The sequence below is a fragment of the Acidovorax sp. DW039 genome, assembly GCF_037101375.1.
Lineage (GTDB): Bacteria > Pseudomonadota > Gammaproteobacteria > Burkholderiales > Burkholderiaceae_C > Acidovorax.
The window spans coordinates 2,697,336-2,755,006 of sequence record NZ_AP029019.1 but is presented as its reverse complement, the minus strand read 5'-3'; the positions used below and the strand labels follow the sequence as shown (position 1 = coordinate 2,755,006).

The 57,671-nt window shown below is 61.4% G+C and carries 47 protein-coding genes (2 of these 47 cut by a window edge); 26 read left to right on the top strand and 21 right to left on the bottom strand.

Going from position 1 to position 57,671, the window contains the following annotated elements:
• Positions 1-1,152: the 5' portion of an ABC transporter ATP-binding protein gene (locus tag AACH87_RS12300; RefSeq protein WP_338798938.1), read on the bottom strand. The gene continues 402 nt to the left of window position 1, outside the view; 1,152 of the gene's 1,554 nt are visible here — the first part of the coding sequence; it begins with the start codon at positions 1,150-1,152; the stop codon falls past the left edge of the window.
• A 13-nt stretch (positions 1,153-1,165) separates the two neighbouring features.
• The gene (locus AACH87_RS12295; protein WP_338794746.1) at positions 1,166-2,176 is read right to left on the bottom strand and encodes a BMP family protein; all 1,011 of its coding nucleotides are present in this window, start codon (positions 2,174-2,176) and stop codon (positions 1,166-1,168) included.
• A 47-nt stretch (positions 2,177-2,223) separates the two neighbouring features.
• On the opposite strand from AACH87_RS12295, the gene AACH87_RS12290 reads away from it, so the two are divergent.
• Both AACH87_RS12290 and AACH87_RS12285 read left to right on the top strand, forming a co-directional pair.
• Positions 2,224-2,421 carry a hypothetical protein gene (locus AACH87_RS12290; RefSeq protein WP_338794745.1) on the top strand — a complete coding sequence of 66 codons (198 nt, stop codon included), beginning with the start codon at positions 2,224-2,226 and terminating at the stop codon, positions 2,419-2,421.
• A gap of 145 nt (positions 2,422-2,566) precedes the next feature.
• A complete protein-coding gene (locus AACH87_RS12285) occupies positions 2,567-4,300 on the top strand; it encodes a cytochrome D1 domain-containing protein (protein ID WP_338794743.1) in 1,734 nt (577 codons plus the stop codon).
• Between the two features lie 129 nt (positions 4,301-4,429).
• Here AACH87_RS12285 and upp read toward each other — a convergent pair whose 3' ends face one another.
• Positions 4,430-5,059, bottom strand: a complete 630-nt coding sequence (upp, locus tag AACH87_RS12280; RefSeq protein WP_338794742.1) for a uracil phosphoribosyltransferase — start codon at positions 5,057-5,059, stop codon at positions 4,430-4,432.
• A 104-nt stretch (positions 5,060-5,163) separates the two neighbouring features.
• Complete coding sequence (locus tag AACH87_RS12275) at positions 5,164-6,138, bottom strand: threo-3-hydroxy-L-aspartate ammonia-lyase (RefSeq protein ID WP_338794741.1); 975 nt, start codon at positions 6,136-6,138, stop codon at positions 5,164-5,166.
• A gap of 181 nt (positions 6,139-6,319) precedes the next feature.
• Here AACH87_RS12275 and AACH87_RS12270 point away from each other — a divergent pair, with 181 nt between their 5' ends.
• The 5 genes from AACH87_RS12270 to AACH87_RS12250 all read left to right on the top strand — a co-directional run bounded on the left by AACH87_RS12270 (position 6,320) and on the right by AACH87_RS12250 (position 10,087).
• Positions 6,320-7,105: a basic amino acid ABC transporter substrate-binding protein gene (locus tag AACH87_RS12270; RefSeq protein WP_338794740.1), complete on the top strand. Its 786-nt coding sequence runs from the start codon at positions 6,320-6,322 to the stop codon at positions 7,103-7,105.
• A 115-nt stretch (positions 7,106-7,220) separates the two neighbouring features.
• Positions 7,221-7,991 carry an amino acid ABC transporter permease gene (locus AACH87_RS12265; protein WP_338794739.1) on the top strand — a complete coding sequence of 257 codons (771 nt, stop codon included), beginning with the start codon at positions 7,221-7,223 and terminating at the stop codon, positions 7,989-7,991.
• 107 nt (positions 7,992-8,098) lie between these two features.
• Entirely contained in the window at positions 8,099-9,196 is a 1,098-nt protein-coding gene (locus AACH87_RS12260; RefSeq protein ID WP_338794738.1) for an NAD(P)/FAD-dependent oxidoreductase, read from the top strand.
• A gap of 171 nt (positions 9,197-9,367) precedes the next feature.
• Complete coding sequence (locus tag AACH87_RS12255) at positions 9,368-9,670, top strand: DUF883 family protein (RefSeq protein WP_338794737.1); 303 nt, start codon at positions 9,368-9,370, stop codon at positions 9,668-9,670.
• 21 nt (positions 9,671-9,691) lie between these two features.
• Positions 9,692-10,087, top strand: coding sequence for a phage holin family protein (locus tag AACH87_RS12250; RefSeq protein ID WP_338794736.1), 396 nt, complete (start codon positions 9,692-9,694; stop codon positions 10,085-10,087).
• A 401-nt stretch (positions 10,088-10,488) separates the two neighbouring features.
• Here the strand turns inward: AACH87_RS12250 and AACH87_RS12245 are convergent, their stop codons facing one another.
• Complete coding sequence (locus tag AACH87_RS12245) at positions 10,489-11,589, bottom strand: quinone-dependent dihydroorotate dehydrogenase (RefSeq protein ID WP_338794735.1); 1,101 nt, start codon at positions 11,587-11,589, stop codon at positions 10,489-10,491.
• A gap of 37 nt (positions 11,590-11,626) precedes the next feature.
• On the opposite strand from AACH87_RS12245, the gene rpiA reads away from it, so the two are divergent.
• A complete protein-coding gene (gene rpiA / locus AACH87_RS12240) occupies positions 11,627-12,316 on the top strand; it encodes a ribose-5-phosphate isomerase RpiA (protein ID WP_338794734.1) in 690 nt (229 codons plus the stop codon).
• A gap of 64 nt (positions 12,317-12,380) precedes the next feature.
• Here rpiA and AACH87_RS12235 read toward each other — a convergent pair whose 3' ends face one another.
• From AACH87_RS12235 to AACH87_RS12215, 5 genes are all read right to left on the bottom strand, one after another.
• Positions 12,381-13,022 (bottom strand): glutaredoxin family protein, encoded by a 642-nt coding sequence (locus AACH87_RS12235; RefSeq protein WP_338794733.1) that lies wholly within the window; start codon positions 13,020-13,022, stop codon positions 12,381-12,383.
• A 35-nt stretch (positions 13,023-13,057) separates the two neighbouring features.
• Positions 13,058-15,103, bottom strand: coding sequence for a M3 family metallopeptidase (locus AACH87_RS12230; RefSeq protein WP_338794732.1), 2,046 nt, complete (start codon positions 15,101-15,103; stop codon positions 13,058-13,060).
• Between the two features lie 76 nt (positions 15,104-15,179).
• Positions 15,180-16,031 carry a bifunctional methylenetetrahydrofolate dehydrogenase/methenyltetrahydrofolate cyclohydrolase FolD gene (folD, locus tag AACH87_RS12225; RefSeq protein WP_338794731.1) on the bottom strand — a complete coding sequence of 284 codons (852 nt, stop codon included), beginning with the start codon at positions 16,029-16,031 and terminating at the stop codon, positions 15,180-15,182.
• A 72-nt stretch (positions 16,032-16,103) separates the two neighbouring features.
• Positions 16,104-16,730, bottom strand: a complete 627-nt coding sequence (locus AACH87_RS12220; RefSeq protein WP_338794729.1) for a response regulator transcription factor — start codon at positions 16,728-16,730, stop codon at positions 16,104-16,106.
• Positions 16,727-19,288 carry a PAS domain S-box protein gene (locus tag AACH87_RS12215; protein ID WP_338794727.1) on the bottom strand — a complete coding sequence of 854 codons (2,562 nt, stop codon included), beginning with the start codon at positions 19,286-19,288 and terminating at the stop codon, positions 16,727-16,729. The genes AACH87_RS12220 and AACH87_RS12215 overlap by 4 nt, the downstream gene beginning before the upstream one ends.
• Positions 19,289-19,455: 167 nt before the next feature.
• Between AACH87_RS12215 and aceE the strand changes: the two genes are divergently transcribed.
• The 6 genes from aceE (at position 19,456) to AACH87_RS12185 (ending at position 30,380) form a co-directional block, all read left to right on the top strand.
• The gene (aceE, locus tag AACH87_RS12210) at positions 19,456-22,164 is read left to right on the top strand and encodes a pyruvate dehydrogenase (acetyl-transferring), homodimeric type (RefSeq protein WP_338794725.1); all 2,709 of its coding nucleotides are present in this window, start codon (positions 19,456-19,458) and stop codon (positions 22,162-22,164) included.
• Positions 22,165-22,182: 18 nt separating this feature from the next.
• On the top strand, positions 22,183-23,883 hold the full coding sequence (gene aceF / locus AACH87_RS12205; RefSeq protein WP_338794723.1) for a dihydrolipoyllysine-residue acetyltransferase: 1,701 nt from the start codon (positions 22,183-22,185) through the stop codon (positions 23,881-23,883).
• Between the two features lie 16 nt (positions 23,884-23,899).
• Positions 23,900-25,750, top strand: coding sequence for a dihydrolipoyl dehydrogenase (gene lpdA / locus AACH87_RS12200; protein ID WP_338794722.1), 1,851 nt, complete (start codon positions 23,900-23,902; stop codon positions 25,748-25,750).
• 83 nt (positions 25,751-25,833) lie between these two features.
• Positions 25,834-26,871, top strand: coding sequence for a PDDEXK nuclease domain-containing protein (locus AACH87_RS12195; protein ID WP_338794720.1), 1,038 nt, complete (start codon positions 25,834-25,836; stop codon positions 26,869-26,871).
• Positions 26,872-26,879: 8 nt separating this feature from the next.
• Positions 26,880-28,493, top strand: a complete 1,614-nt coding sequence (locus tag AACH87_RS12190; RefSeq protein WP_338794719.1) for a type I restriction-modification system subunit M — start codon at positions 26,880-26,882, stop codon at positions 28,491-28,493.
• 102 nt (positions 28,494-28,595) lie between these two features.
• Complete coding sequence (locus AACH87_RS12185) at positions 28,596-30,380, top strand: tetratricopeptide repeat protein (protein ID WP_338794718.1); 1,785 nt, start codon at positions 28,596-28,598, stop codon at positions 30,378-30,380.
• Positions 30,381-30,529: 149 nt separating this feature from the next.
• Here the strand turns inward: AACH87_RS12185 and AACH87_RS12180 are convergent, their stop codons facing one another.
• Entirely contained in the window at positions 30,530-33,130 is a 2,601-nt protein-coding gene (locus tag AACH87_RS12180) for a DUF6493 family protein (protein ID WP_338794717.1), read from the bottom strand.
• Entirely contained in the window at positions 33,123-34,487 is a 1,365-nt protein-coding gene (locus AACH87_RS12175; protein WP_338794716.1) for an SWIM zinc finger family protein, read from the bottom strand. Before AACH87_RS12175 ends, AACH87_RS12180 begins: the two co-directional genes overlap by 8 nt.
• A 218-nt stretch (positions 34,488-34,705) precedes the next feature.
• On the opposite strand from AACH87_RS12175, the gene AACH87_RS12170 reads away from it, so the two are divergent.
• From AACH87_RS12170 to AACH87_RS12160, 3 genes are all read left to right on the top strand, one after another.
• Entirely contained in the window at positions 34,706-34,939 is a 234-nt protein-coding gene (locus tag AACH87_RS12170) for a DUF3079 domain-containing protein (RefSeq protein ID WP_338794715.1), read from the top strand.
• A 167-nt stretch (positions 34,940-35,106) separates the two neighbouring features.
• Positions 35,107-36,528, top strand: coding sequence for an aspartate kinase (locus AACH87_RS12165; RefSeq protein WP_338794714.1), 1,422 nt, complete (start codon positions 35,107-35,109; stop codon positions 36,526-36,528).
• 127 nt (positions 36,529-36,655) lie between these two features.
• On the top strand, positions 36,656-37,810 hold the full coding sequence (locus AACH87_RS12160; protein ID WP_338794713.1) for an ATP-binding protein: 1,155 nt from the start codon (positions 36,656-36,658) through the stop codon (positions 37,808-37,810).
• Positions 37,811-37,863: 53 nt separating this feature from the next.
• On the opposite strand, the gene AACH87_RS12155 is transcribed toward AACH87_RS12160, so the two are convergent.
• The gene (locus AACH87_RS12155; protein ID WP_338794712.1) at positions 37,864-38,778 is read right to left on the bottom strand and encodes a DMT family transporter; all 915 of its coding nucleotides are present in this window, start codon (positions 38,776-38,778) and stop codon (positions 37,864-37,866) included.
• Between the two features lie 206 nt (positions 38,779-38,984).
• On the opposite strand from AACH87_RS12155, the gene AACH87_RS12150 reads away from it, so the two are divergent.
• Positions 38,985-39,953 (top strand): LysR family transcriptional regulator, encoded by a 969-nt coding sequence (locus tag AACH87_RS12150; protein ID WP_338794711.1) that lies wholly within the window; start codon positions 38,985-38,987, stop codon positions 39,951-39,953.
• A gap of 170 nt (positions 39,954-40,123) precedes the next feature.
• On the opposite strand, the gene AACH87_RS12145 is transcribed toward AACH87_RS12150, so the two are convergent.
• Both AACH87_RS12145 and AACH87_RS12140 read right to left on the bottom strand, forming a co-directional pair.
• A complete protein-coding gene (locus AACH87_RS12145; protein WP_338794710.1) occupies positions 40,124-40,468 on the bottom strand; it encodes a hypothetical protein in 345 nt (114 codons plus the stop codon).
• 285 nt (positions 40,469-40,753) lie between these two features.
• Positions 40,754-41,512, bottom strand: coding sequence for a DeoR/GlpR family DNA-binding transcription regulator (locus AACH87_RS12140; protein WP_338794709.1), 759 nt, complete (start codon positions 41,510-41,512; stop codon positions 40,754-40,756).
• Between the two features lie 95 nt (positions 41,513-41,607).
• Between AACH87_RS12140 and AACH87_RS12135 the strand changes: the two genes are divergently transcribed.
• A complete protein-coding gene (locus tag AACH87_RS12135) occupies positions 41,608-42,246 on the top strand; it encodes an NUDIX domain-containing protein (RefSeq protein WP_338794707.1) in 639 nt (212 codons plus the stop codon).
• 142 nt (positions 42,247-42,388) lie between these two features.
• Positions 42,389-43,375, top strand: coding sequence for a class I SAM-dependent methyltransferase (locus AACH87_RS12130; protein WP_338794705.1), 987 nt, complete (start codon positions 42,389-42,391; stop codon positions 43,373-43,375).
• A gap of 24 nt (positions 43,376-43,399) precedes the next feature.
• Here AACH87_RS12130 and AACH87_RS12125 read toward each other — a convergent pair whose 3' ends face one another.
• The gene (locus AACH87_RS12125) at positions 43,400-43,891 is read right to left on the bottom strand and encodes an EVE domain-containing protein (RefSeq protein ID WP_338794704.1); all 492 of its coding nucleotides are present in this window, start codon (positions 43,889-43,891) and stop codon (positions 43,400-43,402) included.
• Between the two features lie 257 nt (positions 43,892-44,148).
• Here AACH87_RS12125 and AACH87_RS12120 point away from each other — a divergent pair, with 257 nt between their 5' ends.
• Together AACH87_RS12120 and AACH87_RS12115 are read left to right on the top strand one after the other, a co-directional pair.
• Complete coding sequence (locus AACH87_RS12120) at positions 44,149-45,354, top strand: hypothetical protein (protein ID WP_338794703.1); 1,206 nt, start codon at positions 44,149-44,151, stop codon at positions 45,352-45,354.
• Positions 45,355-45,392: 38 nt separating this feature from the next.
• A complete protein-coding gene (locus tag AACH87_RS12115) occupies positions 45,393-46,007 on the top strand; it encodes a DUF3592 domain-containing protein (protein ID WP_338794702.1) in 615 nt (204 codons plus the stop codon).
• Between the two features lie 41 nt (positions 46,008-46,048).
• Here AACH87_RS12115 and AACH87_RS12110 read toward each other — a convergent pair whose 3' ends face one another.
• The 4 genes from AACH87_RS12110 to AACH87_RS12095 form a co-directional block, all read right to left on the bottom strand.
• Positions 46,049-47,230 (bottom strand): HPP family protein, encoded by a 1,182-nt coding sequence (locus tag AACH87_RS12110; protein ID WP_338794701.1) that lies wholly within the window; start codon positions 47,228-47,230, stop codon positions 46,049-46,051.
• Between the two features lie 328 nt (positions 47,231-47,558).
• Positions 47,559-49,124: an efflux transporter outer membrane subunit gene (locus AACH87_RS12105; protein ID WP_338794700.1), complete on the bottom strand. Its 1,566-nt coding sequence runs from the start codon at positions 49,122-49,124 to the stop codon at positions 47,559-47,561.
• Positions 49,121-52,231, bottom strand: a complete 3,111-nt coding sequence (locus AACH87_RS12100; protein ID WP_338794699.1) for a CusA/CzcA family heavy metal efflux RND transporter — start codon at positions 52,229-52,231, stop codon at positions 49,121-49,123. Before AACH87_RS12100 ends, AACH87_RS12105 begins: the two co-directional genes overlap by 4 nt.
• On the bottom strand, positions 52,228-53,415 hold the full coding sequence (locus AACH87_RS12095; protein ID WP_338794698.1) for an efflux RND transporter periplasmic adaptor subunit: 1,188 nt from the start codon (positions 53,413-53,415) through the stop codon (positions 52,228-52,230). The genes AACH87_RS12100 and AACH87_RS12095 overlap by 4 nt, the downstream gene beginning before the upstream one ends.
• A 149-nt stretch (positions 53,416-53,564) precedes the next feature.
• On the opposite strand from AACH87_RS12095, the gene AACH87_RS12090 reads away from it, so the two are divergent.
• Positions 53,565-54,266, top strand: a complete 702-nt coding sequence (locus AACH87_RS12090) for a response regulator transcription factor (RefSeq protein WP_338794697.1) — start codon at positions 53,565-53,567, stop codon at positions 54,264-54,266.
• Positions 54,263-55,627: a sensor histidine kinase N-terminal domain-containing protein gene (locus AACH87_RS12085; RefSeq protein ID WP_338794696.1), complete on the top strand. Its 1,365-nt coding sequence runs from the start codon at positions 54,263-54,265 to the stop codon at positions 55,625-55,627. The genes AACH87_RS12090 and AACH87_RS12085 overlap by 4 nt, the downstream gene beginning before the upstream one ends.
• A gap of 87 nt (positions 55,628-55,714) precedes the next feature.
• Here AACH87_RS12085 and AACH87_RS12080 read toward each other — a convergent pair whose 3' ends face one another.
• Positions 55,715-56,476, bottom strand: coding sequence for a helix-turn-helix transcriptional regulator (locus AACH87_RS12080; protein ID WP_338794694.1), 762 nt, complete (start codon positions 56,474-56,476; stop codon positions 55,715-55,717).
• 245 nt (positions 56,477-56,721) lie between these two features.
• Here AACH87_RS12080 and AACH87_RS12075 point away from each other — a divergent pair, with 245 nt between their 5' ends.
• Complete coding sequence (locus AACH87_RS12075) at positions 56,722-57,198, top strand: DUF3237 domain-containing protein (RefSeq protein ID WP_338794693.1); 477 nt, start codon at positions 56,722-56,724, stop codon at positions 57,196-57,198.
• Between the two features lie 70 nt (positions 57,199-57,268).
• Positions 57,269-57,671 carry the start of a tripartite tricarboxylate transporter substrate binding protein gene (locus AACH87_RS12070; protein ID WP_338794692.1) on the top strand. Its footprint extends 611 nt past the window's final position, so only the first 403 of its 1,014 coding nucleotides appear in the window; its start codon is at positions 57,269-57,271; the stop codon falls past the right edge of the window.

The window sequence follows — 57,671 nt, the reverse complement described above, 5'->3', positions numbered from 1 at the left end:
GCGGGCCGCCCGGCGCTTGACCCAGAAGGCGCCGAACCACGGGTGTGCAAACCAGGGGCCGCGCAGGCGTTCGGCCACGGCGTTCTCCCACACGGGCAGGTCGCCCACCACGCCCACGGCGTGGCGGTCTTCGGGGATGCGGGCCACGCCCTGGTTCACCAGCCATGCGGGGCGGGCTTGCAGCGGCGCGCCGCGCAGCGTGACCTGGCCCGTAGAGGCGCTGCGCACGCCGCACAGCACATCGGCCAGTGCGACCTGCCCGTTGCCGCTGACGCCTGCAATCGCCACGATCTCGCCTGCGCGTAGGCTAAGGGATACATCGTTCAACCGGTCGCGCCCCGCGGGGGCAGTGCTGACGTTGGTCAGGGTGCAGATGGGCTCGCCCACCTTCTGGGCGGGGCGGCGCTCGGCCACCTCGATCGCATGGCCCACCATCCATTGCGCCAGCTGCCCCTGCGTGGTGCCTTGCGCGGGCGCCTCGGCCACCAGCTGGCCCTGGCGCAGCACGGCCACGCGGTGCGATACGCGCAGCACCTCGCCCAGCTTGTGGCTGATGAAGATGATGGACAGGCCCTGCGCCACCATCTGCGCCAGGGTGTCGAACAGTGCCTCGCTCTCCTGCGGGGTGAGCACGGCGGTAGGTTCGTCCAAGATCAGGATGCGGGCGCCCCGGTAGAGGGCTTTTAAAATTTCGACGCGCTGGCGTTCGCCCACCGAGAGGCTGCCGACCTTCGCATCGGGGCTGACGGGCAGGCCAAACTGCTGCGACACGGCCAGCAGCTTGGTGCGTGCCTCGCTGCGGCGCGAGAAGGGCTGCCACAGCGGCTCAGTGCCCAGCAGCACGTTGTCTAGCACCGTGAGGTTGTCGGCCAGCGTGAAGTGCTGGTGCACCATGCCAATGCCTGCTGCCAGCGCCGCCCGCGGCTGGCCGGGGGGCAGGGGCTGGCCGAAGACTTCGATGTGGCCCTCGTCGGCCACGTAGTGCCCGAACAGGATGGACATCAGCGTGGACTTGCCCGCGCCGTTCTCGCCCAGCAGGGCCAGCACTTCGCCGCGCGCCAAGGTCAGGCTGATAGCGTCGTTGGCGACGAGCTTGCCGAAGCGTTTGGTGATGCCCGACAGGCGCAGGACGGGCGCGGCGTCTGTCGCCATCACATGCCCGCCATCACTTGGCTGTGGATTTGGGTTGGCTGTCATCCACCTTCACGGTGAACTTGCCTGCCAGGATATCGGCTTCCTTGGCCTTGACCTTGGCCACGATGTCGGCAGGCACCTTCTTCTCGAACGTGCCCAGGGGAGCGAGTTCCGAGCCCTTGTGCTTCATCATCGAATACGGGCCGTAGTCCTCGGCGGTGAACTTACCGTCCTTGACCAGCTTGAGCGCGCGGTCAATGCTTGGCTCCATGTTCCACAGGGCAGAGGCCACGACGGTGTCGGGGTACTTGTCTTGGGTGTTGATCACGTTGCCGATGGCGAGCTTGCCTTTTTCCTTGGCGGCATCGCTCACGCCAAAGCGCTCGGCGTAGAGCACGTCGGCCCCCTTGTCGATCATGGCGAAGGTCGCTTCCTTTGCCTTTGGTGGGTCAAACCAGCTGTTGATGAAGGTGATGGTGAACTCGACCTTGGGGTTGGTTTCTTTGGCCCCGGCCATGAAGGCGTGCATCAGACGGTTGACCTCAGGGATGGGAAAACCACCCACCATGCCGATCTTGTTGGTCTTGGTCATGCCGCCCGCGATCATGCCGCTCAAGTACGCAGGCTCCTGGATGTAGTTGTCGAACACGCTGAAGTTGGGGGCCTGTGGCTTGCCCGACGAGCCCAGCAGAAAGGATGTCTTGGGGAAGTCCTTGGCCACCTTGCGGGCGGCGGCTTCCACGGCAAAGGCTTCGCCCACGATGAGCTGGTTGCCGCCGGTGGCGTACTCACGCATCACGCGTTCGTAGTCGGCGTTGCTCACGTTCTCGCTGGCTTTGTATTCGATCTCGCCACGCGCTTCCGCGGCCTTCAAGGCCTTGTGGATGCGGCTGACCCATTGCTGCTCAAACGGTACCGTGTAGACAGCCGCCACCTTGACTTTGGTCTGCGCACTGACGAGGGCAGGGGCCAGGCCCAGCGTGGCAGAAATAGCCATGGAAGTGCAGAGCAGTCGACCGGTGAAGATGCGGCGGTTGGTCATGGTGGGTGGTCCTTTGGTCAGGTGGAAAAAGGAAGGAAAGAGTGCAGATGCCCAAGCAATTTGCGAGCCAGAACTCCGCTGAAACATATGTTCTCGAAGGCTGCCCGGTTCGCGGCAACCTTGCTGCAATCTTGTCGCACAGTCTGCCAGAAACTGTTGCCCCGACCCCGCGCCTTTCCTGGTGCCTTCTTTGTGCGGTGCGCTTTCAGAACAAGGCTGTGGCGGAAATTGTGCATGTCATATGAATCATTTGATAGGTATCAAAGCGCCTGTGCCATCGCTGGCGAAGAATGGCCGAGAGCCTGTCGAAACCTGATCGTCGCAGCCCGCGGCGGGCTTGTTGGAGGGATGGAATGAGCCATCTTGGGCAGCGACCAACAAGGAGTCCCCATGACAACCCGAAAGCTGGCGCGCCTTGCGGCCCTGGCAATGTCCACCCTGGCCCTGACGGCAATGGCCGAAGACAAGAAGAGCGTGACACCCGCCGAGATGAACTACCAGGCGGGCGCATCTCCCTTGGCGGATCAGCCCATGTACCAGAGCACCAATCCGCGTGCTCCCAAGATGACGCAGGCAGAGTTTGACCGTGCCCGCCAGACCTACTTTGAGCGCTGTGCAGGATGTCACGGTGTGCTGCGCAAAGGCGCTACCGGCAAGCCGCTGACGCCTGATGTCACCCTGGCCAAGGGAACCGACTACCTCAAGGTGTTCATCGCCTACGGATCGCCTGCGGGCATGCCCAACTGGCAGACCTCGGGCGAGATGAGCGAGGCCGAGGTGGACATGATGGCGCGCTACATCCAGCAAGACCCTCCCATGCCGCCCGAGTGGAGCATGGCCGACATGAAAAAGACCTGGAAGGTGCTGGTGCAGCCCAAAGACCGGCCTACCAGGAAGATGAACGACTACAACATCGCCAACATCTTCTCCACCACGCTGCGCGATTCTGGAGAGGTGGCACTGATCGACGGCGATACCAAGCAGATCATCAATATCGTGAAGACGGGTTATGCGGTCCACATTTCCCGCACCTCGGCGTCAGGGCGCTATCTCTTCGTGATCGGACGGGATGGCCGCGTCAACATGATTGACCTGTGGATGGCCAAACCTGACAACGTGGCCGAGATTCGGATTGGCCTGGAAGCGCGGTCGGTGGACACCTCCAAGTACAAGGGCAAGGATGGCGACTTTACCGACAAGCTGGCCATTGCGGGTGCGTACTGGCCCCCGCAGTTCGTGATCATGAACGGCGATACGCTGGAGCCGATGAAGATCGTCTCTACCCGTGGCATGACGGTCGATACGCAGGAATACCATCCCGAGCCTCGTGTCGCCTCCATCGTGGCGTCGCACTTCAAGCCCGAATTCATCGTGAACGTGAAGGAAACCGGCAAGACGCTGATGGTGGACTACAGAGATGTGGACGCCCTGAAGATCACCGAGCTGGGCTCGGCCCGCTTTCTGCATGACGGCGGGTGGGATTCGACCAAGCGTTACTTCATGGTGGCTGCCAACAACAGCAACAAGATCGGCGTAGTCGATGCCAAGGAAGGCAAGCTGCAGACCGTGGTGGATGTGGGCAAGATTCCGCACCCCGGACGCGGTGCCAACTTTGTGCACCCCAAGTTCGGTCCTGTGTGGTCTACCGGTCACTTGGGTGATGAGACCATCTCGCTGATTGGCACTGACCCCAAGAAACATGCCCAGTACGCGTTCAAGGAAGTGGCCAAACTCAAGGGGCCGGGCGGCGGTGCTCTGTTTATCAAGAGCCATCCCAATTCGCAGCACCTGTACTCGGACGCTCCACTGAATCCCGATCCCAAGATCTCGCAGTCAGTGGTGGTGTACGACATCAAGAACCTGGACAAGGGCTACACCGTGCTGCCTGTGGCCGAGTGGGCGGGGTTGCCTGATGACGGTGGTGCCAAGCGGGTGGTGCAGCCAGAGTTCAACAAGAATGGCGACGAAGTGTGGTTCGCCGTCTGGTCTGCCAAAGACAAGCAGTCTGCCTTGGTGGTGGTAGACGACAAGACCCTGAAGCTCAAGGCCGTGATCAAGGACCCACGCCTGATCACGCCCACTGGGCACTTCAACATCCACAACACGCAGCATGACGTGTACTGACCTGCGCGGATGCATGGGCTGGCGGTGACACCGCAGCCTTCATCTGCAGCCAAAGAAAAACCGCCGCAGGGGAATGCCCCTGCGGCGGTTTTTTTTGATCCTTCGCGAAGCGGAGTCTGACGGCTTGGTTTATTTGGTGCCGAAGATCCGGTCACCGGCATCGCCCAGGCCAGGCAGGATGTAGCCGTGGTCGTTCAGTTCGCGGTCAATGGCGGCGGTGAAGATGGGCACATCAGGGTGTGCCTTTTGCAGCGTGGCCACCCCCTCGGGAGCCGCCAGCAGGCAGACGAACTTGATGGAGCGGGGCTTGAGCTGCTTGAGACGGTCTACGCAGGCTGCGGCAGAGTTGCCGGTAGCCAGCATCGGGTCTACCACGATGATGTCGCGCTCTTCCATCTCGGAAGGCATCTTGAAGTAGTACTCCACCGGCTGCAGCGTTTTGGGATCACGGTACAGGCCGATGTGGCCCACGCGCGCGCCAGGCACCACGTTGAGCATGCCGTCCAGGAAACCGTTGCCTGCGCGCAGGATGGAGGCAAGGACGAGCTTTTTGCCATCAATCATCTTGCCCGTCATGGTCTCCAGCGGGGTTTCGATTTCCACGTCCTGCAAGGGCATGTCCCGGGTCACCTCATACGCCATCAGCGTGCTCAGCTCGCCCAGCAGGCGGCGGAAGCTGTTGGTGCTGGCGTCTTTCTTGCGCATGAGCGTGAGCTTGTGCTGGACGAGGGGGTGGGTGATGACGGTGACGTTGCTCATGAAAAATCTTGAATTAGCGTAATGAAGGCACTGAAGTGCAACCCGTATTTTCTACCATGGGGTAAAACCCGCGGCTTTGACCTGCCAGAAGCTTTTCTAAGAAGTCATTCCGCAAGAAAGCGGGCGTAGCGGGGAAGATCCACATTGCCGCCGCTGATGAGCACGCCCACCCGCTTGCCGCGCAAGTCCACGCTGCCATTGCGCACACCTGCAAACGCCAGTGCGCCGGTGGGCTCCACCACGATCTTCATGCGTTCTGCAAAAAAGCGCAGGGCCTGTGCCAGTTGCTCATCTGAAGCGGTGACCATATCGAATGCACCGTTCTGGATGATGGGAAAGGTGATTTGCCCCAGCGCCTGCGTTTGCGCGCCATCGGCGATGGTGTGCGGCGTGGGAATCTGCACGATATGCCCGGCCTTGAAAGACTGCTGGCCGTCATTGCCAGCCTCTGGTTCCACCCCTACCACCTGGCATTGCGGGGCCAGCGCCTGCGCCGCCAGAATGCTGCCCGCCAGCAATCCGCCACCGCCCACGCACACAAAAAGAAAGTCCAGCTCCGGGACTTCCTGCAGCAACTCCAGCGCTGCGGTGCCTTGGCCAGCGATTACATGCGGGTGGTCAAAAGGGGGCACCAGGGTCATACCCCGCTCCTGCGCCAGCCTGCGGCTGATGGCCTCACGGTCTTCCGTGTAGCGGTTGTAGGTCACCACCTGAGCGCCGTATTCCCGCGTCGCCGCCATCTTGGTGGCCGGGGCATCTTCCGGCATGACGATGACGGCAGGCATGTCCAGCAGCCGTGCAGACAGGGCAATAGCCTGCGCGTGGTTACCGGCAGAAAACGCCAGCACGCCGTTTTCACGCTGCTCCGGGGTGAACTGCTTGAGCGTGTTGTAAGCGCCACGGAACTTGAAGGCACCGGTGCGCTGCAGGTTCTCGCATTTGAAAAAGAGATGCGCCCCGGTGCTCTCGTCTGCACTGGTGGACCGCAAGACCGGTGTGCGGTGCGCCACCCCTTGCAGGCGCTGGGCTGCAGCGGAGACATCGTCGAAGGTAGGGGCGGGCGGGCTGCTCAGGTTCATGAAGATTCCTCCTCGGGCGCGCGTGATGGGCACGTTGCATCATAGGCTTATTGCACCACTTGTGTGCCAAAAATGGTTCTGAGGCCCGAAAACAGTGCGCAAGCAGCTATGAAATTTGATGTCCTTCACAGAGGGGCTGGTTATACTGAACGCTCTCTTTTGCCCTTGAAAGTCGTCTCACATGCTCTTGTCTCGCCGCATTTTTGCCCTGGGTTTTGGCTTGGTCGCCTCGCTGAGTTTTTCTGCTGCAGCCTTGGCGCAAGGCAGTGCGAACGCGCAGGCGCGCGAACTGGTGGTGGCTTCCAGCGCTACCTACGCCCCCTTTGCCTTCGAAAACAAGGACAAGCAGATTGTGGGCTTTGACATTGACATCATCCAGGCCATTGCCAAGCAGCAAGGGTTCAAGATCAAAATCATCAACACCCCCTGGAGCGGCATTTTTGCCGCCCTCAACAATGGGGATGTGGATTTGGTCATCTCCGGTGTCACGATCAATGACAAGCGCCGCCAGAGCTACGATTTCACCGCCCCTTATTTCGCGGCTCACCAGCTCATTGCAGTGCCCAAGAGCAGCACAGTCGCCACGCTGAAGGATCTGAGCGGTAAAAAGATCGCAGTGGTCAATGCGTCCACGGCCGATGACGTCGCATCGCGCGAGTTTGGCAAGACCAGTCCCAACATCCGTCGCTTTGAAAGCACTCCTCTGATCATTTCGGAACTGGCTGGTGGTGGCGTGGATGCCGCAATTGGCGACAACGGCGTGATTGCCTACCGCGTGAGCCAAAACCCCGCCCTCAAGACCGTGGAAGATCCGAGCTTCCCTGAAGAAGGCTTTGGCATTGTGGTGCGCAAGGGCGAAAAGCCTCTTCTGGACAAACTCAATGCAGGCTTGGCCGCCATCCGTGCTGATGGCAGCTATGGCGACATCTACAAGAAGTGGTTCGCCAAGGAATACAAGGCGCGCTGATCGGCGCTGATCTCAGCCCATTGCCAACACCCCTTGCGGCCGCCCTAGCGGCCGTTTTTGCTGGGTTTGACTGGGCCCGGTGCGCTTTGCAAAGCGCAGTTTTACAGGAGAAATTTTGATGGAACCCGAACTGTGGTTTGGCTGGTTTCGGCCGGACATTCTGGTGGAATATCGCCAGCTTTTTCTTCAGGGCGCATGGATGACGTTGGGCATGACCGTGGTGTGCGTCGTGCTGGGTGGCTCATGGGGGCTGGTGCTGGCACTGGCGCGTCTTGCGCAGTCGCGCCATGCACCGTGGAGCTGGATATGCCGGTTTCTCCTGCGTTGGCCATCCACCGTGTACGTGAGTTTTTTCCGCGGTACACCGCTCTTCGTGCAAATTCTGTTGATGCACTTTGCCGTGATGCCTCTGTTCATTCACCCTGTCTCCGGACTGCTGATTGACGGAGATTTGGCCCGCACGCTGAAGCAGGAGCATGGCGCCTTGATATCCGGGATTGCCGCGCTCACGCTCAACTCGGCGGCCTACATCTCCGAGGTGTTTCGTGCGGGCATCCAGTCCATCTCCAAAGGGCAGTTTGATGCGGGGCGCTCCCTCGGCTTTACACCCATGCAGGTCATGCGGTACGTGGTGCTGCCCCAGGCCTTTCGCCGCATGCTGCCTCCACTGGGAAACAACATGATTGCGTTGCTGAAAGACACTTCGCTGGTATCTGCTATCGGTCTGGCGGAGATGGCATACGCGGCGCGCACGGTAGCGGGGGCTTATGCGCGGTATTGGGAACCTTACCTTGCGATTTCGCTGGCCTACTGGCTGATGACTCTGGCGCTGACGACCCTGTTGCGTCGGCTGGAGTGGCATTTGGCCCGCAGCGATCGCAGTTAGCAGGATGGACTGATGGGTTTGCGGGGCCGCGTTTGAAGGTCCTCTCGAGCGTGGGGGTGGGGCCGCCTACCGCAACGGTGTTTTGAACAGGTTCTCAAGGAGGGCATATGGACGCTGTAGATTGCGTGGTGGTTGGTGCGGGTGTCGTCGGTCTGGCCGTTGCACGGGCGCTTGCCTTGCAGGGCCGTGAGGTGTTGGTGCTGGAGGCCGCCGAGGCGATAGGTACTGGCACCAGCTCGCGCAACAGCGAAGTGATTCATGCCGGGCTGTATTACCCCACCGGTTCGCTCAAGGCGCGTCTGTGCGTGCGTGGTCGGCACATGCTGTACGACTACGCTCACGAACGTGGCGTTGCGCATCAACGTTGTGGAAAGCTGCTGGTGGCGACCTCGGAGGAACAGCGCCCTGGCCTGCAGGCCATTCAAGACAGGGCCTTCAGCAATGGCGTGAGTGATCTGCAATGGCTGACCGAGCAGCAGGCGAGGGCGCTGGAGCCAGAGCTGCGCTGTGTAGGGGCCTTGCTGTCGCCCAGCACCGGCATCATCGACAGCCACGGCTTCATGCTCGCATTGCAGGGAGATCTGGAGCACGCCGGGGGCATGGTGGTGCTCAATTCGCCGCTTGCGTCCGCAGGGATTGCGCAGGATGCTATTTATTTGGTAGCGGAAGATGGAACGGAACTGCGCGCTAATTGCGTGGTGAACTCGGCAGGGTTGATGGCTCCCCTGCTGGCTAGCAGCTTCAAGGGGCTTTCCTCAAGCGTTATTCCCCAGGCAAGGTTTGCCAAGGGAAACTACTTCACGCTTTCAGTCAAGGCGCCATTCAGGCACCTCATCTACCCGGTTCCCGAGTCTGCGGGGCTGGGCGTTCACCTGACGCTCGATCTGGGCGGGCAAGGCAAGTTTGGGCCCGATGTGCAGTGGGTCGATACGCCAGAGGATCTGGTGGTCGACCCCCGCCGCGGTGATGCGTTTTATGCGGAGGTTCGCAAGTACTGGCCTGGACTGCCGGATGGAGCCCTTCATGCAGGCTACGCAGGCATTCGCCCCAAGATCCATGGGCCGAATGAACCCGCTGCGGACTTCTGCATTCAGGGGCCTGAGGTGCATGGGGTTCCCGGCCTCGTCAATCTTTTCGGGATCGAATCGCCGGGGCTGACCAGCGCGTTGGCCATAGGTGAGTATGTGGCTGGGTTGCTGCAGTAGCGCACCTGCTGAATCCCTTCGCGTCGGTGTCCTACAGCAGATTTGCGCGCAGGACGGATAAGATATTTCTGGACGTTTCAGCACGCCGAAGAAAAGGCGGTACAGCGTTCCCCTTGCCGCTCCATGAGCCAGTGGCAGGGTTTGACAACACTCAATCGTGAAAGGGTATGTATGAGCACCTCGGACAACTCCACATCTTCCGGCGAACTCGAAAAACTGGTCTCTGACCTGCGGGGCCTGCTGGCGAGCAAGGACCTGGATGCGGTGCCAGACATCAAGATCCTGCGCCAGCGTCTGGACGATGGAATCCATTCCGCGCGTGAGGCAGCAGTGCGTGCAGCGCAAGATGCTGCCCGCCAAGCCAAAGATGCAGCTCTGGCGGCTGACCGCTACGCCCATGATGAACCCTGGCGGGTAGCGGGTGCAGCACTGGCTGTGGGTGCGCTGGTCGGTTTCTTGCTGGCACGCCGCTAATCCAGATCACGGCGAGCTCGCATGAACTGGCTTTCCCTGTTGGGCCTTGAGCAATGGGCTGCCCGAATGAGGGTGGCTGCGATCGAAGGAGCCATCGCGGCTGAAGACCGCATGGAGCTTGCCTTGCTGGAGTGGCAGGAACAAAAGCGCCGTCTCTTTCAGATGATGGTGCTTGCGGTCATTGCCATTGGGCTGACGGTGGTCAGTCTGGTGATGGTGTCCATGGCGGTGCTGGTGCACTTTTGGGACACCCCTCACCGTGCAACCACCGGATGGCTGATTGCCGCCGTGTGGGTGGTGGGCTGGATTGTGGCCTTGGCCACCCTCATGCGCACCGCCAAAGATGCTGGTCAGGGTTTTGCGCTGACCCGCCAGGAGCTGGCTCATGACTGGCGTGCCATCAAGGAGCGTTTATGACAGGTGCTGACCGTACCGTGCACTCTGCGGCAGAGGTATCGCTTGCCAAGCAGCGGGTGCTGTCGCGCATTACTGCACAGCGTGAGCGGATTCGTGCCAGACGGGAGGCAGCCTTGAATGCAGGCACCTCTCATGGGGCGGCACCCCTTCCACCTGAAACGCAGGAACCCTTGTTGGTGAGAGTGGTCCTGTTGGCAAAGCAGCATCCTGCATTGGTTGCTGCGGCGGTAGGCGTGGCCATGATGGCAGGGCCGAGCCGCTTGGTGCGCTGGGCCACGATTGCTTTGCCTTGGGTGATGAGATTGCGCCGGTGATGCGTGACTGAGTCAAGCAGTGATCTGGCTTTGATGTCTTGCTTGCAATAGATGAACCTGGCTGATATTCCAGCCAGGTTTTCTTTTTCAGCGAGGTGACGAAGAGCACGCCGCTTTGATGGCCTGTGCAGCTTGGCTGACCAATGCGGGCCCCTCATAGATCAGGCCCGTGTAGATCTGCACCACGTTGGCACCCGCTTCCATTTTGCTCACGGCATCGGCTGCGCTCATGATGCCTCCCACCCCAATGATGGGGAAGTCCTTCCCCAATGCGGCGCGGAGTTGGCGAATCACCCGGTTGCTGGCTTGCAGCACCGGTGCACCGCTCAAGCCCCCTGTTTCGGTGGCATGCGGCATGCCCTGGACAGCCTCTCTGGAAATGGTGGTGTTTGTGGCGATCACGCCATCCATGCCGTGGCGTTTCAGTGTTGCGGCAATCACCTCAATTTGTGTGTCATCCAGGTCGGGGGCAATCTTCACGAAGACGGGTACGCGTCGCTTGGTCCGTTGTGTAGAACCCGCGTGCGGCAGCTCTTGCGAAGCGAGCCATTCGCGGCGCTCGGCAATCGCGCCAAGCAACTGGTCCAGCGCTTCATCGCTTTGTAGGGCACGCAGGTTTTGGGTGTTGGGAGAGCTGATGTTGATCGTGACGTAGTCAGCGTGGGGGTACACGCCGTCCAGGCAGGTGAGATAGTCACTGGTTGCGTTCTCGATAGGCGTGGTGGCGTTCTTGCCAATGTTCAGACCCAGAAGCATGGGGCTGCCGCTGACGGGGGCAGAGCGAAAACGCGCGCGCTGCACGTTTTGGATGAAGGCATCCAGCCCTTCATTGTTGAAACCCAGACGATTGATGAGTGCCCGTGCCTCCGGAATCCGGAACATACGAGGCTTGGCGTTGCCCGGTTGCCCTTTGGGCGTCACGGTGCCCACTTCGACAAAGCCAAAGCCCATGGCACCCAGTGCATCAATGCAGCGGGCGTTCTTGTCCAAGCCTGCCGCCATGCCCACCCGGTTGGGAAAACGCAGCCCTGCCAGCTCGACCGGATCATTGACCCGGCTATTGCACCACGCCCATTGCATGGGGGTGTTCTGCCCTTTGGCCAGCAGGTTCATGGTCAGGTCATGGGCGGCCTCGGGGTCCATGCCAAAGAGGAAGGGGCGGGTGAAAGCGTAAGGAATGAGCGACATGGAACGATAATGGAGTAATTACCTTTGATTTTCCCTCATGACGACATCATCTCCCCTGTCGCAAGACGAACTCAAGGCCTTGGTGGGCAAGGCTGCGCTTCAATATGTGGTGCCCGGCGAAATCGTTGGCGTGGGCACTGGCTCCACGGTCAACAAGTTCATCGATGCCTTGGCTGGCATGAAGGCGGACATCAAAGGCGCTGTGTCCAGCTCTGTGGCCAGCACCGAGCGGCTGCGCGCACTGGGCATTCCTGTGTTTGATGCCAATGAGGTGGAGTCGCTGTCCGTCTACATCGACGGGGCGGACGAGATTGATGGCAAGGGCCACATGGTCAAAGGTGGCGGCGCTGCGCTGACGCGCGAGAAAATCGTGGCTGCCATGGCTCAGCGCTTCGTCTGCATCGCCGATGAGTCCAAGCGAGTGGATGTGCTTGGCAAGTTTCCGCTGCCCGTGGAGGTGATCCCCATGGCCAGTGCGCACATCGCCCGCCGCTTCGCTTCACTGGGGGGGCAGGCCCACATTCGCCAGAAGGATGGCAAGCCGCTTGTGACGGACAACGGTCAGCACATCCTCGACGTTACGGGCCTGGCCATTGCTGATCCGCTGGCTTTTGAGTCGGAAGTAAACCAATGGCCCGGCGTGGTGACCGTGGGCGTCTTTGCCCATCAAAAAGCATCCGTGTGCTTGCTGGGGACGGCTGAAGGTGTGAAAACGCTGACCTACTGAGCGAGGTCTCCTGCCAATGCAAAGGGCTCTCCGAGGAGAGCCCTTTTTATATCCAGATTGCCGCTTAGAACTTCAAGCCAGCAGGGTTGTTGGGGTTGACGGGGTTGTCTTCTTGCGCAGGCCGAGGCACGGGGCGGCGCGCTGGCTCTGTCTGTGTAGAGGCTGCAGGCTCAGGTGCTTTCACGGGTTGGGTGAGTGGTGCAGCCGCTGGGCGGCGATAAGTACGGGGAAGCTGCGATGTTTTGGGGTAGCCGGCGGCATCCAGGTACTGTGTCCACTCTGTATCAAGAAAGCCCGTCAGACGCTGGTTCCCAATGGTGACAAAGGGCAGTCCCCCTTCGTTGCCACGGCTCTTGAGTGCTTCCAGATCTTCGTTGGTGTTTACCGTGCGCTCAGAAAACGGAATACCGCGATTTTCCAGAAATCGCCTTGCAGTATCACATGGTGCGCAGTTCTGGCCCGTGTACAGCGTTACCGGATAACGCGCCGCAGTTTTGCCAAGCTCGTAGGGCAAATCTGCCGCAGGCGCAGCGCCTGAGCCTGTGCCAGGCGTGACAGCCTGAGCCGACTTGGCCGCAGTCTCTGGTGGGCGATCCGAAAAAGTCACTTTTCCATCTGGTCCCACAATGCGGTACACCGTCTGGGCCTGAGCGCCGATGCACAGCAGCGCCAGCATCAGTGGCAGGGAAACCCGGTTGAGCAGCATTTTTTCTCCTTGGCGTCTACAGGTCAGTCAACTGTTCAGGATTGTGGCGCATCGGCCATGCCTTGGTGGCGCAGCAATGCATCAAGCTGAGGCTCACGGCCACGGAAGGCTTTGAAGGATTCCATGGCTGGGCGGCTGCCACCGGCTTCAAGGATTGCCTGGCGATAGCGGCGACCTGTCTCCAGGCTGGGCTGTCCATCCGGACCCTTGGTTTCTTCAAAGGCGGCATAGGCGTCTGCACTCAGCACCTCTGCCCATTTGTAGCTGTAGTAACCCGCTGCATAACCGCCAGCGAAGATATGGCTAAAGGTGTGCGCAGTGCGGCTGAAGGCCGGGGGCTGCAGCACGGCCACTTCCTCGCGCACCCGGGTGAGCAGGGGCATGATGTCGTCAGCCGGGTTGTGCTCGGTGTGCAGCAGCATGTCGAACAGCGCAAACTCGATTTGCCGCAGGGTCTGCATCCCGCTCTGGAAGTTCTTGGCGGCAATCATCTTGTCAAACAAGGCTCGCGGCAGGGCTGCGCCTGTGTCCACATGGGCCGTCATGTGCTTGAGCACATCCCATTCCCAGCAGAAGTTCTCCATGAACTGGCTGGGCAGTTCTACCGCATCCCATTCCACACCGCCAATGCCGGACACATCGCGCTCGTTCACCTGGGTGAGCATGTGGTGCAGGCCATGACCAAACTCGTGGAAGAGGGTGATCACGTCATCATGTGTGAGCAGGGCGGGCTTGCCATCCACACCGTCTGCAAAGTTGCACACCAGATGTGCCACAGGGGTTTGCAGCGCGCCCGTGTCGGGGCGCAGCCAGCGGGTGCGCACGTCGTCCATCCACGCGCCGCCGCGCTTGCCTGTGCGGGCTGGCTGGTCCAGATAGAACTGGCCCACCAGCTGGCCGTTGCGTTCAATGCGGTAGAACTCTACCGAGGAGTGCCAGACGGGTGCGGAATCGCGCCGGATGGCGACCTCGAACAGGGTTTCGATGATCTTGAACAGGCCTGCGAGCACCTTGGGGGCCGTGAAATACTGTTTGACCTCCTGCTCGCTGAAAGCGTAGCGTGCTTCCTTCAGCTTCTCGGAGATGTAGGGCCAGTCCCAAGCCTGCGGATTGCTGAGGCCCAGCTCAGTGCGGGCAAACTCGCGCAGGTCGGCAACATCTTTTTCGGCGTAGGGCTTGGCGCGGCGGGCCAGGTCGCGCAGGAAATGGATCACCTGCTCGGGGGACTGGGCCATTTTGGGCACGACTGACACTTCGCCAAAGTTGGCGTAGCCCAGCAGTGCCGCTTCTTCCTTGCGCAGCGCCAGGATTTCGTTGATCAGTGCCGTGTTGTCAAACTTGCGTGCATCTCCCTCGGCCTGATCCGATGCGCGTGTGACGTAGGCACGGTACAGCTTCTCACGCAGATCGGCCCGTTGCGCAAACTGCATCACAGGCAGATAGCAAGGCATCTTGAGGGTGAGCTTGTAGCCGGTCTTGCCTTCGGCCTGTGCCGCTGCCAGTGCGGCTTGCTGCACATCGGCGGGCACGCCCGCCAACTCGTCTGCGGTGGCGTAGTAGGCGAAGGCGTCGGTGGCGTCCAGCGCGTTTTCGCTGAACTTTTGGCTCAGTTCTGCCTGGCGTTCCTGAATTTTGGCGAAGCGATCCTTGGCTTCTCCTTGCAGTTCAGCCCCGCTAAGAACAAAGTTACGCACCGCGTTTTGGTGCGCCTTGCGTTGTTCAGGGTTCAGTGTCGCGGGATCAATCGCCTTGTACTTGGCATACAGCCGCTCATCAGCACCCAGCCGTGTCCAGAACTCCGTCACCTGGGGCAGCGCTGCGTTGTAGGCGGCCCGCAGTTCTGGCGTATCTGCAACGCTGTTGAGATGGCTGACCGCCCCCCATGCAATGCCCAGCTGCTCGGTGGCCACATCCAGAATCTTGGCGATGGCGTCCCAGCGGGCCGGAAAGTCGGCTGCCGTCACGGTTTCCAGCGCGGCATTTGCCCGCTCCAAGAGCGTGTTAATGGCCGGGGCAACATCCGCGGGCTGAATGCGGTCAAACGCGGGCAGGGTCGAGAAGTCGAGGAGTGGATTGCTCATGCGTTGGTAGATGGCGATAGGGGACGCTGGTTCAAGTCGCTGAACCCGCCGGAGTGCAAAAAGTGACGAGGGGGATTTACCCCGCAGCGCGCTCTGCCGCTTCCAGCGTGTTGACCAGCAGCATGGTAATCGTCATGGGGCCAACCCCTCCAGGCACGGGGGTGATCCAGCCTGCCACTTCCTTCACGCCCGCAAAGTCCACATCGCCGCACAGCTTGCCATCGTCGGTGCGATTCATGCCCACATCCAGCACCACGGCACCGGGCTTGACCATGTCGGCCGTCAGCACGTTGCGTTTGCCCACGGCGGCCACGATCACGTCGGCTTGCAGAGTCTGCGCCTTGAGGTCTGCCGTGCGGGAGTGGCAGACCGTGACAGTGGCATCCTTTTGCAGCAGCATCAGTGCCATGGGTTTGCCCACGATGTTGCTGCGGCCAATCACCACGGCGTGTTTGCCCTTGAGGTCGTAGCCAATGCTCTCCAGCATCTTCATGCACCCGTAGGGAGTGCAGGGCCAAAAGCCGGGCATGCCGGTCATCAACGCGCCCGCGCTGGCGATGTGGAAACCGTCCACATCCTTGGCGGGCGAGATGGCCTCGATCACCTTCTGTGCATCGATGTGGGCGGGCAGCGGAAGCTGCACCAGGATGCCGTGGATGCTGGGGTCGTTGTTCAGTGCCTCGACGCGGGCCAGCAAGTCCGCTTCGGACATGGTGGCCTCGTACTTTTCCAGCACCGAGTGCAGGCCGCTGTCTTCACAGGCCTTGACCTTGTTGCGCACGTAGACCTGGCTGGCAGGGTTGTCCCCGACCAGGATCACGGCCAGGCCGGGTGTGGTGCCGCGGGCCTTGAGTGCAGCGGCGCGCTGGGCGACTTCAGTGCGCAGCTGGCGGGAGAGGGCGTTGCCGTCGATGAGTTGAGCAGTCATTTTGTGAGTACAAATAAAAACAGCTGCCAGCGCAGTCAGTACAAGCGCAAGCAGCTATCAAAAAAGGAGCAATCAGGCCTTGGGAGCGTTCTGGCCCAGTGCAATCTTCAGCAAATCGGCCACGGTGTTGGCGTTGAGCTTTTCCATGATGTTGGCGCGGTGCGCTTCCACGGTCTTGATGCTGATGCCCAGGTCGTCGGCAATCTGCTTGTTCAGGCGACCCGCCACGATGCGTTCGAGCACCTGGGCCTCGCGGCTGGTGAGTTTGGAGAGCAGTGCATCGCGGCTGGCAGCCTGCTGGTAGCCCGCGAAGGCCTCACGGGCATGGTCCAGCATGCGCTCCACCAGCCCCAGCAGTTCTTCCTCGTCAAATGGCTTCTGGATGAAGTCGAGTGCGCCCTTCTTCATGGTGTTCACCGCCATGGGCACGTCGCCGTGGCCGGTAATGAACACGATCGGCAGGGGGGACTTGCGTTCGATCAGTCGGTCTTGCAGTTCCAGACCCGTCATGCCGCCCATGCGGATATCCACGATCAGGCAGGCGACTTCGCGGGGGTCATAGCGTGAGAGGAATGTTTCAGCCGAATCAAAGCAGCGCACCCGGTAGTCCTTGCCTTCCAGCAACCACTGCAGTGAATCGCGGACGGCTTCATCATCATCTACAACGTAAACAGTGCCTTTTTTCGGAATCAAGCTCATGCAATGGTCCTCGGAGTTGGTTCGTTCGCTACAGAGTTTGTAGTGTCATCGGCAGGCTTTGCCAGGGGCAGCCAGAAGGAGAAACGGCAGCCCGCAACCTCTGGTCCATTGTAGATGTTCTCTGCCTGCATCCTTCCCTGGTGAGACTCGACAATGCTGCGGCACAGATTCAGCCCCATGCCCATGCCTTCCTGCTTGGTGGAGAAGAAGGCTTCGAACAGGCGCTCCAGCACCTCGGGGGCCAGCCCCTTTCCGGTGTCCTGCACCGAGAATTCGACGACTTCGCGCTCGTCGATGTATTTGGGAACCACCCGCAGTTCCACGCTGCGGCCCGAGGGTGGGCGCTGCGCGTGCTGGATGGACTCCGCCCCGTTTTTCATCAGGTTCACCAGCACCTGCTCGATCAGGATGGAGTCCGCCATCACGGGCGGCAGCCGCGCCGCCACGTAATGCGTCAGGCGCACGTTGTGGCGGCGCAGTTCGATGTCGGCCAGCTCCACGGCCTCAGACACCATGTGGTGCACGTCGGCCAGGGTACGGTTGGGCTCGCTTTTTTTCACAAACGCACGGATGCGCTGGATGATCTGCCCGGCCCGCTGGGCCTGGTGCGCCGTTTTTTGCAGGGCAGAGAGCAGGGCTTCTTCTGAAATCTGCCCGCTCTGGATGCGTGACACCATGCCGGAGCAGTAGTTGCTGATGGCGGTGAGCGGCTGGTTCAATTCATGCGCCACACTGGAGGCCATCTCGCCCATGGTGATGAGGCGGCTGACGGATTGGGCTCGTTCGGCCTGCCGTGCCGCCTGTTCCTCCGCCAGTCTGCGGGGGGTGATGTCGGTGGCAATCACCATCTGCGCCAGGCGGCCATCCACCCAGTTCAGGTAACGCGAGCGCACCTCCAGCCACTTGCCCAGGTCAGGCAGGTAAATCTCGGCGTTCTCCGAGCGGGCGCTGGTCAGCGGGTCGGTGGGCAGGCCCATCAATCCATCTTCGTCGTCCACGCCGCCGCTACTGCTGTTGCCAGAAGGCAAAACACCGGCTTGCGCTACCAGCTGCAGGTGTCCGGTGGTCTGCGATCCGAACCACTGGCGGTAGAGTTTGTTGGCAAACAGCAGCTCTTCACTGCCCAAAGGGGCTACCGAGACCGAGGCGTCCAGCGATTCCAGCACGATGGTGAAGCGCTCGTGCGCCGCCGTGAGCTGCTGCCGCACCCGGTTGGGCTCGGTAATGTCGGTCATCGAAGTCATCCAGCCCGTTTGCTGGCCATGCGCATCAATCAGGGGGGATACATACAGGCGCGCATCGAACAAGGTGCCGTTCTTGCGCTGCACCCGCACCTGAAAGCCGCCGCTCACGCTGCGGCCGCTGAGTTCATCGCGCAGCTTGGCGTGCAGGATTTCATGGTCTTCCTTGGGCCAGTAGGGGAAGGGGGGCAAAAGGCCCACCAGCTCCGCCTCGCTCCAGCCTGTCATCTGGCACAGGGCGGCGTTTACGTAGGTGATGCGGCCTTCCATGTCCAGCGCACGCATGCCCGTGAGGATGGAGTTCTCCATCGCACGGCGGAAGTTGGTCTCTGCCACCAGCGCCTGCTGGGCTTGCATCCGTCTGCGCGTGTGCCTCCAGGTGGCAATCAGCATCCACGCCGTCATGGCGCTGAGCGTGCCCACCAGCCAGAAAAGGCCGCTGCCCACCACCCCTAAGGATGTGCGGTAGGCCTGGGCCCGCAAGACCAGCCCGTTGCCTACAGGTGATACAGGCACCTCATATTCGTTGGCCTTGGGCGTCCAGGGCAGCAAGTGAGTGGCCGGGTTACGGGTGGCCAGCGGGGTGCCCGCCAGCACCTGGCTGCGGGCATCCAGCAGTGTCACGGCATAGCGTGCCAGCACCTCGGTGGGAATGCCGTAGCGCAGCAGGCTGTCTATGGAGTATTCCCCCAGCACCACGCCTGCAAACTTGCCCTGGTTGTTCAGGGGCACTTGCAGCTGCAGCAGGGGCGACGCGTCGCCCTTGGCGACAGAAGGCTGCATGTAGACCGGTTGCTGCAGGTCCCGAGCCAGGCCATAGGTATCAGCGGTGTCGCCTGGTTTGAGCACCTCTCCTGCCACGCGCAGCTGCTGGCTGGAAAGGGTGGGTGCTGCGTGGCTGGCCCGAATCTTCCGCCGCTCATCAATCCAGGTGATGGCCTGCAACTCGGGGTACTGGCTGATCAGCGCCTCGGCCCGGTTCACAAACTCGCCGCGTTCCAGCTCCTGGTTGGAGAGGTCGCGCGCGATGCGCATCAATTGCTCCTGCCGTTCCAGCAGACGCAGGCGCACGCGCTGTTGTGCGTATTCCACATCGCGCCGTAGGGCTTCCTGTTCCCTTTCGGCCTCTTCGGCCCGCAAATACCAGAAAGCCGCCACGATGGCGGCCAAAAACATCATCACCGCGGCCAGCGGGGCCAGGGCTGCGAAACGGTCTTGTCGGGTGGGCGAGAGGCTGCGCCACCACCTGCGCCACCAGCGGGCAGGCGCCGCGATGGCCGAGGGCGCTGCGGGCTCGGCTGTGCGTGTAGTTTGCATGGCCGAAGTGTAGGGGAGAGCGCCTGCACTTTTCAGTAGCTGAAATATTGTGCGGTTGCAGCAATTTTTCTTAATATGAAATGAATAAGCACTATTTGAAATGTGGGAGAAGTGTGCGAAACTAGCCGCGATTTTTTTGCCAGCTGCACTTCACAGGAGACAAAAGCATGTCAGCTCAGCCCGACCCACAGGCCGGCCTCGGTATCGGCACCGACGCAGACCAGCAGGAAACCCGCGAATGGTTGGACGCTTTGTCCGCCGTGATCGAAAAAGAGGGCCCTGAGCGCGCCCACTCCCTGCTTGAACAGCTCCTGGAACATGCACGCCAGAGCAGCATCGACATGCCTTTCTCGGCCAACACCGGGTATGTCAACACCATCGAGCCCGAGAAAGAGGCCCATTGCCCCGGCAACATCGCCATCGAAAAGCGCCTGCGCGCCTACATGCGCTGGAACGCCATGGCGATGGTGGTGCGTGCCAACCGCCTCAACCCCGCTGACGGCGGCGACCTGGGCGGCCACATTGGCTCCTTCGCCTCGGTAGCCAGCATGTTTGGTGCGGGCTTCAACCACTTCTGGCACGCCGAGAGCGAAAACCACGGCGGTGACCTGCTCTACATCCAGGGCCACAGCGCGCCCGGCATCTATGCCCGCGCTTACCTCGAAGGCCGACTGACTGAGCAGCAGCTCGACAGCTTCCGCCAGGAAGTGGACGGCAAGGGCCTGTCCAGCTATCCGCATCCCAAGTTGATGCCTGATTTCTGGCAGTTCCCCACCGTGTCCATGGGCCTTGGCCCGCTGATGGCGATCTACCAGGCTCGCTTCCTCAAGTACCTGCACGCCCGTGGCATCGCCAACACCGAAAACCGCAAGGTCTGGGTGTTCTGCGGCGACGGCGAAATGGACGAGCCCGAATCCCTGGGCGCGATCGGCCTGGCTGCGCGTGAAAACCTCGACAACCTCGTGTTTGTCATCAACTGCAACCTGCAGCGTCTGGATGGCCCCGTGCGCGGCAACGGCAAGATCGTGCAAGAGCTGGAAGGCGAGTTCCGTGGCGCTGGCTGGAATGTCATCAAGCTGCTGTGGGGCAATGGCTGGGACGAGCTGCTGCGCCGCGACAAGAGCGGCAAGCTCAAGCAGCTGATGATGGAAACGCTGGACGGCGACTACCAGGCCATGAAGGCCAACGACGGTGCCTTTGTGCGCAAGAACTTCTTTGGCAAGTACCCCGAGACTGCCAAGCTGGTCGAGCACATGACCGACGAAGAAATCTTCGAGCTGCGCCGTGGCGGCCACGAGCCCGCCAAGGTCTATGCCGCCTTCCACGCCGCCAACGAGCACAAGAACCAGCCCACCGTGCTGCTGGTCAAGACTGTCAAGGGCTACGGTATGGGCAAGGCCGGTGAAGGCAAGAACACCGTGCACCAGACCAAGAAGCTGTCGGACGAAGACATCAAGTACATCCGCGACCGCTTCAACATCCCGATCCCGGACAGCCAACTGGCCGACATTCCGTACTACAAGCCTGCGGACGACACGCCCGAAATGCAGTACCTGCACGAGCGCCGCAAGGCCCTCGGAGGTTATCTGCCCCACCGCCGCGCCAAGGCCGATGAGAGCTTCACGGTGCCGTCGCTGGAAACGTTCAAGTCCGTGCTGGAGCCCACTGCCGAAGGCCGTGAAATCTCCACAACGCAGGCTTATGTGCGCTTCCTGACCCAGTTGCTGCGCGATCAGGCCATTGGCCCCCGCGTGGTGCCCATCCTGGTGGACGAAGCCCGTACCTTCGGTATGGAAGGCCTGTTCCGCCAGATCGGTATTTACAACCCCAAGGGCCAGCTCTACACCCCGGTCGACCGCGACCAGGTGATGTACTACAAGGAAGACAAGGCTGGCCAGATCCTGCAAGAGGGCATCAACGAAGCGGGCGGTATGGCCAGCTGGATTGCTGCGGCCACCTCGTACAGCACGAACAACCGGATCATGATCCCGTTCTACGTGTACTACTCCATGTTCGGCTTCCAGCGCATTGGCGATCTGGCCTGGGCTGCGGGCGACATGCAGGCACGCGGCTTCCTGCTGGGCGGCACCTCCGGCCGTACCACCCTCAACGGTGAAGGCCTGCAGCACGAAGACGGTCACAGCCACATCCTGGCCAACACCATCCCCAACTGCATCAGCTACGACCCCACCTTCGCCCACGAAGTCGCGGTCATCATGCACCACGGCCTGAAGCGTATGGTGGAGCGCCAGGAAAACGTCTTCTACTACCTGACGCTGCTGAACGAGAACTACGCCATGCCTGGTCTGCAGCCTGGCACCGAAGAGCAGATCATCAAGGGCATGTACCTGTGCAAGCCCGGTGCCGACGGTGACAAGCGCGTGCAACTGCTGGGTTCGGGCACTATCCTGCGTGAATCGCTGGAAGCCCAGACCCTGCTGGCCGCTGACTGGGGCGTACAGGCCGACGTGTGGAGCTGCCCAAGCTTCAACGAACTGACCCGTGAAGGCCAGGACGTGGACCGCTGGAACCTGCTGCACCCGCTGGAAACGCCTCGCGTGCCTTTCGTCACCCAGCAACTGGTCAGCCGCAGCGGCCCCGTGGTGGCTTCCACCGACTACATGAAGGCCTACGCCGAGCAGATCCGCCCCTTCGTCCCCAAGGGCCGCACCTACCGCGTGCTGGGTACCGACGGCTTCGGCCGCTCGGACTTCCGCAGCAAGCTGCGCGAGCACTTCGAGGTGAACCGCCACTACATCGTGGTCGCTGCCCTGCGTGCGCTGGCCGACGACGGTGTGGTGCCTATGGCCAAGGTGGCCGAGGCGATTGCCAAGTACGGCATCAATGCCGACAAGATCAACCCCCTGTACGCTTAAAACGAACCGGAGACAACGATGGCATTGGTAGATATCAAAGTCCCGGACATCGGGGATTTCGACGAAGTCGGCGTGATCGAGCTGCTCGTCAAGGTGGGTGACACCGTCAAGGCCGAGCAGAGCCTGATCACTGTGGAGTCCGACAAGGCCTCCATGGAGATTCCCTCCAGCCACGCTGGCGTGATCAAGGAACTGAAAGTCGCCCTGGGCGACAAGGTCAAGGAAGGTTCCGTGATTGCCGTGATCGAAGCCGCCGACGCTGGCGCGGCAGCCGCCCCAGCGGCAGCGCCTGCCCCCGCAGCTGCCGCTGCACCAGTGGCAGCTCCAGCTTCTGCACCTGCTGCCCCCGCAGCTCCTGCGGCAGCCCCTGCTGCCTCCGGCCCCATTGAAGTGCGCGTGCCCGACATTGGCGACTTCAAGGACGTGGCCGTGATCGAGCTGCTGGTCAAGCCCGGCGACACGATCAAGGTGGAGCAGTCCCTGTTCACCGTGGAGTCCGACAAGGCCTCCATGGAAATCCCATCGCCCGCAGCGGGCGTGCTCAAGGAGCTGAAGGTCAAGCTGGGCGACACCGTCAACATCGGTGACCTGGTGGCCGTGCTGGAAGGCGCAGTGGCTTCTGCCGCGCCTGCAGCACCCGCAGCGGCTGCACCAGCCCCTGTGGCAGCACCCGTGGCCGCTCCTGTGGCTTCTGCAGCCCCTGCCGTGGCGGCTGCAGCCCCCGCAGCCGCTGTCGCCGTGGCTGCAGCGCCTGCCCACACCCCTGGCGGTGCCCCTGTGGGCCTGCCACACGCCAGCCCCTCGGTGCGCAAGTTTGCCCGCGAGTTGGGCGTGCCGCTGGAAGAAGTCAAGGGCTCCGGCCCCAAGGGTCGCATCACGGCCGAAGACGTGCAGGCCTTCACCAAGCAGGTGATGACCGGCGCGGTGCAGACCAAGGCCCAGGCGGCCAAGGCTCCTGCAGCGGCATCCGGTGGCTCCGGCGTGGGTCTGGACCTGCTGCCCTGGCCCAAGGTGGACTTTGCCAAGTTCGGCCCCGTCGAGCGCAAGGACCTCTCTCGCATCAAGAAGATCAGTGGCGCCAACCTGCACCGCAACTGGGTGGTCATCCCGCACGTCACCAACCACGACGACGCGGACATCACCGACTTGGAAGCCTTCCGCGTGCAGTTCAACAAAGAGAACGAGAAGAGCGGCGTCAAGGTCACCATGCTGGCCTTCATGATCAAGGCCGCCGTGGCCGCGCTCAAGAAGTTCCCCGAGTTCAACAGCTCGCTCGACGGCGACCAGCTGGTGCTGAAGAACTACTTCCACATCGGCTTTGCCGCCGACACGCCCAACGGTCTGGTGGTTCCCGTCATCAAGGATGCCGACAAGAAGGGCATCGTGCAGATCAGCCAGGAAATGGCCGACCTCGCCAAGAAGGCGCGCGACGGCAAGCTCGGCCCGGCCGACATGACCGGTGGCTGCTTCTCCATCAGCTCGCTGGGTGGTATTGGTGGCCGTTACTTCACGCCCATCATCAACGCGCCTGAAGTCGCCATCATGGGTGTGTGCAAGAGCAGCCTGGAGCCCAAGTGGGACGGCAAGCAGTTCGCGCCGCGCCTGATGCTGCCCCTGAGCCTGAGCTGGGACCACCGCGTGATCGACGGCGCTGCGGCTGCACGCTTCAACGTGTACTTTGCCTCGCTGCTGGCGGACTTCCGCCGCATCGTGATGTAACGCGAGGGCACCACACATGGCAATCATCGACATCAAAGTGCCCGACATTGGCGATTTCGCCGAAGTCGGCGTGATTGAAGTACTGGTCAAGCCCGGCGACGCCATCAAGGCTGAGCAGAGCCTGATCACCGTGGAGTCTGACAAGGCCTCCATGGAGATTCCCTCCAGCCACGCAGGCGTGGTCAAAGAGCTGAAAGTGAAGCTGGGCGACAAGGTCGCCGAAGGCTCCGTGGTGCTGACGCTGGAAGTGGAGGGCGCGGGTGCCGCAGCCCCTGCACCAGCAGCCGCCCCAGCGCCCGCAGCTTCTGAGTCAAAATCTGCTCCAGCGCCCGCGCCACAAGCGCAAGCAGCTATCAATCCAGTAGCATCCAGCTTCGCTGGCTCGGCCGATCTGGAGTGTGATGTGCTCGTGCTGGGCGGCGGCCCTGGCGGCTACAGCGCTGCCTTCCGCGCCGCCGACCTGGGCCTCAAGGTCGTCATCGTCGAGCGCTACGCCACCCTGGGCGGCGTGTGCCTCAACGTGGGCTGCATCCCCTCCAAGGCGCTGCTGCACGTGGCCGCGGTGATGGACGAGGTCTCGCACCTGTCCGCCGCAGGCATTGACTTTGGCGCGCCCAAGGTCAACGTCGATACGCTGCGTGGCCACAAAGAGAAAGTCATCGGCAAGCTCACCGGCGGCCTGGCCGCCATGGCCAAGATGCGCAAGGTGACCACCGTGCGCGGCTACGGTGCTTTCGTCGGCGCCAACCACCTCGAAGTGGAAGAAACCACCGGCACCGGCCAAGAGAAGACGGGCACCAAGAGAACAATAGCCTTCAAGCGCGCCATCATTGCCGCTGGCAGCCAGGCCGTGCGCCTGCCTTTCATGCCCGACGATCCACGCGTGGTCGATTCCACCGGCGCGCTGGCGCTCAAGGAAGTGCCTAAGCGCATGCTCATCCTGGGCGGCGGCATCATCGGCCTGGAAATGGGCACCGTCTACAGCACGCTGGGCGCACGCCTGGACGTGGTGGAGATGATGGACGGCTTGATGCAAGGCGCAGACCGCGACCTGGTGAAGGTGTGGCAAAAGATGAATGCCCACCGCTTCGACAACATCATGCTCAAGACCAAGACCGTGTCCGCACGCGCCTTGCCCGAGGGCATCGAAGTGACCTTTGCCGCAGCGGAAGAGGGCGGCACCGCCCCCGCGCCCCAGGTGTACGACCTGGTTCTGCAGGCCGTGGGCCGCACACCCAACGGCAAGAAGATTGCCGCTGAAAAGGCAGGCGTGGCCGTCACAGACCGTGGCTTCATCAACGTCGATATCCAGATGCGCACCAACGTGCCGCACATCTTCGCCATCGGCGACATCGTGGGCCAGCCCATGCTGGCGCACAAGGCGGTGCATGAAGCGCACGTGGCGGCAGAAGTCATCGCCGGTGAACTGCAGGGCAACAAGGAACTGGCCGCAGCAGCGTTCAACGCCCGCGTGATCCCCAGCGTCGCCTACACCGACCCCGAAGTGGCCTGGGTGGGTCTGACCGAAGACCAGGCCAAGGCCCAGGGCATCAAGGTCAAGAAGGGCCTGTTCCCCTGGACCGCCTCTGGCCGCGCCATCGCCAATGGCCGCGACGAGGGCTACACCAAGCTGCTGTTCGACGACTCGCCCGAGGCCCACGGCCACGGCAAGATCCTGGGCGGCGGCATCGTGGGCACCCATGCGGGCGACATGATTGGCGAGATCGCCCTGGCCATCGAGATGGGCGCAGACGCCGTGGACATCGGCAAGACCATCCACCCGCACCCCACGCTGGGCGAAAGCATCGGCATGGCAGCGGAGATTGCGCACGGCAGCTGCACGGATGTGCCGCCGCAGAAGAAGTGAGCCAAAGTGAGCTGAGAAACTGCTGAAAACGCTACGGATTCAGTAGCTGGCCGCGCAGATTCCGCAAGGGCTGCGCGGCTTTTTTGTTTCTACAATTCCAACTGTTGGGGCAAGGCCGCACAATCCAGCAATTGCTCTGTCAACGGCCCTGTCCCAAAGCTCGATCGGCGGTGAACGCTGCCATGGTAGAGGCCTATTGGCTGATTGGTCAGCGCATCGTGCAAGAGGAGCAGCAAGGGCAGCAAAAGGCGCAGTACGGCACGCGGTTGATGCAAGAGCTTTCTGCGGCGCTCACCGCAGACTTTGGCAAGGGCTTTTCCTATGCCAACTTGTACAACTTTCGTCAGTTCTACCGGGTGTTTCCGGATCAACAGATTCTCTACACGCTGTGTAGAGAATTGAGCTGGAGCCACCTGCGCCTGATCATTCGGGCCGATTCGCAGCGGGCCATGGAGTACTACTGCAACGAGGCGCGGGCACAGAACTGGACGGTACGCCAGCTAGAGCGGCACATCCAGACCAAGGATTACGAACGCTTGCTGTCTACCCAGACGCATGTTTCAGGGCCAGCGGAAAAGGCCGCACACCTGGATTTCATCAAAGACCCTTATGTGCTGGAGTTTTTGCAGTTACCAGAGTCCGGCCCAATCAGAGAGAGTGAGCTTGAGCAGGCCATCATTGATGAACTGCAAAAGTTTCTGCTGGAGTTGGGCAAGGGTTTTTCGTTTGTGGCGCGGCAAATGCGCATCAGCACCGAGACCAGCCACTTCTTCATTGACTTGGTTTTCTATAACTATCTGCTCAAGTGCTTTGTCATTATCGACTTGAAAACAGGCAAGCTCACCCACCAAGACATTGGCCAGATGGACATGTATGTGCGCATGTTTGATGACCTCAAGCGCGGCGAGGACGACAACCCAACCATTGGCATCATCTTGTGCGACAGCAAGGATGAAACGGTCGTCAAGTACTCCGTGATCAAAGAGAGCCAGCAGCTTTTTGCATCCAAATATCAGCGGGTGCTGCCCACAGAAGAAGAGTTGATTGCCGAGATTGAGCGTGAAAAGCGTTTGATTGGCGGCGTCAAAGAAAACGCGCCTGCCGACAGCGGGCAAGGCTAAACATCGATATGACCGAACAAAACCAAATACAACTGGGCAAGACCCTTTGGGCCATTGCCGACCAACTGCGCGGGGCGATGGATGCGGACGATTTCCGCGATTACATGCTGTCGTTTCTGTTTTTGCGCTATTTGTCAGACAACTACGAGACTGCGGCCAAAAAGGAGCTGGGTAGCGATTACCCTAAGCTGCCACTGGCGGGCGATGACAACCGCGTGCCTTTGGCCGTTTGGTATGCCGACAACGCAGCCGATGTGCCTGCGTTTGAAAAGCAGATGCGCCGCAAGGTGCACTATGTGATTAAGCCGGAATTTCTATGGAGCAGCATTGCGCACATGGCGCGCACGCAGCACACGGGTTTGCTCAATACGCTGCAAGAGGGTTTCAAGTACATCGAAACCGAGTCGTTCCAAAGCACGTTTGGCGGGCTGTTTTCTGAAATTGACCTGAGCTCGCCCAAGCTGGGCAAAGGCTACACCGAGCGCAATGCCAAGCTGTGCGTGGTGATTCAGAAGATTGCCGAGGGGCTGGCCGACTTTTCTACCAGCGTAGATGCGTTGGGCGATGCATATGAGTACCTGATTGGCCAGTTTGCGGCGGGCTCGGGCAAGAAGGCGGGCGAGTTTTATACGCCGCAGCAAATCTCAGACATCCTCTCGACCATCGTCACGCTGGACAGCCAGGAGCCACGCACGGGTGCGCGGCAACGGCTCGATAGCGTGATGGACTTTGCCTGTGGCTCGGGCTCGCTGCTTTTGAACGTGCGCAAGCGCATGGGGCCGCATGGCATTGGCAAGATTTACGGGCAAGAGAAGAACATCACCACCTACAACCTGGCGCGCATGAACATGCTGCTGCACGGGGTGAAGGACACAGAGTTTGAAATTTTCCACGGCGACACGCTGGCCAACGACTGGGACATGCTGCGCGAGATGAATCCGGCCAAAAAGCCCGCGTTTGACGCCATTGTGGCCAACCCGCCGTTCAGCTACCGCTGGGAGCCTAACGAGGCCATGGCGGACGATGTGCGCTTTAAAAGCCATGGCCTCGCGCCCAAGTCGGCGGCAGACTTTGCCTTTTTGCTGCATGGCTTTCACTTCCTCAAAGACGAGGGCGTGATGGCCATCATCCTGCCGCACGGGGTGCTGTTTAGGGGCGGGGCGGAGGAGCGCATTCGCAAGAAGCTGCTGCTGGATGGCAACATCGACACGGTGATCGGTTTGCCGTCAAACCTGTTCTATTCCACCGGCATTCCGGTGTGCATCTTGGTGCTGAAGAAGTGCAAGAAGCCGGACGACGTGCTCTTCATCAACGCTGCCGAACACTTTGCCAAGGGCAAGCGCCAGAACCAGCTTACGGATGAGCACATCGCCAAGATCATCCACACCTATCAGTACCGCGAGGAAGAGGCCCGCTATTCACGCCGAGTGGAGATGGCTGAGATTGAGAAGAACGACTTCAATCTGAACATCTCGCGCTACATCAGCACGGCGGTGGGCGAGGCAGAGATTGACCTGGAGGCGACGCACCGCGAGTTGGTTGAGATCGAAAAGACCGTTGCTGTAGCCAAAGTCAAGCACAACGCTTTCTTGAAAGAGCTGGGCTTGAAGCTGTTGCCGTGAGCTGCTGATGAGGGCCGCCTATGAACAAGCTGCCCTGCGACCGGAGAAAGTGGGTAGATGGGTAGGTGGATAAATAGGGGGCTACATAGAGTGAGGCAATGAATGGATGTTTCTTGGAAAGCGCTTCAGTACCTGCATGCTTGGGACCACCAGCATTCGATTGAAGGCGGCATCGCATGTGAGCAGGAGCTTCGACAGTACCGCTTGGATTATTCGGTAGAGAGCCTGGGTCGGATCGACGCCTTTCTTGACGGACTGCGCGCCTCCCATAGCGATCGCTTGGTGCCGGGGACTGTGTGGGCGCCTGAGTACCACAGGCTGCTACGGTTGCTGGCCTTTTATATGGGCGAGGTCATTGCCCGCAGCAGCCAGCGCAGCCCGGTGTGGCTGACGTTTGAGCAGTTCGTCGAGCAATACGGGGGCGACCCTGCCGAAGATTGCCTTGAGCACAGCTTGGTGTTGATCGACGGGACGATTGTGTTCATGCCGCTGGTGTCGATTGTGGCTCGGGTCACGGAGGATTCTGGTCGCAAAAGCGTGAGCACCAGTGCCCGCGCCCTGATCACCGCCGATTGGCAATTGCCGCCGCAAGCGGCGCAGCCGCTCCCGCCTTGGCCAGCGCCCGCCTGGGTCACGGAAACCTCTGAGCGAATCGCTGCGGCATCGGCAGACGTGCTTAAGGCGTATGAGATGGACGAGCCGTTTTGGGCATCTGACGATGATTTGCATCGGTTGTTCACTCATGCGCCCGAGCTGTTGCGCAGCGGGCGGGTGGTGTGGGGCGCATTGGTGCAAGCGAACAATGGGCTTTTCGACCCTTCCGGCTTTTTGGCTGATGGAGGTGCTCCAGCAGAAGTCCTTTATGACCCGCTCGGACGCGCTACGCGCGACGGTTTGTGTGAAGTGGCGAGGGCTGTGTTTGCATGCAAAGGCCAGCCGTCTGAAGACCCTCAGACGGCACAGGTAAGCGAACACCTGGCGGCAGAAACCTTGCGTGCGTTTGGGATGGCGGTTCCGCGCCAGTTGTCTTCTTACCCGCTGCAGCTCTCTACCACCTGGGTCAGCTCCCGTTATTTGCATCTGCGCCATCTGGTGCTGCCATGTGTTCCGCTGCTGGTCTCTCAGACCATGCCTGGCATGGTGCTGCCGGTGCCCAGCAGTTTTTGGCCTGAAGATTTGTTGCAGGAATGGGAGTCGGCAGCCCAGCGGCGGCCGCGCGGCCCGCACGACCGGCCCCTGTACGTGTCCCCCCGCGAACTGGAGCACATGCAGCCCAGCAGCCTGGTGGAAGAAGCCCACCTGTACTTTGCGGGAAAAGGCGTTCCGCAAGACATGGACAAGGCGCGCAGTGCGTGGGAAAAAGCCGCGCAGCAGGGCAGCTTCACCGCGTTGCGGCAGTTGGCTCAACTGTATGAGCAAGGCTTGGGGGTGGAGCGCGATGTGCGCAAGGCGATCATCCACTACGAGCTGGCCGCTGACAGCGGCTGCAGTGAATCGCGCCAGCATGCAGAGCGGCTGAAGGCGCAGATGCAGAGGGGGGCGGTGGCCTCTTCTGGTGTGCAGCCTGACAGCGATACCCCCGACGCGTGGTGTGACCGTGCGCTGAAGTTGTTGCAGGACCAACATGCTCACCGTTATCTGGACGAGATGCTGAAACTATTGAAGCGAGGCGCTCGGCGCAACCATCGGGACAGCCTGTTCAATCTGGGGGTGGTTTACCACAACGGCGATCTTTTGCCGCGCCAGGGCCGCATCTCCATAGGCTATCTGCAGCGTGCAGCAGAGCTAGGCCATCCAGTCGCCAGCGAATTCGTGGCTAAACGAAAGCGCACATTGATTGGCCTGTGGGAGTGGTACTTCCGTGTGCGGGATGCGGAGAACCACTAGCGGTGCTGCGATTCCGCAGCGGAAGGTTCGTGCAAATAATCTGCTGCAAGTGCTATATATTTGATAGCTGTTTGCGCAGTATCAGTGGGTGCTGCATGGCTTTTTGTGCTCTTTCGATATGGCAGCGCTGATTTCAAGGATTCAGTGGACTACCCCAGCAGCGCCTGCACCGCAGCCCGCGCCTTGCCCGTGAGGCGTTGCGCCGCCAGCACTTGGCGCACTTTATCGGGCAGGGGCAGGTGGTGGGCCAGTTGCAGCTCCAGCATCAGTTCCAGCAGCGGCGCGCAGTCTTTGCGGGGGGCTTCGGGTTGGGTTATGGCCAGGGCGCACAGCAGGGGGTACACCGCCAGTGGCAGGCTGGCGTGGCTTTGGGCCACGGCGGCCAGGCTTTTGGCCAGGCGCGGGCCTTTGGGCAGTGGCGTGGCCCATAGCGCAGCCAGCAATGCAGCCAGGGCCTGCACGCTGACCCGGCCTTGTCGCAAGCACTGGGCCGTGGCGTCTATGGCCAGGGCGGTTTGTCCTGGCTCTTTGCCAGCAAGGGCCGCGCAGATCATCAACTGGCCCATGGGCGTGAGTGGGTCGGTGGATTGCAGCAGCACGTCCAGGTAGGCGCGGTTTTGCCAGCAGGCTTCAGACCAATCCAGGTTGTTGCCTAGCGCGAGCGCTCCTTGGGCGTAGAAGGCATCCAGCGCGCAGGGGCGCAGCCATGCGAGGCAGTGAATGACGGCGGCATCGCGTTCCTCGTAGCACTGCTCGTACGTGAGGAGTCTGTCCGTCAGCGCTTTGGATACATCGCTCTCGGCCACAGATGTCGAGGGGTGCTCAGCCACTGCAGGGTTTGCGTGCACATGCAGATCGTGAAACACATATTCATCGCCTCTGCTGCTGACCGACCATCGCAAATCCAGCCCGGCTGCGGCTTGTGCTGTGCCCCGGGCTGGGGGGCAGCGCATCTGCGCCAGTGTCAGGTCGTCAGCTTGCGGCAGTGCCCCCGCTTGCGCGTAGAGCGCCAGCCGCTCTTGCAGAGTCTGTGGGCTGACCAGGCCACCCTGATGGCTGGGAGCAGACAAGGGCGGTAGGCCGCGCCCTTGCTGTGCCAGTGCCCGCAGGCTACGGGCGCGCCAGGCCACAAAGTCGGCATTGCTGGCCCAAAGGCTGGTGGAGGGGGCTTGGTCCAGCGGTGGCTGCACCGCTTGGCCGAGGGCACACGCCATCAGTTGGGCCAGGGCAAACGGCAGGGGCTTGTCTTCCCAGGTGAATCGTTTGGCGCGCTTGTGCAAGGCTGCAAACGCTGCATGCTCGCTGGCAGGCACAGGGGCCATGCGCACCAGGGCATCGGCGGCGCGCTCCCAGGCTTGCATGTCGGCAGGGTTTTCGAAGGAGTAGGCGAGGGTGTCTACCAGCTCTGGCAGCGTGGTGATGGGCGGGATGGATCGGCTGGGGTCCAGTGGATCAGCCGCTTGGTCGGGCGGTACAAAGGCTTTGGGCGCATCCGCCAAAACGGGTGGTGGCACGCTGGCGGGTGCTTTGTCTGCCGCTTGACCGCCGCCACTCAGCAGTGCTTTCAAGGCAGCCTGATTAGAGGCTGCGACCAATGGCACATAAGCACTGGCTGCGTCTTGGCCGTCGCTGTCCAGCCCCCAGCGCTTGAGGCAGGCCAGCACTTTCTTTTGCACATCGGCACCGCTGTGCGCCAGCGCAAGCACGGCCTGGGCGCTGGTGCTGTGGGCGGCTGCGGGGTCGGCCTTGGCGATCTGGTCCAGCAGATCCAGCGCGGCCAGCACATGGGCCTTGGTGGCAGAGTTGAGCACGGGTTGCAGGGCGTTAAGCAGAGACTGCTGGCTCACCGCTTCGGCCCGGTATAGCGCAGCCACGGCTTGCACCGCCAGGGTGACGGTGGGCGCAATGCGGCTGTGGCACAGGGCGAGGTAGCGGTCTGCATGCGGGGCCATTTCGGCCGTGCTGGGGGCCAGGCTGGCGTGAAAGCGCGAGAACCAGCCGGATTTGAACTGGGGCCAGTCGCAGGCAAGGGCCCCCAGGGTTTTGTCCAGCAATTGGTCGCGGGTGTATACGCCGCGTTCGCACAGCGTCAAAAACGCAGTGCTCCAGTGCAGGGCGGGGTCATGGCAATACTTTTCTACGGCGGCAAAGCTGGTGTCGGATGCGCCCTCGCGCTCAAACAGGCGTAGCAGCACGTTCGCCAAGCCGGGGTCCGCATCCACATGCTGCAGCACCAGGTTGCTTTCCTGGCGCAAGTCGCCAAAGAACAAGCTGTCCAGGTATTCGTCGGTATCGGGCCGGGGAATCAACCCTGCCACCACAGCGCGTTGCAAGCGCCTGCGGCGCTCCCATTCGTTATCCCCGCGAATCTGGCGTTGCAGGGCCTGCCCCTGGGGTGGATGGGGCTGGTAGCGCTGCTGGAAGGCGGTGATGTCCTGGACGCCGATGTGCATCCAGTAGTCGGCCAGGGGCAGCTCAGCGTTGCACATGAAGCGGGCCACATCCACCGCACGAAACAGGCGGTTGGCATGCTCGGGTTCGTATGCATCGACCCAGGTTTTCCCGTCGGGTCCACGTTTGCGTATCAGCTTCCAACGCTCGAACAGCATGGCTTGCACCCCGGCGAATGCAGTGGTTTTTTCTGCGGCAGACATGGCATCCACCAAGTCCATCACGCCAGTGATGTCCCCCGCCAGCAGGCAGCGGCCCAGCGGCGTGCGGTAAAAGTCCTTGTTCAGTGTGTCATCCATGGTGGTTTCCTGCTGTCTGCAATGCAGCGGCCTGGGCTGCCAGCACATGTTTGCATGGCCCGCGCTCGCCCTGGTGCTTGCCGAACCAGGGGCAGGTGCAGCGCAAGGTGCCGCCTTGCTCGCGCACGTGGTAGTGCACGTCGCCGCTGTGTACCAGGGCTTCTAACGGATGGGCGTTGCGCAGTTGCACAGCGCCTGCTTCCAGCAAGGCACGGGCGTCGGCCAGGCGCGGGTTCAGGTCTTCCAGCAAATCGGGTTCAAAAGGCAGCTCGCGGTGGAAGTAGGCGGCATGCGCCAAGTCATACCCCACCAGCCCCATGGCACCCAGCACCTGTAATGAGCGCTCGACCGCGGTGCCCGGCCAGCCCAGCAAATGTGCCAGCGTATCGCTGGGCAGCACGTCTTGCCAGTGCAATTGCGCACGCAGGGCTGATACCGCGTATTGCCCGCCTTGCTGCACCAGCGCATGCAGCGCCTGCCCCTCGCCCGAGAAGCCGCGCCACACTTCGGCGCTGAGCACCAGTGTGAGGCGCATGCTGCCAAAGTCCACGCACCAGGCGCTGGCCTGGCCTTGCGGGTCGGCGTACACGCTCAGCGTGCGCGCCTGGGGCAGCAAGGCTTCCAGAATGCGAAGGCGGCTGCTGTCGGTAAAGCGCACACCCCCTGCGCTGGGTTGTGCCGTGGTGCGCAACCCCTGCGGCCCGCCCACTACCCACAGCGGCGTCTTGCTGGTGGATGCCTTGGGCAGGCTGCGCAAAAAACGCAGGGCAGGCACAGCATCCACCTGCAGCACCCGTTGCATGGCGGCCTGGTACGCCTGCACGGCAACCATGCTGCGCAGCCAACGCAGAGGCAAATCCACCTTTTTCTCCAGCACCTGGGTGGCACCAGAGCGCATGGCAAATTCAGAACGCCCTACGGAAAGGGCCAGACCGTCAGCGTCACGCACACGGGCCAGCGCGGCACGCATGGGGGCATTGAAATCCACGTTGGTGGTGCCCTTGCCCACGATGTCGCCAGCGTACGAGGCTGGCTCCAGGTCCACCCGGATATAGGTGCTGCAGCAGCCCGAAAAGCCCTCCAGCCGCAACATGCCAGCCCCCGCGGTGACCACCGGATCGGCCAAGGCAATGGCTTTGGCCACCGTGTTGGGTGGGGTAAAAAACCGTGACCCGACCAGAAGGTGTACAGCGCTGAGCAGTTGGGCGGCAAGGTGCGGCTGGTGTAGGCGCCCTTCAAAAAAATGAGGATGCTCTACCGCGCCGGGCGAGGAGGTTGCCAGCCTAAGCTGGGGCGCGGCGTGCAGGTCTACCGCCGAGGGTTCGGCATAGCGGTAGGTGTGCGCAAAGTGGTTCATGCCGTGCATTGTCTACACATTGACTACAAACCGACGGCTGGTCCTGTGCGGCGTCCATCTGACCATCGGATGACCCAGATCATGCTTGTGGCTCAACGATGTTTCGATGTCCATCAACCTCGGCAAAATGGATTGCATTCGAAAAATGCAATCCATCGCCGGACGGTCGATTCCGCCCAACAGTGCGTGTGTCGTGACCTGAACGCCCGAACCTCACCATGGCCGTCAAGAAGTTTCCAAAAGCTCCCGCCCATCCCGAGCGGATATGTTGGGGCTGCAATCTCTACTGCCCGGCCAAGGACATGCGCTGCGGCAATGGATCTGACCGCACCCAGCACCCGGCGGAGCTGTTTGGCGACGATTGGGAAGAATGGGGCCTGGGGGCTGAATCTGAGCCTTCATCACCTCCCCAAGAGGGCGAGGCGACTCCATCTCGTATGCCTGACCGATAGGCTTTCATTCAGGCCTGTCAGCCCCCTGCCTCGGTGCCCATAGCCAAGGCGCCGCGTGCTCTGCAAAGACCCGTTCAAAAGTCGTGGAAAATAGAGGGCTTGCTCTCGCCGCCCGCGGAGCAGCGCCCCTACGGCCTTCTAACCCTTTTGCTCCCCTGAGCCTGTCCATGTCAGACGTCAACTCCTCCAAGATCTCTGTCGAGAAAATCGGCGGCACTTCCATGACTGCCTTTGGCGATGTGCTGCGCCATATCGTGCTGCACGACCCCAAACGCATTTATGGCCGCATTTACGTGGTGTCTGCCTACTCGGGCGTGACAAACCAGTTGCTGGAGCACAAGAAGACGGGTGAGCGCGGTATTTACGCCCTGTTCGCTGAAGGCAAGGGCTACCAGGATGCGCTGGCCCAGCTGGCCACCAGCCTCAAAAAGCTCAACGCCGGTTACGCTGATCTGGGCCTGCCACTGGATGTGGCCGATGCCTTCATCGACCAGCGCATTGCCCAGGCCCGTGAATACCTGGGTGCCATGCACCACGTGCTGGCCAGCGGCTACCTGAGCCGCAAGGATGTGCTGCTGGCAGCCCGCGAGGTGCTGGCCTCCATTGGCGAATCGCACAGCGCGTTCAACTCGGTCGAGATCCTCAAAGCCAATGGCGTCAACGCCATGCTGATGGATCTGGCTGGCTTTGACGACAACGAAGCCTGGACGATTGACGAGCGCATCGCCCACAGCTTCAAGGGCCTGGACCTCTCCGACAAGGTGGTGGTGGCCACGGGCTACACCAAGGGCACCGAAGGCATCATGCGCGAGTTTGACCGTGGCTACTCCGAAGTCACCTTCAGCAAGATTGCCGTGGAAGTGCGCCCCGCCGAGGCTGTGATCCACAAGGAATTCCACCTCTCGTCCGCAGACCCCAACCTCGTCGGCCTGGAAAACGCCATCGTCGTGGGCGCCACCAATTACGACGTGGCCGACCAACTGGCCGATGTGGGCATGGAAGCCATCCACCCCAAGGCCGCCAAGCCCATGGAACTGGCAGGCATCCCGATCCGCCTGAAAAACACCTTTGAGCCCGACCACCCCGGCACGCTCATCACCAAGGACTTTGTGGGCGAGCGCGCGCGCGTGGAGATCGTGACGGGCACCGACAAGGTGACCTTGATCGAGATTCATGACCCCAGCATGGTGGGCACCGTGGGCTTTGATGCAGGCCTGATGAACGTGTTCTGCAAGCACAACGTGAGCTACATCCTCAAGGCCACCAACGCCAACTCCATCGCCCACCTGGTGTGGGACAACCAGGTGACCCCCGCACTGGTGGAAGAGCTGCAAGAGGCCTACCAGGTCGTCACCATCAAGCCCAGCGCCATCGTCTGCACCATTGGCTCCAACATCGGCATCCCCGGCGTGCTGGCCAAGGCGGCCCAGGCGCTGGCCGACGCGCAGGTCAACGTCAACTGCGTATCGCAAACCCTGCGCCAGGTGAACATGCAGTTCGTGATTGAGCGCGAGGACTACAAGACCGCCATCAAGGCGCTGAACATGGCCCTGTGCGTCAACTCTGGCACGCCAGTGCCCCGCGTCTGATACACAGCCGCGCTCCTCATGGCCCGCACAGTGCGGGCTTTTTTATGCCCGAATGGACGAAGCAAGGTATTTATCTGTTTTTATCCAAAATGGATAATTAACCCTGTTCGGATAAGATGAGGTAACCATGACCCCAGATGTTTTCCACCGCACCGCCTACGCCGAGCAGATGGCCCAGCAGCTGCTGCAGCCGTCGCCGCTGCACATGAATGTGCGCTCGGGCGTGTTGCTGTCGGGCATACGCCGGGTGGGCAAAACCACGTTTTTGCGGCAAGACCTGGTGCCTGCGCTGGAGGCGCGGGGGGCGCTGGTGATCTACGTGGACCTGTGGGCCGACCGCAGCAAGAGCCCGGCCGCGCTGGTGCTGGAGGCCGTGCGCGCCACGCTGGCGCAAATGCAAACCCCGGGCTCAGGCCTGCTGCAGCGCTTCAAGGGGCTGAACCTGGGCGCGGCGGGCATCACGCTGGGCTTTCAGGTGGAGCATTTGGGCACGCCGGGGGGCACCACGCTGGCGCAGGCTTTTTCAGAGCTGGTGGCCAAAGCCAAGGTGGATGTGGTGCTGATCGTGGACGAAGTGCAGCAGGCCTTGGGCACCGAAGACGGCACCAGCCTGCTGCACGCCCTCAAGGCGGCGCGTGATGCCGTCAACGCCCAGCCGGGCACGCCAGGGTACTTTCTGTTTTTGGGCACGGGCTCGCACAAGTCGCTCATCACCGACATGGCCACGCGCCACTCGCAGCCCTTTACCGGCGCTCTGACTACGGCCTACGAACCCCTGGGACAAGACTTTGTGCAGTGGCAACTGCAGCGCATTGCCAGCAGCCCCGGCGTGGTGCTGCCCAGCGCCGATGTGGCTTGGGCCGGTTTTCAGTCGCTGGGCCACCGGCCCGAGGAAATGCTCAAGGCCCTGGTACAGCTGCAAAGCGCCCAGGCCCCGGCAGACCAGGCGTTTCCCATCATCTGCGCCACGCTGGCGTCGGCCGCCGCCGATGTGGAACTGCGCGCCATTGAAGAGTTTGGCGAGCTGGGCCAAGCAGTGTTCGACTTCATTGCCCAGGGCAGCGAAACCGGCGTATCGGGCCTGTTTGGCGAAGAAGCCATGGCCAGCTACATCGCCCGCACGGGGGGCAAGGTGCCCACATCGCAGGTGCAAAAGCTGGCCGAAAAAATGATCAGCGCCAACCTCATCGCCCGCCCAGGCCACGGCATCTACACCGTGGCCGACCCGTTTGTGCGCAAGGTGTGGCTGGAGCGGCGCAGGTTGCTGCGTCCATCGGCATAAGTGCTCCATTTTTGATAGCTGGTTGCGCTGATGTCGTGGGCGCTAGGGCGCATTCAGGCTTTCATCCTGCTGATGAGCAGGACCCCCGCCAGAACCAGACCTGCCCCCGAGAGTTGCCACAGCGACAAAGGCTCATCCAGCAGCCAGACGCCGAACAGGATGGTGAGCATGGGCCCCAGGGTGCCAATCAGCGCCGTCCGCGCAGAACCGATGCGCCGTATGGCCGCGGAGGTCATGAACACCGGAAGTACGGTCGAGAACACGGCCATGCCCAGTGCATACAGATACACCGCCGCAGGTTGGGCCAGGGTGTGCAGTGGCTGGCTTGCCGCAAAGTGGAGCAGGGTGGCCAGGGTGGACACCAGCATGGCCAGCGCCGTAAAGCGCGCTGCACCCAGCCTGCGTATGGCGGTCTCGCTACCCGCCTGGTAGAAGGCGTAAGACACCGACGAAGCCATCACAAATGCTGCGCCGATCAACACGGTTTGCGTGTCACCGGCGATCTGCAGGTCGTGCGCAAATGCCAGGCCAATACCGGCGTAGGTAAATACCAGCGCCCCCAGCTCCCGTCGCGACGCGGTTTTGCCCATGAAGGCCACGCCAATGAGCAGTGTCAGGGTAGGGTAGGTGAAGAGGATCAGGCGCTCCAGGCTGGCGGTGATGTAGCGCAGCCCGATGAAGTCCAGGATGCTGGCTCCGTAGTACCCCAGCAAGCCCAGCGCCCCCACCCAAATCCATTCACGCGATGAAAGGGGTGGCAAGTCACGGCTGGCTCGCAAGCCCACCCAGGCAAACACCGGCAAAGAAAACAGCATGCGCAGGGCCAGCAGGGTGACGGAGTCGACCGATGTGGCCTGAGGTACGGCATAGGCCAGCTTCACAAAAATAGCTTTGAACGAAAAACCAGCGGCTGCCTGCAGCGCAAGACACCAACCGATGCGCTCGGGTGGCCAGTGTTTCCAGGGCATAAAAAATAGAACCCGACTCGGGGTTGTTGTGTTTCTGAAAGGCGAATGCTTTGCATACCTGCCAAGTGCCATCTTCAAGGCTGCGGGCTTGCCGCACAATTGCCCATTGCCCAAGAGTGCGTTCGTGTAAAACGAACGATAGGGTGGTGTGGTGCCTGCCGCTGCACCACCTCTCCTGCCAAGTTCCCTGCCAGATCCTCCATTCCGTGAACTACGACCTGATTGACTTGCGCCTGTTCATCGCCATGGCAGAAGAGCGCAACCTGACCCGCGGGGCCGCGCGCGCCTGCCTGGCCCCTTCATCGGCCAGCCACCGCCTGCGCAGGCTGGAAGATGCGCTGAACACCCCCTTGTTTGACCGGCAGACGCGGGGCTTGGCGCTGACCCCTGCAGGAGAGACGCTGCTGCGCAACGCCCGCGAAGTCTTTGCGCGGATCGAGCAAATGCATGCCAACCTCCAGCCCTTCGCTTCAGGAATCCGGGGGCATGTGAGCGTATGGGCCAACACACATGCCACGCACACCTTTCTGCCCACGGATCTGGCGGATTTTCTGCGCCAGAACCCGCAAGTCAGCGTCAGCCTGGAAGAGCGCACCAGCGCCGAAATTGCCCTGGCGGTGGCCAGTGGTGAAGTGGATGTGGGGGTGATGGCCGATAGCAGCGCCGCCCCAGGTGCTGCAAGTGGTGCACCGGCAAGTGGGGGTGCCGGGGCAGGTGCTGGTGTGGAGACTGTGCCTTACCGCCAGGACAGGCTGGTGCTCATCGTTCCCCGCCACCATGCGCTGGCCGCGCGGGCCTCGGTGACGTTTGCCGAGGTGCTGTCCCATCCATTCGTAATGCTCCATGCGGGCTCGGCCATCCACACCTTCACCACCAACATGGCGGCGTCGTTGGGCAAGCATCTGGACGTGCGCATCCAGGTGCGCAGCTTCGATGCGGTATGCCGCATGGTGGGCGCTGGCGTCGGCATCGGCCTGGTACCGCGTGGTGCCGTGCCTGCGGCAGGCTTGAGCGATTCCCCCGCCATCATTGCCATGGATGAGCCCTGGGCCCAGCGCGACTTGCAGATCTGCACACGCAAAGGGGCCACGCTTTCAGGGTTTGCGGCTGCGCTGGTAAACAGCTTGCACACGGCGGGGCAAATGGGGCGAGCCAGCCCCTTGGGCCAGTCTTGATCGGCCCATGAAGCCGAAAGGCATCTGGTGCTATTCAAATCATAGCTACCTACGCTTGATGGGTAAGCTCTAGAGCCTGATTTGGCTTAAGGGGAAAGAGCGCTTGGGGGCAAGATGCAAGACCTGACCCCAGCGCTTTCCTGACCCCAGCGCTTTCCCGGCCAATCAGTTCATTTCTCCTTGGCTGTTCGCGCTCGCTCCCGAACTTCGATCAAGTGCAGCTCCACGTCCTTGGCTGCAAAGAGTGCAGCATTGACATCCCCTTGCGCCAGCAGTTCCAAGCACCGCCGGGTCAGCTCCTGCAGCTTCATCAGATCTCGCGGATCCAGCATCCACACCGCGCTCAAGGCATCCAGCGCCTTGGCGCAACGCTCTCGATCGTCTTCCGGACTGATCAGCTCATCTTCCTGGGGAAGCATTGCGCGACCTGTCACGCCAATCAGGCTTTCTTCAAACCTGCGCATCACTTCGTAGAATTTCGCTCGGCTCATTGCATTTACTCCGTCATTTGCCACGCCATTGGATTCGGGGCGTCATGCCGGCTGGATTGCTGATCCATTGGGTACCGTAACGCGTGACGCTGCCCCACTCGGTCACGCCGTATTTGAACGGAATAGATGGGGTCAGGTCTTGCTTTTTGCTCCCCCCAAAAAACTCACTTCATCCACCCGAGTAGTCTCCCTCAAAACCCTCCATGCTGACCCAACCCGACTGAAGCGGCCTGGCTGCTAGAGGGCGCGGCTGGGATTGCGTTGATACGGTAGCCCGCTGCGCCAAAGTCCTGGGCTAAGGCGACCTGATCAGGCAGCGACGCTCACTTTGACGCCGCCCGCCTGCAGCTTCTTGCGCAAAGGGGCTGGTGTAGAGGCAGGCACCACCAAGGCTGCTATGTCGCGCAAGGGGGCAATGGTGAACGGCGAAGCCGCACCCAGCTTGTCTGCGGATGCCAGCACCACAGTTTCTGCCGCACGCTGGTGCAGTGCCCGTTTGACTGCGGCCTCTTCAAAGTCGCCCGTGCTCAAGCCCACCTGGGCGTGCACGCCCGTCACCCCCATCAGGTACAGGTCTGCGTGCAGCCAGGCTGCGGCTTCTATCACGCTGGCCCCTACGTTCACCATGGAATGGCGAAACAGGCGGCCGCCCAGCATCAGCACCTCGATCTGCGTGTGGCCCGCCAGTGCCACGGCGATGGTGGGGCTGTGGGTGACCACCGTGGCATGCAAGGTGAGCGGCAGGTGTTGCACCACCTGCAGCGATGTGGTGCCGCCGTCCATGATGACCACCTGACCTGGCTGAATGAGGGCAGCGCCTGCGCGGCCCAGGGCCTTTTTTTCGTCAGGGGCCAAAGCTGCGCGCACCTGCAGGTCTGCGGTGGCGGCAGAGGCGGGCAACGCACCGCCGTGCACGCGCTGCAGCCGTCCTTCGGCGGCCAGTTCACGCAGGTCGCGGCGCACCGTGTCTTCAGAGATTCCAAGCTCTTCGCTCAGGGCCTTGGCCACGATCTGGCCGTCCTGCCGCAGGCGTTGAAGGATGAGCTGCTTGCGCTGGGTGGTGAGCATGGCGTTGGCTTTCTGAATTTTTGAGCATCAAAACAGATTGCACGAATATATTTGAAAGTGCATGATATTGCACGTTGAATGCCGTCGGAGTCGCAATGCTTGATACCCATGCCCAAGGCCGCCCACAGCCCGCTTCCATCCATGCCCAGGCAGACCATGTGCGCCTGCTGGATGTGCAGTTGCTGTCCAACAATTGGTATGTGCTGCGCAAAGTCACGTTGGAACTGCGTCGCCGTGATGGCCAGTGGCAGCGCATGAGCCGCGAGGCGTATGACCGGGGTAACGGGGCCACGCTATTGCTTTACAACCCGAGGCGCAGCACGGTGGTGCTCACACGGCAGTTTCGCCTGCCCGCATTCATCAATGGTTGCGCCGATGGCTTTTTGCTGGAGGCATGTGCGGGCTTGCTGGATGGGGAAGACCCGCAGACCTGCATACGGCGCGAGGTGGAGGAAGAGACGGGCTACCGCATCCGCGCTCCCCGCAAGGTGTTTGAGGCCTATATGAGCCCGGGCTCTGTCACCGAGAAACTGCACTTCTTTGTGGCCGACTACGAAGCGGCAGACCTTGTTCAAGCGGGCGGCGGGTTGGCGAGTGAAGGCGAAGACATTGAAGTCATCGAAATGCCACTGAGTGAAGCGCTGGCGGGCATTCGCGCAGGCACCATTGAGGACGGCAAAACCATCATGCTGCTGCAGCATGTGGCGCTGGAGGCATTGCAGGGCATGCGGTGAAAGTACGGTCGGGCAAGCAAGCCCTGAAGAGCAAGTAAGCTTCAGCCCCCTTGAATACTTGTGCTGCCAGCGATAAGCCGCGGCACGTTTTGAGGGCCCTACGCCCCCTTTGAACAGGCACTCACCGCCAAAGCTACTTCCCATGCAAGCCCTGCTCGACGCCATTGCCCAGATGCCCCTTCCCACCGACGCCCAGCGCATCTTCCATGGCCGGGGTGGGCGCTACCCCGGCTGCGAGCAGTGGACCTTGGATGCCTACCCCCCCGTCTTTGTGCTCACCAGCTTTTTGCCTGCAGGCGATGAAACCGAGGGGCAACTGGCGGCCATCGGTGCTGCGCTGGCTGAGCGTTGGAACGCCATCGCTCCCGGACAGCCGCTGAACTGGGTGTTTCAGTGCCGCAATGAAGCGCTGCGCACCCAGGGCCGCACTGAAACGCGGCTGATGCAAGGTGAGGTGCCCGACCCGCATACCGTGACGGAGGCCGGTGCGCGCTTCAAAGTCCACGTGCTACGCGGCCAGAACCATGGCCTGTTTCTGGACATGGCCGAAGGCCGCCGCTGGGTGCGCAACTACGCCGAGGCCCGCAGGAACGACCGTTATGGCCTGAAGGTGCTCAACCTGTTTGCATACACCTGTGCTTTTTCAGTGGTGGCGCTGCAGGGCGGGGCCAAGCAGGTGGTCAATGTGGACATGAGCCACGGGGCCATGGGCATTGGTCAGCAAAACCACCAGCTCAATGGCATCACGACCGGGGCCAGCTTTTTGGCGCACGACATTTTCAGCAGCTGGGGCAAGATCACCCGCAGCGGGCCGTATGGCCTGGTCATTGTGGACCCACCCAGCTACCAAAAGGGCAGCTTTGTGGCAACCAAGGATTACGCCCGCCTCATGCGCCGCCTGCCCGATTTGCTGGCGCCCGGCGGCCACGCCTTGCTATGCCTGAACGCGCCGGAGCTGGGCGTGGACTTTTTGCAAACCCAGATGCAAGAACTGGCGCCCGAGCTGAGGTTTGTGGAGCGCGTGGCCAACCCCTGCGTGTTTGCCGATGTGGATGAGGGCAGGGCGCTGAAGGTGCTGGTGTATGCAATGCCCGAGCTGCCACCGCCTGCCCAGGGCGCGGGCGGTTGATGGAGCCGCTCTGGCTGGTCTACATCACAGGGCTGCCAGCCGTTCCGTAATCTCTTGCCATTCGGCGGGCTCCACCGGCGTGATGGACAGGCGGCTGCCCTTTTGCAGCACGCGCATGTCCGCCAGCGCCGGGGTGCTGCGCAGCTCCGCCAGGCTGATGAGCCGGGTTTTGCGCAGGGCCTGCACGTCCAGCAGCAGCCAGCGCGGGTTGTCGGTGGGCGATTTGGGGTCGTAGTACGGTGACAAGGGATCGAACTGCGTCGGGTCTGCGCGGGTCGCGCTGGCTACCCGGGCGATGCCCGCAATGCCGGGCTCTGGGCAGCTGGAGTGATAGAACAGCACGCCATCGCCGATGCGCATGCCATCGCGCATGAAGTTGCGCGCCTGGTAGTTGCGCACGCCCGTCCAGGGCACGGTGGCGTTGGGCGCGGCCAGGGCGTCGTCAATGGAGCACTCGTCGGGCTCGGATTTCATGAGCCAGTAGCGTGGTGCTGAGGCCTGTGGGGTAGATGGCATGGGGTGCTTGCGTCAATCTGCTGGATGTTTTTGCTATTTATTTGATAGCTTGTTGCGCTTATTCCATAAGCGCCATGTGCCATTTTGGCTTGAAGTGTATGCGCACCGTTAGACTGGGCCGCCAAAAACATAGGCACCGATGTGCCACCGGGCGGTAGATCAACTACCCCCGCACCATAAAAAAACACACGAAGGAGGGGGTTGCGATGGGCTCATTCCGGGACAGGGCTGCCTCTCAGCCAAATCAGCCTTGGCTTTTGCGCAAAGAGTGGGCCAGCAACCGTATCCGCTCGCACAAGCGGTGGGAAGTCGTGATCCTGTGGGCCTTTGCCGTGGCCTGGAGCCTGATCTCCACACCCTTGGCCCATGTGCAGATTCCCAAGGCCCTGGCTCGGGGCGAGACGCTGGTGGCCTGGATCATCGGAGGCATGCTGCTGGCGGCGGTGGGCTTGATCGCCGCAGCCGTGCGTGCCACGTGGGATGTGCACCGCCACGGTGACGTACGCCTGGTGATGGACCCGTTTCCCGGCTCCATTGGCGGGCATGTGGGGGCTTTTATTGATCTCCCGGCAGTCGCCTATCGCCCGGACCTGCGGTTTGACGTGACCCTGCGCTGTGCGTACCCCGACCAAGCCCGCTCGGGAGGTGGCAACAACAGCACCCGGTCGCGTGAACACATGGTTTGGCAAACTGAAGGTGTGGCGCAAGTGCAGCCACATGGGGCGGGCACCTGCGTATCGTTTCGCTTCAATCTGCCCGATGGACTCCCTTCATCGGCAGACCCTGTGGGCGACAGCGAGCATTATTGGACGGTGCTGCTGAAGTGCACCGACCCGGCGCTGAAGTTCTCACGCCAGTTTGATGTGCCGGTATACGCCACGCGCACAGAATCTGTCTGGCTGGGGCAGGATGCGGCGACGCACCCGCTGCTGCAGGCGCAGCGGGAGGCCGAGTTGAACGCAGTCCGCAGCATCAAGCTGGTGGATGGCGGTGTGCACCTGTACCAGCCTTACGGACGCCTGTGGCGGCACAACCTGCTGTGGCTGGTGATGGGCGGTGCATTCTTTGGTTTTGGCCTGGCGGCCAAGGCCATGCTGGCACCCTGGGTGTTTGTGGTGCTGTTTGGCGGAGTAGGCGGTGCCATGCTGCTGTGGGGCTTTTTTGCGCTGTGCAACAGCCTGCGTGTGCAACTGGACGCCGAGGGCCTGCGTACCGAGCGACGCCTGCTGGGCCTGATGTTTGCCTGGCACCACGTGCCCCGCAATGGGCTGCGGGGGCTGCAGCGGGTGCTGAGCTACACATCGCAAAGCGGTGCCGAGCACACGGAGTGGTATCGGATTCGGGTGGTACTGCAGGACGGCAAAACCATCACCGTGGCCGATAGCCTTGAGGGTAAGGAGGTGGCTGACCAGATGTTGCAGACGCTGACAAAAGCCACCGGGCTGCCCGTTCAACCGGGTTGAACGGGCAGCCAAAAGACGCGCAACTTCACAGTTTTTCCATGTCTCGCACCCCTCTCAAATCTCCGCCCCCCGCCAGCAAGATCCCCGGCAGGCCCAAGTCTGACTCGCCGATCGTGTTGGGGCTGGCGGCGCTTTTCATCCTGCCCTTTGTCTTGATTGGGCTGAACTCCCTTTTGTTTGGCACGGGAGCTACGCTGGTGAACTGGGCACGCGCGCAGTCTTGGCACGCCACATCGGCAACGGTGGAGTCCGCTGCCGCGGTCTGGGAGCCAAGCTCTAGAGGCGTGGGAGGCTACCGTGCAGAGGTGACTTACCGCTACGAGGTGGATGGCACGGTGTACCAGGGCTATCGGCCTTCGCTTCATAGCGGGCCAGACAACACTTTCCAGAAGCAGCTGGGCGATAGGTTGGAAGAGGCCCAACGTTCGGGCACTCTGGTGCAGGTGTGGGTCAATCCCGACGAGCCCGCCGAGTCGGTCATAGACCGCAGCCTGCGCCCGGGACATGTCGCTATCAATTCGATCCTCGGTATTGGCTTCACGGTGATTGGCTTGGGCTTTTGGTGGCTGCTGCTGCTTGGCTGGCGCATTCAGCGTTGGGAGCGCAAATCAGCTCACCTCCAAGCTGACCATGCAGACAAGGATGTCGCCTGACGTCACTTGCCCAAAATCACAAGGTGACAACCGCCAGCCACTCAAGGGACGGCGGGCCGACTGGCCTGGTCCAGAGCGATGCTTTTGTACAAAGCCACCAGCAAATCTGACTGAGTGACCATACCGACCACTTTGCGCCGTGCGTCAATGATCGGTACGTGAGGAATGGCCCGTTGAGATATCTGGCGGATCAGTTCAGAAAGCGGTGTTTGGGGCGTGGCCGTGAACACCTCCGGTGTCATGATCTGCCCCACCACTTCAGGCTTGTCTGCATGGTGGCCTGGTGTGCGCCGCAGAAGCGCTTGGAGCAAAGTGGCCAAATCCTTCGGAGCAGGTTGGCCATCAATCTGGCGCAGAAAGTCTGCCACCGTCACGATGCCGATCAGACGGTCAAACCGGTCAATCACCGGTAGAGACTTGATTTTGTGCTTGCGCAGCAACTGCCACGCCATGGCCAGTTCGGTGTCGAAATGAGCAGTAACGACGTCGCGCGACATGATGTCCGCGCAGGTGAGCCCCACATGGCGTCCAAACGCGTGGTCTACAGCCAGGTTGTAAATCTCGACCAATTCGTCTTCCTGCACGTCTACAAAAGTATTGAGTCCTTTGACGGCGCTTTCCAGATCGATGTGAGTCAATCCCATTCGCTCAATGGGGGGCTGGTCTTTGGTGCGGTGACTTGGCCCTTGTGCTGCAGCACCAAACGGGAAGTTTCGGCGCAGGATCAGGCGATTGATGACCAGCGCCGCCACCAGCAAGGCACCGGCGTTGATGGCAATCAACTCGCTGACGCCCAGCATTTCCTTCGTGTTGTAAGGCCCGTTGAGCACCAGCAGCAGCGCCAGCGCGCCCCCTGGGGGATGCACGCAGTTGAGCCAAGCCATGAGCCATATGCTCAGAGCGACCGCCAGCGCTGCAGCCAGAGCTGGCTGGCTGACCCAGTGTGAGCATGCCAAACCTGCGAGCGTAGCCACCAAGTAGCTGCCCAGCACAGGCCATGGCTGGGCGAGCGGACTATGAAACTGCACGAAAAGGATCACCACGCTGGCTCCGACAGGTGCCAGAAGCCAATGGGCGTCCAGAGGCAGACTGCGCAGCAGCAGGCCACAGGCAGCAATACACAGCAGGGCACCCAGGCTGGCTTTCCACCGTTCGGCGGCGGAGAGGGACAGGGTGTTGCTCAGCACCCTGGAGTGGAGCCAGTTACGAAGGTAGGAAGGCACAGAGGGGATATCCGAAGCGGAAGCATGAGGCTTGCACCAAAGCAGTGCGTGGCCTGATCTTAACGACGACGCACGCTTCACGCTCAAGCGAGGTTATGTGCCTTCATTCAGCGGAATCAGCTGATATCTGAAACGGCTGAAACTGTTGGGGCGCGTTCTCCGATCGGCCTCCGCCCTTGCTACTTGGTCTGCCGTACGAACCCAGACTCCCTTTGAGGAATGTCGATAACAGCTCCAACTTCTTTGTCTCGGATCGCCGAGGCTCCTTCAGCCGCGGCATGGCGGGGGCGGCTGAGCACTCTTGGCTTTCCCTGGCAGACGAAGGATCTCAGTTCTTCGCAGGTGTGGCGACGGCCACTTCCGCATCTGGCCTTTGCCACCAGCCGCCGCCCAGTGCCTGGAACAGCATGGCCGTATCGCCCAGCCGCGCAGCGCGCGCCTGGAGCTGGTTGAGCGTGGCTGCGCGGTAGGCCTGCTCGGCTGAAATCAGAGCAAGTCTGTCCAGGTATCCCTTGGCGTGCTGACGCCGGGTGAGATCTAGCGTGGCTTGCGCGGCTTGGGATGCGTTGTCTGCTGTCTGCAAGACCTCTGCGCTGGAGTGAATGGACTGCAATCCATCCGCCACGTTCTGCCATGCCGAAAGTACGGCAGAGCGGTACAGGGCTGCTGCGCGGTTGAGCTGCTCTTGCGCAGCCCGTTCACGGTGCTTGAGGGTGCCTCCGTCAAACAGCGGTTGCGTGATGCCGAGTGCCAGGCTGAAGAAACGGCCACTTGGCCAGAACATCTGGCTGAAATTGCTTGCAGCGCCACCTGTGTTGGCGGTGATGGAAAACTGCGGAAGGCGCGCTGCCCTTGCCACTCCTACGTCTGCGAAGGCAGAGCGCAGTTGTTCTTCAGCCGCGCGCACGTCGGGGCGCTGCTCCACAAGTTGTGAGGGCAGGCTCAGTGGCAGCTCTTGCGGCAGTTTCAGTTCATCGAGAGCAAAGGAGGGCAGCTCTCTGTCAGGCGGGCTGCCAGCCAGCACACGCAGCAGATTCCGATTTTGTTCGAGCTGGCGCCGCAAAGGCGGCAGCAGTTGCTGGGCCTGGGCCAGCGCCTGCTCTTGCGCTGCCACGTCCAGCCGGGTCACGTAGCCTGCTGCAAGCTGCTTGCGGGTGATCTCTACCGCCGCACCGCTGGCCTCCACCATGGCCTGAGAGGTTGCAATCTGCTGGCGCAGCAGGGCATCCTGAATGGCCGCGGCAACGATATTGGTCGCCAGGGTGATGCGTGCGGCTTCCCACTCAAAGCGTTGTACCTGGGCTTGCGCCTGCAGCGATTCGACCTGACGGCGATTGCTGCCGAAAAGATCGGGGTCATAGCCCACACTGAGCTGGGCTGTGTGGAAGTTGTAGATGACTGGCTTGTTGAACGGTGCTGTTCCGCCCTCGCTGGCGGGTTTGCCCTGGAAGGTGCTGATCACCGATCCGTTGCCTTGCACCCCTGGAGAATTTCCTCCCAGGTTGCCCGCGATTTTTGTGCGTGCAGGTGAATAGTTCATCTGCACGGTCGGGAAGAAAAAGCCCTGCTGTGCTGCCACGTTCTCTTGGGCTGCACGCAGCGCCGCCTGCGCCGCTTCAAGGTCCGGATTGGCCTTGAATGCCTCCTCAATCAGGGCGTTCAGCGCGGGGGACTGGAACAGGGTCCACCAGTCGGCCTGGATATCTCGGCCGGGAATGATGCGTTGAGCCTCGCCACCCTTGCTTTGAGAAGAGGAAGCTGTGGCCTCCGCCATGGGTTCAGGCGAATATGCTTTTGTCTCAGGCAGGGTGGGGCGCTGGTAGTCGGGCCCCACGGCACACCCTGCAAGCAGGCTGGCAGCCAAGGCGACTGCGCTCAATTTCAGGTGTTTCATACGTTCTCGTCAGGCTCAGAGAAATTACCGAAGCGACGCAGGGCCACTGGCAAGACCAACAGGGTGAATATGGTTCCGGTCACGATGCCGCCCACGATCACGCAGGCAAACGGCCTTTGCGTTTCGCTGCCAATGCCTTGTGACAAGGCTGCCGGCAGCAAGCCCAGCCCAGCCATCAGCGCAGTCATGAGAATGGGACGAAGACGAATGGCCGCCCCCTCGACGGTTGCCACCGCAACCTGGGCCCCTTCACGAACGCGGAGAATGACCTCCTCCACCATGATGACCCCGTTCTGCACGGAAATACCCGCCACGGCAATGAAACCCACGGCTGCAGACACCGAGAGATGCAAACCTGCGATACCCAGCGCAGCGAGCCCGCCGATCAGCGTGAATGGAACCATGCCCAGCACCAGCCCCGCCAGGGTGACGGAACGGAATGCCCAGAAAAGCAGGGAGAAGATGAGCAGGACGGTAAGAGGAATGATCACCATCAGCCGCTTGGCAGCGCGCTGGGAGTTTTCAAACTGCCCGCCCCAGCTCAGGTCATAGCCGGGCGGCAGTTTGACTTGCTCGGCCACGGCGGCCTGGGCTTCTTCCACAAAACTGCCTTGATCGCGTCCCAGAAGGTTCATCTTCACGATGACGCTGCGTGAACCCGCCTCGCGCAGGATGCGCGAAGCACCCTGGCGTACATCAATGGTTGCCACGTCAGACAGCGAAATGGTGCCGGGGCCATTGCCTGCCTGGGTGCCAGGAACGGCAATCTGGAGGTGGCTGATGGCATCGACACTGTTGCGGTCTTTTTCAGCAATCCGCACCACTACGTCAAAGCGTTTGTCCTGCTCATAAAAGCTGGTGACAGCAGCGCCGGACAGGGCTTGCTTGACGAGGGTGTTAACGTCGTCAATGGACAGCCCGTAGCGTGCAAGCCGCATACGGTCGGGTGTCACCACCACTTCGGTCTGGCCGCCAATGCGTGTGGCTTCCACGTCAGTGGCTCCGCGTATGCCCTGAACTACCGTGACAATTTGCTGCGCTTTGTCTTCAAGAATGTCCAGATTGCTACCACTGACCTTGGCCACAATTTCACCGCGGAAACCCGACAGGGACTCTTCCACGTTGTCCTGAATCACCTGGGAGAAGTTCGTGGTGATGCCCGGAATTTCGGCCAGGCTTTCCGACATGCTGGCCACCAGGGCTTCCTTGTCGGGAAAGCGCCATTCTTTGCGTGGCTTCAGGTCCACCAGGTTTTCCAGGTTGTTGGGGCCTTTGGGGTCAGATCCGTCATCGGGCCGCCCTACTTGGGTAATGATGTGGGCGACTTCGGGATAGGCCAGCAGTTTGTTGCGCACCAGGCGTTCCACATCCTTGGTTGTCTCCAGAGATGAGGAGGTGGGCAGCGTAATGGTGAGCCAGATGTTGCCCTCATCGAGTTTGGGCATGAACTCTGTACCCAGCCTGGGTGCCAGCGAGAAAGCCACGACTAGCGGAATGGCTGACAGAGCCAGCGTGGCAGTGCTGCGCCGCATGGTCATCTCCAGCAGGCCGTGGTAGCGGGCTTGCAGCCAATCCAGCCAGGGTTTGTGCTTTTCGACCAAGGGGCGCTTTTGCACCAGATAGGACAGGAGCGTGGGCAGCAGTGTGAACGTGAGCAGCACGGCGCCTAGCAGCGCAAACGTCAGCGTGAGCGCGACCGGAGTGAAAATCTTGCCCTCCACGCGCTGGAAGGTGAAGATGGGCACAAACGCCAGAATGATGATGCCCTTGGAGAAAAGCACGGGCGTGGACATGTCCGTCATCGTGCGGTGCAGCACATGCAGACGGTGCTTGCTGGCCGCGAAAGGGTCATTGTCCATGGCGTATTTCACCGTCAGGCGCACCATCAGCGCCTCCACAATCACCACCGCGCTGTCAATGATGATCCCGAAGTCCACGGCACCCAGAGAGATCAGGTTGGCCGAAACACCCCGGGCATTCATCAGGATGAAGGCGAACAGCAAGGCCAGCGGAATCATGGTGGCAACCACCAGTGCAGCCGACCAGCTGGAGAGAAAGATCACCAGCACAGCAATCACCAGCAGCGCGCCCACCAGCAAGTTCTCTCCCACCGTGGCTACGGTGTGGCGTACCAGCTCCGTGCGGTCATAAATCGGAACAATCTTCACGCCCTCTGGCAGACGTGTTTGCAGTTGCGCGATGCGCTCCTTGAGGTCTGCATTGATGGTGGAAGGGTTACCGCCCTTGATCATCGACACAATGCCTTCAACGATGCTGTCGCGCTTGTCTGCCGCTACGTAGCCAAAGCGGGGCCGTTCACCCGCCCGCACGGTGGCCACATCTCCCACCGTGATCGCACGCCCTTGCCGGGCTGCAATCACCACTTTGCGTACATCTTCCAGCTCGTCAAAGAGTCCCGCTGCGCGCACCACGAGCGACGAGTCGCCCTGACGCATGAGGCCACCACCTGCGCTGCCGTTGCCTTTGCTGACGGCTTGGCTCAGCTGGTCCAGGGTCACCTGGTATTTGCGCAGCGCCTGTGGGTCCACCTCAATCTGGTATTCCTTGATCGCGCCACCAAAGCTCACCACGTCGGCCACACCGGGAGTCATGCGCAGCACGGGGCGAATGGTCCAGTCCTGCAGTGTGCGGATTTCGGCGTCTGTGAGGTTGGGGGCCTCGATGGTGTAGCGATACACCTCACCCACGGCGGTGGACAGTGGTGCGAGCTGGGGTTGAACCCCCTGCGGCAAATCCACCGTCGTGAGTTTTTCCATCACCTGCTGTCGGGCAAAGTAGTTGTCCGTGTCCTCTGCAAAGGTCAGAGTGACGATGGACAGGCCAGTCATCGTGACGGAGCGAATGTTGGTCAGCTTGGGCACGCCTGCCAGCTCGCGTTCAATCGGCAGCGTGACGGAGCGTTCCATGTCCTCAGGCGCCTGCCCCGGCAACTGAGAAATGACACGAACCTGCACGTCTTGCACGTCCGGAAACGCCTCGATTGGCAAGTTGGACAGGGCATAGCCACCAAAGCCGATGAGCGCAGCCACCAGCACCAGCACAAACACGCGCTGCGTCAGCGCGAAAACAACGAGCCGGTCAATCATGATTTGTTGGCAGCGCGGGCGCTGATTTCTGCATCGAGCAACATGGCACCAGTCACGACGACCCGTTCACCGCCCTTGAGGCCCTCGCCAACGTAGCTCGACTCGCTGCCCTGCGTGAGCAGTTTCACTTCGCGTCGAACAAACTCGCCTGGTGTGGTTTCCACGTAGACATAGGCGTAAACCCCCCTGCGAACAATCGCGCTGTTGGGTACCTGAACGCCGTTGCCGAGGTCTTGCAGGACTGCGGCTCGCACAAACATCTCTGGCAAGAGCTTGCCGCCATGGTTGAGCAGGCGCGCACGCACCGATGCACGGCGTGTATTGGGATCAATGGTCTGGCCAAGCTGCACTACCTTGGCGTCAAAGGTTTCGTGCGGATAAGCGTCGCTATTGACAATCACCTTGTTGCCCAGCTTTACCTGGCCGAGCAGGCGCTCAGGCAGGTCCACCATCAACCACAGGCGCGCAGGGTCGGTCACCACAAAAAGAGGGTTGGCCATGCCTGGGCTTACCTCCAGCGCTGGGGTCGCTGAGCGCTCAGTCACCACTCCGGTCATCGGGCTGACCAGCGCCACCCTCTGGCCGCGAATGGCCATGCCGGAGGGGTTGAGGTTCTTCAGCCGCAGTTCAGCCCGGGCGGTTTCCGCACGGGCCTGTTCATAGTCGGCTCGGGCCAATTCCAGATCCTTGGCCGCAATTCCTTCGCCGGGCGTCAGTTCCTTGGCGCGATCCAGCACAAGGCGTTTGCGCTCTTCGTCTGCACGCGCCTTGCTGAGATCGGCGTTAGCGCTACCAAAATCAGGCGAATCAATTTCCGCCAGAACCTGCCCAGCCTTGACGCTATCGCCAGGCGCCACTTTGATGGAGACGATGCGGCCGGAAAAACCAACACCGATGCGGGCGGTCACGTCCTCGTCGTACACCACCCGGGCACTGAGGGGGGCTGTAACTGGCACAGGTGTGGCAGGCAGGGCTCGTGACTGGATCATCGCCAGCTGCGCCGCACCCTCGGGGTACTTCACTCTGTCATAAGCTGCGGCGGGGGCTGGTGCCTGTGCTTTTGCAGTGGAATCCTTAGTGCCCTCGGCGGCGGCAGGAGAACTGCCCCAGAGCAGGCTGGTCGTTAGCCCGATACCCAAGGCAGTCATCACTGCCAATGCAATCTTGGTCGTTTTGCGTTTCATGTAAGTTCCTGGCACTGCTCACTTATCCCAGATCAACAGATAATAGGAAGCCAAGCTTGCAAAGACCTATCAGTCCTGCCCTGTTGGCACAATTCTTTATGTTTGATGAACCCCACGTGCCCACGCATGTGGATGAATGAGCCTCGACCATGCGCGTTTTACTGATCGAGGATGACGATGTGATTGCCAGAGAGCTGCGCCTGCGTTGGACGCGGCCGGGCTGGTCTGTTCAGGTGTGCGGAAGCTTGCGCGAGGCTCAGGAGGCCTTGGGCCAGGGGAGCTTTAATCTGATCGTGCTGGATCTGGGCTTGCCCGACGGGGACGGACTTGAATGGCTGTCCAAGTTCCGGCGCCATGACAAGCTCACGCCCGTGCTTGTCCTCACCGCCCGGGACCGTATCAGTGACCGAGTGCACGGCCTGCAGTCCGGAGCCGATGACTATCTGGTGAAACCTTTCTCCGTGGAAGAGCTGGATGCCCGGCTGGAAGTGCTGGCCAGACGTTCGCAACTCGCTCGCGGCGAACTGATGCACTATGGCTCATTGAGCTGGCTGGGTGACGAAGGCTGCGCCTATGCCGACGGCAAGCGGCTGGATCTGTTGCCCCGCGAGTTTGAAGTGCTGGGCATGTTGATACGCCGTGCACCGCGCCTGCTGCCCAAGCAGGCTCTCATTGAGGCTCTGGCCAGGCGGAACACCGAGGTGGGCGACAGCACCGCAGAGGTGTACATATCCCGTCTGCGCCGCAAACTTGCCGGCTCAGGCACCATGATCCGCACTCTGCGCGGCTTTGGCTATGTGCTGGAGCTGGAGCCCGTGGGGGCGCCCGATCCGGAAGGTCCTACCGAATGAAGGCAGCAGGCTCCCGCTGGTTGCTGCGCGAGTTGTTGCTGCGGCTGATGGTGCCGCTGCTGGTGATTGTTGCGGCTTCAGGGGCCTTGGGCACCTACACAAGCCATCGCCTGACGGAGAAGGTGTTCGACCGTTGGCTGCTCGACGCAGCGCGCTCCCTTGCGCATGAAGTGCGTTTCGTGGAGGGCAACGCGCTAATCGATCTGCCCTGGGTGGCGCAGACGATGCTCGGATACGACGAGATTGATCAGGTCTACTACAGCGTGCAGCAGGAGGGGCGGCAGTTGCTGGGCCGCACTGACTTGCCCCATCGGGGCACGCGCGAAACACGCTACCGCGCAGGCCGAGCTTTTGATGCCTGGCATGAGGGGCAGCCAGTGCGGGTTGCAGAGGTGGTTGTAGATGATGGCAATGGCGCGCAGGCGACTGTGTTGATGGCAGAGACCAAACTCAAACGCCTGCGTGCCCAGCGAGAAATCTTCACCATGCTGCTACCGCTGGGTTTGTTGCTGATCGCTGCAGCGGCGGCCATAGGTTGGGCGGTGTGGCGCACCATACGACCGTTGGAGGCTGTGGCGACCCACTGGAATGCGCAATCTCATACTTCCTTGCATCCCATCGGCGCAGACGATGTACCCAGGGAGTTGATGCCCTTTGCCACTGCCTTGAACGAGCTTTTGGCGCGAATCAGGGCCATGCTGGCACGAGAGCGCCAGTTTGTGGCCACTGTAGCGCACCAATTGCGTACGCCCCTGGCCGGAATTCGGCTGGGCCTGGCCCGTGCCGCCGAGGCCCCGGACTTGGTCAGTGCCCGGCGCGTGCTTGACGAACTGGATCACACGGCGCAGCGAACCTCCCGGCTTTTGCAGCAGTTGCTCGCCTTGGGTCGACTGGACCCTGAAGTTCGGGGAGACATTGATTTTGTTTCCGTAGATCTGGTTGCCTTGGCGCACGACGTAGGTAGCGCATATATGGAGCTCGCCCTGGATCGGCAAATTGATCTGGAACTCAAAGCACCTGAGCAGCCCGTTATGGCAGTGGGACAGAGCGACTTGCTGAGCGAAGCGCTTGGCAACTTGCTGGACAACGCGCTGCGTTACACGCCACGAGGGGGCAGGGTTGTGATGGAGTTTGAAACCAACCCACCATCCATCCGCGTGTCTGACTCCGGCCCAGGGGTGCCAGACGAGGAACGTGAGGCGGTGTTCGAGCGTTTGGTGAGGGGAAGCAAGACCACAGGGGAGGGGAGCGGTCTTGGTTTGGCAATCGTCAGAGACATTGCCATCATTCACGATGCAGATGTGCGCCTGGAAGCAAGCGCGTTGGGCGGAACAAGCGTTGTGCTGCGATTCAAACAATGAAAGTCGCCAAGGAAACCTGCCAAATCTGGTTCGTAACCCTCTGAGCTACACCGCGGGCGTCCGGCAAAGTTCGCTGCTGCAAACCCGCTAACCCATCGCCACAGCGAACAGTTCATTGCGAAAGTGAATGCCCAAGCGTCCAAAGGCTCTGTTGCGATAGGTCTTCACGGTCGGCAGGCTCAGACCAAGATCTGAAGCGATACCTTCCTGTGTCATACCCTGCAGCAACCGGGTGCACACATCCAGTTCGCGTTCTGTGAGGCTGGAATTGGCACGCAACAGCTTTTCGCGTAAATCGGGAAGCTTTGGAGTGTGTGAGCGCGGTAAGCCTGACTTTGCGTGCAGAAGCTGTACTGGCGGCTTCGAATGCTTCTCGCCCAAAGAGATGTGCTTGCGAGCCAGTGACAACAGCACGGGCGCGATGGTTTCAAAGTCACCGATCTGTCTGTCCAGAAACGGCTGCTGGTGCTGATGGCGGTAGAAGTTGACGGCGAATACCGCCCCATCATCCTGCTGCTCCACGATGGACACCCTTTCGGCCATGCCATGGGCTTCGTAGACCCGCGCTTGATGCTCCCCACCCACTTCGCTGGCGGTGAGGTGGCATAGCCTGAAACCCGAGGGCGCTACATCTTCACCCCAGGTGCGGTCGGTGCGGTAGGGGCCTGACAGATAGGCCCACCAGCAATCCTGTGTGGTGTCGGGAATGCCATGGCTTGCTGACATATAGAGCGTGGGGCGGCATTGCCGACCGGTGCGGTAAACAGACCAGGATGCTGCAGGTAGTACCGGTGCCAGCTCTTTCAGCATCTGAACCGCAAACGACGATTCCCCCAGCTGCTGGACCATGCCTCCGAGCGCAGTACTTAACGGATTGCATGCAGGGGTTGCGTATTCCGCAGCCTGCTGCGGTAGCCAGTGCCTCATGGGGTGTGGATCGCAAATGGATGGGTTGTCGTCATGTTGTCATCTTCAAGGATGACATCAGTCAAACATCTCGGGATTTACGCTTACCAACCTGCTGAGAGCTTTTGCAGCCCTTTTCGCAGTGCCCGTTGTTCCCGAATTTTCGCGCGGTCCAGCCATCAAACTTTATGAACGAAACCCTCTCATTCTCCGAACCTGCATTGCGCTTCTTTGCCGACTTGAGAGTCGAGGTCGGCACTCCACAGGAAGTGGGGCGAACCGTCCATGGCGTGCGGCGCCTGATTCCCATTGTTGGCGGGCAGGTGCAGGGTGCTAGCTGGACGGCGAAGGTATTGCCCGGAGGCGCCGATTTTCAGCTCATCGTCAATGACACCTTGGCGGAACTGGATGCGCGGTACACGCTGGAGCTGGACGGTGGCGACCTGGTGTATGTGCAAAACCGCGCAGTGCGTTCAGGCCCGGCAGAACTCATGACCAAGCTGGCTCGCGGCGAATCTGTGGATCCCCTGCTCATTTACTTTCGCTGTAGCCCCAGCTTTGAAACGGCATCACCTGCACTGCAGTGGATCACGCAACGCATGTTCACCGGCACGGGAGCGCGTTTTCCGGACGCTGTTGCCATGCGGTTCTGGGAACTCATGTAGTCGCTCGCTGGCTCCCGCTTTTCCCGCTCGCAAACCATCTCTTTCAAAAAACTAACAGGAGACACTCATCATGCAATTTTTTCCAGCGTCAAAGCGCCGTTTCGCTGTGCGTGGCATTTGCGGTGCCGCAGTGGTGGCTTTAGCTTGGGGTTCATTCCCAACCGTGCATGCACAAACGGCTGCCTACCCCAACAAGCCGGTGCGCATCATTGTGGGATTTGCAGCTGGTACCGGGCCAGACATTGTGGCCCGCCTGCTGGCGCAAAAGCTTTCTGAGGGCTGGGGCAATCTGGGCGTCATCGTTGACAACAAGCCTGGGGCAGGGGGGCTGATTGCCGCAGGTGAAGTGGCACGCGCCGCGCCTGATGGGTACACGTTGATGCTGGGTGAAACCGGGCAATTGAGCATTGCTCCCAGCAGCTACAACAAGCTGCCCTACGACCCTCAAAAAGACTTTGCTCCAGTCAGCCAGG

Bases quoted from the DNA above. Each gene is read 5' to 3' on its own strand.
- AACH87_RS12295 (WP_338794746.1), bottom strand. From the start codon at position 2,176: ATGACCAACCGCCGCATCTTCACCGGTCGACTGCTCTGCACTTCCATG.
- AACH87_RS12290 (WP_338794745.1), top strand. From the start codon at position 2,224: ATGCCCAAGCAATTTGCGAGCCAGAACTCCGCTGAAACATATGTTCTC.
- AACH87_RS12285 (WP_338794743.1), top strand. From the start codon at position 2,567: ATGACAACCCGAAAGCTGGCGCGCCTTGCGGCCCTGGCAATGTCCACC.
- upp (WP_338794742.1), bottom strand. From the start codon at position 5,059: ATGAGCAACGTCACCGTCATCACCCACCCCCTCGTCCAGCACAAGCTC.
- AACH87_RS12275 (WP_338794741.1), bottom strand. From the start codon at position 6,138: ATGAACCTGAGCAGCCCGCCCGCCCCTACCTTCGACGATGTCTCCGCT.
- AACH87_RS12270 (WP_338794740.1), top strand. From the start codon at position 6,320: ATGCTCTTGTCTCGCCGCATTTTTGCCCTGGGTTTTGGCTTGGTCGCC.
- AACH87_RS12260 (WP_338794738.1), top strand. From the start codon at position 8,099: ATGGACGCTGTAGATTGCGTGGTGGTTGGTGCGGGTGTCGTCGGTCTG.
- AACH87_RS12255 (WP_338794737.1), top strand. From the start codon at position 9,368: ATGAGCACCTCGGACAACTCCACATCTTCCGGCGAACTCGAAAAACTG.
- AACH87_RS12250 (WP_338794736.1), top strand. From the start codon at position 9,692: ATGAACTGGCTTTCCCTGTTGGGCCTTGAGCAATGGGCTGCCCGAATG.
- AACH87_RS12245 (WP_338794735.1), bottom strand. From the start codon at position 11,589: ATGTCGCTCATTCCTTACGCTTTCACCCGCCCCTTCCTCTTTGGCATG.
- rpiA (WP_338794734.1), top strand. From the start codon at position 11,627: ATGACGACATCATCTCCCCTGTCGCAAGACGAACTCAAGGCCTTGGTG.
- AACH87_RS12235 (WP_338794733.1), bottom strand. From the start codon at position 13,022: ATGCTGCTCAACCGGGTTTCCCTGCCACTGATGCTGGCGCTGCTGTGC.
- AACH87_RS12230 (WP_338794732.1), bottom strand. From the start codon at position 15,103: ATGAGCAATCCACTCCTCGACTTCTCGACCCTGCCCGCGTTTGACCGC.
- folD (WP_338794731.1), bottom strand. From the start codon at position 16,031: ATGACTGCTCAACTCATCGACGGCAACGCCCTCTCCCGCCAGCTGCGC.
- AACH87_RS12220 (WP_338794729.1), bottom strand. From the start codon at position 16,730: ATGAGCTTGATTCCGAAAAAAGGCACTGTTTACGTTGTAGATGATGAT.
- AACH87_RS12215 (WP_338794727.1), bottom strand. From the start codon at position 19,288: ATGCAAACTACACGCACAGCCGAGCCCGCAGCGCCCTCGGCCATCGCG.
- aceE (WP_338794725.1), top strand. From the start codon at position 19,456: ATGTCAGCTCAGCCCGACCCACAGGCCGGCCTCGGTATCGGCACCGAC.
- aceF (WP_338794723.1), top strand. From the start codon at position 22,183: ATGGCATTGGTAGATATCAAAGTCCCGGACATCGGGGATTTCGACGAA.
- lpdA (WP_338794722.1), top strand. From the start codon at position 23,900: ATGGCAATCATCGACATCAAAGTGCCCGACATTGGCGATTTCGCCGAA.
- AACH87_RS12190 (WP_338794719.1), top strand. From the start codon at position 26,880: ATGACCGAACAAAACCAAATACAACTGGGCAAGACCCTTTGGGCCATT.
- AACH87_RS12185 (WP_338794718.1), top strand. From the start codon at position 28,596: ATGGATGTTTCTTGGAAAGCGCTTCAGTACCTGCATGCTTGGGACCAC.
- AACH87_RS12180 (WP_338794717.1), bottom strand. From the start codon at position 33,130: ATGGATGACACACTGAACAAGGACTTTTACCGCACGCCGCTGGGCCGC.
- AACH87_RS12175 (WP_338794716.1), bottom strand. From the start codon at position 34,487: ATGAACCACTTTGCGCACACCTACCGCTATGCCGAACCCTCGGCGGTA.
- AACH87_RS12170 (WP_338794715.1), top strand. From the start codon at position 34,706: ATGGCCGTCAAGAAGTTTCCAAAAGCTCCCGCCCATCCCGAGCGGATA.
- AACH87_RS12165 (WP_338794714.1), top strand. From the start codon at position 35,107: ATGTCAGACGTCAACTCCTCCAAGATCTCTGTCGAGAAAATCGGCGGC.
- AACH87_RS12160 (WP_338794713.1), top strand. From the start codon at position 36,656: ATGACCCCAGATGTTTTCCACCGCACCGCCTACGCCGAGCAGATGGCC.
- AACH87_RS12155 (WP_338794712.1), bottom strand. From the start codon at position 38,778: ATGCCCTGGAAACACTGGCCACCCGAGCGCATCGGTTGGTGTCTTGCG.
- AACH87_RS12140 (WP_338794709.1), bottom strand. From the start codon at position 41,512: ATGCTCACCACCCAGCGCAAGCAGCTCATCCTTCAACGCCTGCGGCAG.
- AACH87_RS12135 (WP_338794707.1), top strand. From the start codon at position 41,608: ATGCTTGATACCCATGCCCAAGGCCGCCCACAGCCCGCTTCCATCCAT.
- AACH87_RS12130 (WP_338794705.1), top strand. From the start codon at position 42,389: ATGCAAGCCCTGCTCGACGCCATTGCCCAGATGCCCCTTCCCACCGAC.
- AACH87_RS12125 (WP_338794704.1), bottom strand. From the start codon at position 43,891: ATGCCATCTACCCCACAGGCCTCAGCACCACGCTACTGGCTCATGAAA.
- AACH87_RS12115 (WP_338794702.1), top strand. From the start codon at position 45,393: ATGTCTCGCACCCCTCTCAAATCTCCGCCCCCCGCCAGCAAGATCCCC.
- AACH87_RS12105 (WP_338794700.1), bottom strand. From the start codon at position 49,124: ATGAAACACCTGAAATTGAGCGCAGTCGCCTTGGCTGCCAGCCTGCTT.
- AACH87_RS12100 (WP_338794699.1), bottom strand. From the start codon at position 52,231: ATGATTGACCGGCTCGTTGTTTTCGCGCTGACGCAGCGCGTGTTTGTG.
- AACH87_RS12095 (WP_338794698.1), bottom strand. From the start codon at position 53,415: ATGAAACGCAAAACGACCAAGATTGCATTGGCAGTGATGACTGCCTTG.
- AACH87_RS12090 (WP_338794697.1), top strand. From the start codon at position 53,565: ATGCGCGTTTTACTGATCGAGGATGACGATGTGATTGCCAGAGAGCTG.
- AACH87_RS12085 (WP_338794696.1), top strand. From the start codon at position 54,263: ATGAAGGCAGCAGGCTCCCGCTGGTTGCTGCGCGAGTTGTTGCTGCGG.
- AACH87_RS12080 (WP_338794694.1), bottom strand. From the start codon at position 56,476: ATGGTCCAGCAGCTGGGGGAATCGTCGTTTGCGGTTCAGATGCTGAAA.
- AACH87_RS12075 (WP_338794693.1), top strand. From the start codon at position 56,722: ATGAACGAAACCCTCTCATTCTCCGAACCTGCATTGCGCTTCTTTGCC.